Origin of the sequence: Afipia carboxidovorans OM5 (assembly GCF_000218565.1) — a bacterium.
GTDB lineage: Bacteria > Pseudomonadota > Alphaproteobacteria > Rhizobiales > Xanthobacteraceae > Afipia > Afipia carboxidovorans.
This window is the reverse complement of record NC_015684.1, coordinates 56,585-114,255: the sequence shown is the minus strand read 5'-3', so window position 1 is coordinate 114,255 and position 57,671 is coordinate 56,585. Positions and strand designations below refer to the sequence as shown.

General features: G+C 64.3%; 49 protein-coding genes and 2 tRNA genes (2 of these 51 running past the window's edge). 29 read left to right on the top strand and 22 right to left on the bottom strand.

Annotated features, from left to right (window positions below; genetic code table 11):
• The 4 genes in view from OCA5_RS00505 to OCA5_RS00490 are tightly spaced (at most 20 nt apart) and all read right to left on the bottom strand, a layout consistent with a single transcriptional unit that may run on beyond the window.
• On the bottom strand, positions 1-1,761 hold the 5' portion of the coding sequence (locus OCA5_RS00505; RefSeq protein WP_012561608.1) for a dipeptide ABC transporter ATP-binding protein. It extends 123 nt beyond the left edge of the window; 1,761 of the gene's 1,884 nt are visible here — the first part of the coding sequence; it begins with the start codon at positions 1,759-1,761; the stop codon falls past the left edge of the window.
• Positions 1,758-2,684: an ABC transporter permease gene (locus OCA5_RS00500; protein ID WP_012561609.1), complete on the bottom strand. Its 927-nt coding sequence runs from the start codon at positions 2,682-2,684 to the stop codon at positions 1,758-1,760. Before OCA5_RS00500 ends, OCA5_RS00505 begins: the two co-directional genes overlap by 4 nt.
• Positions 2,685-2,691: 7 nt before the next feature.
• A complete protein-coding gene (locus tag OCA5_RS00495; protein ID WP_012561610.1) occupies positions 2,692-3,609 on the bottom strand; it encodes an ABC transporter permease in 918 nt (305 codons plus the stop codon).
• Positions 3,610-3,629: 20 nt separating this feature from the next.
• Positions 3,630-5,171, bottom strand: a complete 1,542-nt coding sequence (locus OCA5_RS00490; RefSeq protein WP_012561611.1) for an ABC transporter substrate-binding protein — start codon at positions 5,169-5,171, stop codon at positions 3,630-3,632.
• 172 nt (positions 5,172-5,343) lie between these two features.
• Here OCA5_RS00490 and OCA5_RS00485 point away from each other — a divergent pair, with 172 nt between their 5' ends.
• From OCA5_RS00485 to OCA5_RS00475, 3 genes are all read left to right on the top strand, one after another.
• Positions 5,344-6,279, top strand: coding sequence for a LysR family transcriptional regulator (locus OCA5_RS00485; RefSeq protein ID WP_012561612.1), 936 nt, complete (start codon positions 5,344-5,346; stop codon positions 6,277-6,279).
• A 254-nt stretch (positions 6,280-6,533) separates the two neighbouring features.
• Positions 6,534-8,966 carry a porin gene (locus tag OCA5_RS00480; protein ID WP_012561613.1) on the top strand — a complete coding sequence of 811 codons (2,433 nt, stop codon included), beginning with the start codon at positions 6,534-6,536 and terminating at the stop codon, positions 8,964-8,966.
• 48 nt (positions 8,967-9,014) lie between these two features.
• Entirely contained in the window at positions 9,015-9,947 is a 933-nt protein-coding gene (locus OCA5_RS00475) for a hydrolase (protein WP_012561614.1), read from the top strand.
• Between the two features lie 101 nt (positions 9,948-10,048).
• On the opposite strand, the gene pheT is transcribed toward OCA5_RS00475, so the two are convergent.
• The 7 genes from pheT to OCA5_RS19075 form a co-directional block, all read right to left on the bottom strand.
• The gene (gene pheT / locus OCA5_RS00470) at positions 10,049-12,472 is read right to left on the bottom strand and encodes a phenylalanine--tRNA ligase subunit beta (protein ID WP_012561615.1); all 2,424 of its coding nucleotides are present in this window, start codon (positions 12,470-12,472) and stop codon (positions 10,049-10,051) included.
• On the bottom strand, positions 12,469-13,551 hold the full coding sequence (pheS, locus tag OCA5_RS00465) for a phenylalanine--tRNA ligase subunit alpha (protein ID WP_012561616.1): 1,083 nt from the start codon (positions 13,549-13,551) through the stop codon (positions 12,469-12,471). Before pheS ends, pheT begins: the two co-directional genes overlap by 4 nt.
• Before the next feature lie 161 nt (positions 13,552-13,712).
• Positions 13,713-14,072 (bottom strand): 50S ribosomal protein L20, encoded by a 360-nt coding sequence (gene rplT / locus OCA5_RS00460; RefSeq protein WP_012561617.1) that lies wholly within the window; start codon positions 14,070-14,072, stop codon positions 13,713-13,715.
• A gap of 64 nt (positions 14,073-14,136) precedes the next feature.
• Entirely contained in the window at positions 14,137-14,337 is a 201-nt protein-coding gene (gene rpmI / locus OCA5_RS00455; RefSeq protein ID WP_012561618.1) for a 50S ribosomal protein L35, read from the bottom strand.
• A 341-nt stretch (positions 14,338-14,678) separates the two neighbouring features.
• Positions 14,679-15,218, bottom strand: a complete 540-nt coding sequence (infC, locus tag OCA5_RS00450) for a translation initiation factor IF-3 (RefSeq protein WP_148261438.1) — start codon at positions 15,216-15,218, stop codon at positions 14,679-14,681.
• Positions 15,219-15,332: 114 nt separating this feature from the next.
• Positions 15,333-16,586, bottom strand: a complete 1,254-nt coding sequence (locus tag OCA5_RS00445) for a glycosyltransferase (protein ID WP_012561621.1) — start codon at positions 16,584-16,586, stop codon at positions 15,333-15,335.
• 17 nt (positions 16,587-16,603) lie between these two features.
• The gene (locus OCA5_RS19075) at positions 16,604-16,777 is read right to left on the bottom strand and encodes a hypothetical protein (protein ID WP_158306798.1); all 174 of its coding nucleotides are present in this window, start codon (positions 16,775-16,777) and stop codon (positions 16,604-16,606) included.
• On the opposite strand from OCA5_RS19075, the gene OCA5_RS00440 reads away from it, so the two are divergent.
• Positions 16,777-17,574: an alpha/beta hydrolase gene (locus tag OCA5_RS00440; protein ID WP_012561622.1), complete on the top strand. Its 798-nt coding sequence runs from the start codon at positions 16,777-16,779 to the stop codon at positions 17,572-17,574. The two genes, OCA5_RS19075 and OCA5_RS00440, sit on opposite strands and share 1 nt — an antisense overlap.
• Positions 17,575-17,693: 119 nt before the next feature.
• Here the strand turns inward: OCA5_RS00440 and OCA5_RS00435 are convergent, their stop codons facing one another.
• On the bottom strand, positions 17,694-18,386 hold the full coding sequence (locus OCA5_RS00435) for a glutathione S-transferase family protein (protein WP_013912711.1): 693 nt from the start codon (positions 18,384-18,386) through the stop codon (positions 17,694-17,696).
• 300 nt (positions 18,387-18,686) lie between these two features.
• Here OCA5_RS00435 and OCA5_RS00430 point away from each other — a divergent pair, with 300 nt between their 5' ends.
• Entirely contained in the window at positions 18,687-19,493 is an 807-nt protein-coding gene (locus OCA5_RS00430; protein WP_012561624.1) for an undecaprenyl-diphosphate phosphatase, read from the top strand.
• Between the two features lie 189 nt (positions 19,494-19,682).
• Here OCA5_RS00430 and OCA5_RS00425 read toward each other — a convergent pair whose 3' ends face one another.
• Positions 19,683-20,648: a complex I NDUFA9 subunit family protein gene (locus tag OCA5_RS00425; protein WP_012561625.1), complete on the bottom strand. Its 966-nt coding sequence runs from the start codon at positions 20,646-20,648 to the stop codon at positions 19,683-19,685.
• A 148-nt stretch (positions 20,649-20,796) separates the two neighbouring features.
• Between OCA5_RS00425 and OCA5_RS00420 the strand changes: the two genes are divergently transcribed.
• The 4 genes from OCA5_RS00420 to OCA5_RS00405 all read left to right on the top strand — a co-directional run bounded on the left by OCA5_RS00420 (position 20,797) and on the right by OCA5_RS00405 (position 23,923).
• Positions 20,797-20,881, top strand: a tRNA-Leu gene (locus OCA5_RS00420).
• A 235-nt stretch (positions 20,882-21,116) separates the two neighbouring features.
• The gene (locus tag OCA5_RS00415; RefSeq protein ID WP_012561627.1) at positions 21,117-22,193 is read left to right on the top strand and encodes a diguanylate cyclase domain-containing protein; all 1,077 of its coding nucleotides are present in this window, start codon (positions 21,117-21,119) and stop codon (positions 22,191-22,193) included.
• 47 nt (positions 22,194-22,240) lie between these two features.
• Positions 22,241-23,395 carry a chromate efflux transporter gene (gene chrA, locus OCA5_RS00410; RefSeq protein ID WP_012561628.1) on the top strand — a complete coding sequence of 385 codons (1,155 nt, stop codon included), beginning with the start codon at positions 22,241-22,243 and terminating at the stop codon, positions 23,393-23,395.
• Between the two features lie 135 nt (positions 23,396-23,530).
• Positions 23,531-23,923 (top strand): DUF930 domain-containing protein, encoded by a 393-nt coding sequence (locus OCA5_RS00405; RefSeq protein ID WP_013912710.1) that lies wholly within the window; start codon positions 23,531-23,533, stop codon positions 23,921-23,923.
• A gap of 210 nt (positions 23,924-24,133) precedes the next feature.
• On the opposite strand, the gene OCA5_RS00400 is transcribed toward OCA5_RS00405, so the two are convergent.
• A complete protein-coding gene (locus tag OCA5_RS00400; RefSeq protein ID WP_012561630.1) occupies positions 24,134-26,587 on the bottom strand; it encodes a glycogen/starch/alpha-glucan phosphorylase in 2,454 nt (817 codons plus the stop codon).
• Positions 26,588-26,910: 323 nt separating this feature from the next.
• Between OCA5_RS00400 and OCA5_RS00395 the strand changes: the two genes are divergently transcribed.
• From OCA5_RS00395 to ptsN, 7 genes are all read left to right on the top strand, one after another.
• Positions 26,911-27,525, top strand: coding sequence for a ribonuclease D (locus OCA5_RS00395; RefSeq protein ID WP_012561632.1), 615 nt, complete (start codon positions 26,911-26,913; stop codon positions 27,523-27,525).
• Positions 27,526-27,651: 126 nt separating this feature from the next.
• A complete protein-coding gene (lptC, locus tag OCA5_RS00390) occupies positions 27,652-28,347 on the top strand; it encodes an LPS export ABC transporter periplasmic protein LptC (RefSeq protein WP_013912708.1) in 696 nt (231 codons plus the stop codon).
• 31 nt (positions 28,348-28,378) lie between these two features.
• Positions 28,379-29,152, top strand: coding sequence for an LptA/OstA family protein (locus tag OCA5_RS00385; RefSeq protein ID WP_013912707.1), 774 nt, complete (start codon positions 28,379-28,381; stop codon positions 29,150-29,152).
• A gap of 134 nt (positions 29,153-29,286) precedes the next feature.
• A complete protein-coding gene (lptB, locus tag OCA5_RS00380; protein WP_041559541.1) occupies positions 29,287-30,417 on the top strand; it encodes an LPS export ABC transporter ATP-binding protein in 1,131 nt (376 codons plus the stop codon).
• 111 nt (positions 30,418-30,528) lie between these two features.
• Positions 30,529-32,178 carry an RNA polymerase factor sigma-54 gene (gene rpoN, locus OCA5_RS00375; RefSeq protein ID WP_012561636.1) on the top strand — a complete coding sequence of 550 codons (1,650 nt, stop codon included), beginning with the start codon at positions 30,529-30,531 and terminating at the stop codon, positions 32,176-32,178.
• 56 nt (positions 32,179-32,234) lie between these two features.
• The gene (gene hpf / locus OCA5_RS00370; protein ID WP_012561637.1) at positions 32,235-32,843 is read left to right on the top strand and encodes a ribosome hibernation-promoting factor, HPF/YfiA family; all 609 of its coding nucleotides are present in this window, start codon (positions 32,235-32,237) and stop codon (positions 32,841-32,843) included.
• 163 nt (positions 32,844-33,006) lie between these two features.
• A complete protein-coding gene (gene ptsN / locus OCA5_RS00365) occupies positions 33,007-33,468 on the top strand; it encodes a PTS IIA-like nitrogen regulatory protein PtsN (protein ID WP_012561638.1) in 462 nt (153 codons plus the stop codon).
• 178 nt (positions 33,469-33,646) lie between these two features.
• Here ptsN and ilvD read toward each other — a convergent pair whose 3' ends face one another.
• The 5 genes from ilvD to OCA5_RS00340 form a co-directional block, all read right to left on the bottom strand.
• Positions 33,647-35,488 carry a dihydroxy-acid dehydratase gene (gene ilvD, locus OCA5_RS00360; RefSeq protein WP_012561639.1) on the bottom strand — a complete coding sequence of 614 codons (1,842 nt, stop codon included), beginning with the start codon at positions 35,486-35,488 and terminating at the stop codon, positions 33,647-33,649.
• A 455-nt stretch (positions 35,489-35,943) separates the two neighbouring features.
• Positions 35,944-36,207, bottom strand: coding sequence for a BQ00720 family protein (locus OCA5_RS00355; protein WP_013912705.1), 264 nt, complete (start codon positions 36,205-36,207; stop codon positions 35,944-35,946).
• Positions 36,208-36,254: 47 nt separating this feature from the next.
• Positions 36,255-36,680 carry an Hsp20 family protein gene (locus OCA5_RS00350; RefSeq protein ID WP_012561641.1) on the bottom strand — a complete coding sequence of 142 codons (426 nt, stop codon included), beginning with the start codon at positions 36,678-36,680 and terminating at the stop codon, positions 36,255-36,257.
• Positions 36,681-36,926: 246 nt separating this feature from the next.
• Positions 36,927-37,002, bottom strand: a tRNA-Ala gene (locus OCA5_RS00345).
• 125 nt (positions 37,003-37,127) lie between these two features.
• Positions 37,128-37,544: a TIGR02300 family protein gene (locus OCA5_RS00340; protein WP_012561642.1), complete on the bottom strand. Its 417-nt coding sequence runs from the start codon at positions 37,542-37,544 to the stop codon at positions 37,128-37,130.
• A gap of 150 nt (positions 37,545-37,694) precedes the next feature.
• Here OCA5_RS00340 and aroA point away from each other — a divergent pair, with 150 nt between their 5' ends.
• The 13 genes from aroA (at position 37,695) to OCA5_RS00270 (ending at position 50,700) form a co-directional block, all read left to right on the top strand.
• Positions 37,695-39,026, top strand: coding sequence for a 3-phosphoshikimate 1-carboxyvinyltransferase (gene aroA, locus OCA5_RS00335; RefSeq protein ID WP_012561643.1), 1,332 nt, complete (start codon positions 37,695-37,697; stop codon positions 39,024-39,026).
• Between the two features lie 74 nt (positions 39,027-39,100).
• The gene (locus OCA5_RS00330) at positions 39,101-39,337 is read left to right on the top strand and encodes a hypothetical protein (RefSeq protein WP_012561644.1); all 237 of its coding nucleotides are present in this window, start codon (positions 39,101-39,103) and stop codon (positions 39,335-39,337) included.
• Positions 39,321-39,956 carry an ATPase gene (locus OCA5_RS00325; protein ID WP_012561645.1) on the top strand — a complete coding sequence of 212 codons (636 nt, stop codon included), beginning with the start codon at positions 39,321-39,323 and terminating at the stop codon, positions 39,954-39,956. Before OCA5_RS00330 ends, OCA5_RS00325 begins: the two co-directional genes overlap by 17 nt.
• The gene (cmk, locus tag OCA5_RS00320; RefSeq protein ID WP_012561646.1) at positions 39,953-40,582 is read left to right on the top strand and encodes a (d)CMP kinase; all 630 of its coding nucleotides are present in this window, start codon (positions 39,953-39,955) and stop codon (positions 40,580-40,582) included. Before OCA5_RS00325 ends, cmk begins: the two co-directional genes overlap by 4 nt.
• 573 nt (positions 40,583-41,155) lie before the next feature.
• Positions 41,156-42,856 carry a 30S ribosomal protein S1 gene (gene rpsA, locus OCA5_RS00310; RefSeq protein WP_012561648.1) on the top strand — a complete coding sequence of 567 codons (1,701 nt, stop codon included), beginning with the start codon at positions 41,156-41,158 and terminating at the stop codon, positions 42,854-42,856.
• Positions 42,857-43,291: 435 nt separating this feature from the next.
• Positions 43,292-44,272 (top strand): signal peptide peptidase SppA, encoded by a 981-nt coding sequence (gene sppA, locus OCA5_RS00305; RefSeq protein WP_012561649.1) that lies wholly within the window; start codon positions 43,292-43,294, stop codon positions 44,270-44,272.
• 159 nt (positions 44,273-44,431) lie between these two features.
• A complete protein-coding gene (locus OCA5_RS00300; protein ID WP_012561650.1) occupies positions 44,432-44,752 on the top strand; it encodes an integration host factor subunit beta in 321 nt (106 codons plus the stop codon).
• A gap of 90 nt (positions 44,753-44,842) precedes the next feature.
• Positions 44,843-45,214 (top strand): LapA family protein, encoded by a 372-nt coding sequence (locus tag OCA5_RS00295; protein WP_012561651.1) that lies wholly within the window; start codon positions 44,843-44,845, stop codon positions 45,212-45,214.
• A 123-nt stretch (positions 45,215-45,337) separates the two neighbouring features.
• Positions 45,338-46,042 carry a phosphoribosylanthranilate isomerase gene (locus OCA5_RS00290; protein WP_012561652.1) on the top strand — a complete coding sequence of 235 codons (705 nt, stop codon included), beginning with the start codon at positions 45,338-45,340 and terminating at the stop codon, positions 46,040-46,042.
• Positions 46,043-46,178: 136 nt separating this feature from the next.
• A complete protein-coding gene (gene trpB / locus OCA5_RS00285) occupies positions 46,179-47,396 on the top strand; it encodes a tryptophan synthase subunit beta (RefSeq protein ID WP_012561653.1) in 1,218 nt (405 codons plus the stop codon).
• Positions 47,393-48,229, top strand: a complete 837-nt coding sequence (gene trpA / locus OCA5_RS00280; RefSeq protein ID WP_012561654.1) for a tryptophan synthase subunit alpha — start codon at positions 47,393-47,395, stop codon at positions 48,227-48,229. Before trpB ends, trpA begins: the two co-directional genes overlap by 4 nt.
• Positions 48,230-48,436: 207 nt before the next feature.
• A complete protein-coding gene (gene accD / locus OCA5_RS00275; protein WP_012561655.1) occupies positions 48,437-49,375 on the top strand; it encodes an acetyl-CoA carboxylase, carboxyltransferase subunit beta in 939 nt (312 codons plus the stop codon).
• A complete protein-coding gene (locus tag OCA5_RS00270; protein WP_012561656.1) occupies positions 49,372-50,700 on the top strand; it encodes a bifunctional folylpolyglutamate synthase/dihydrofolate synthase in 1,329 nt (442 codons plus the stop codon). Before accD ends, OCA5_RS00270 begins: the two co-directional genes overlap by 4 nt.
• A gap of 246 nt (positions 50,701-50,946) precedes the next feature.
• Here OCA5_RS00270 and trxA read toward each other — a convergent pair whose 3' ends face one another.
• The 3 genes from trxA to addB form a co-directional block, all read right to left on the bottom strand.
• Complete coding sequence (gene trxA / locus OCA5_RS00265) at positions 50,947-51,267, bottom strand: thioredoxin (RefSeq protein WP_012561657.1); 321 nt, start codon at positions 51,265-51,267, stop codon at positions 50,947-50,949.
• Positions 51,268-51,421: 154 nt separating this feature from the next.
• A complete protein-coding gene (addA, locus tag OCA5_RS00260) occupies positions 51,422-54,907 on the bottom strand; it encodes a double-strand break repair helicase AddA (RefSeq protein WP_012561658.1) in 3,486 nt (1,161 codons plus the stop codon).
• On the bottom strand, positions 54,904-57,671 hold the 3' portion of the coding sequence (gene addB, locus OCA5_RS00255; RefSeq protein WP_013912703.1) for a double-strand break repair protein AddB. Its footprint extends 406 nt past the window's final position; 2,768 of the gene's 3,174 nt are visible here — the last part of the coding sequence; the start codon falls outside the window, past its right edge — the gene reads right to left on this strand; the stop codon is at positions 54,904-54,906. The genes addA and addB overlap by 4 nt, the downstream gene beginning before the upstream one ends.

Here is a 57,671-nt window from a genome sequence, read left to right as displayed (position 1 = left end):
GGAAAGCACCTCGTCCTTGGTGCCAAGCTCGACGATCCGGCCGCGATGCATCACCGCGATCCGCGTCGCGACGCAATCGACGACTGCAAGATCATGCGTAATGAGCAGATAGGACAGCCCGAGTTCGTCGCGCAGGTCGAGCAGCAGATTGAGAATCTGCGCCTGCACGGATACGTCGAGCGCCGACGTCGGCTCGTCGCAGATCAGAAGTTTTGGCTTGAGAATGATCGCGCGTGCGATGGCGACGCGCTGGCGCTGCCCGCCGGAAAGCTGCGAGGGATAATTGTTGAACAGTCGTTTCGGCAGGCCGACGAGCTCCATCGTCTCCTCGACGATCTTGCGCCGTTCGGTTGCCGAAGCGGTGCCGTGCAATTCGAGCGGACGGCCGATGCTCTGGCCGATGGTCTTGCGCGGGTTGAGCGATGAATACGGGTCCTGAAACACTGGCTGCACCAGCTTGGCGCGCTCGAACGGCGGCACGGATTGCACCGGCGTGCCCGCGATCAGCACCTCGCCTTGGTCGGGCTGCTGCAGGCCCAGCAGAATCCGCGCGAACGTGCTCTTGCCGCTTCCGGATTCGCCGACCAGCGCGACGATCTCACCTTCCGCGATATCAAGCGAGACGTTGTCGACTGCGGTGAGGCTTTTGCCGCGCGCAAGCAGCCCGCTGCGGATCGTGAACGTGCAGCTCACGCCGCGTGCGGAGAGAAGCGCATTGGAAGACGCGGGAGCCGCGCTCATCTGCACGGCCTGCGGCCTGCGCAACGCCGTGTGGCTGCGGCCCGGTGTCAGGATGCAGCGATAGTGATGATCCGCACCGCGCGCCTGCGTCGGCGGCCGGGTGGTGCGGCACTCCGGTTGCACCTGCGGACAGCGTGAAGCGAACACGCAGCCCGCAGGCTGCGCGAACAGCGCCGGTACCGAGCCGGGAATGCTCGGCAGCCGCTCGCCGGAATGACGTGCCGCCGGGATCGAGGCGAGAAGCCCCTGCGTGTAAGGGTGCTGCGGCGCGCCGAGCACATCGGCAACGGGTCCGGTCTCGACCAGTTCGCCCGCGTACATCACCGCGATCTTGTCCATGCTCTGCGACACGACGCCGAGGTCGTGGCTCACCAGAATGAGCGCCATGCCGAGTTCTTTGCGCAGCTCCATCAGCAGCTTCAGGATGCTGGCCTGCACCGTGACGTCGAGCGCGGTGGTCGGCTCGTCGGCGATCAACAGGTCCGGCTTGTTCATCAGCATCATCGCGATCATCACGCGCTGGCGCAGGCCGCCGGACAGTTCATGCGGGTATTGCTTCAGCCGGCCCGCCGCGTCGGGGATGCCGATCCGCTCCAGCAGATAGACGGCGCGGTCGCGGATGTCCTTTGCACTCTGCGTTGCATCCGGCACGATCATTTCCATGATCTGCTGGCCGATGGTGTAGACCGGGTTGAGCGAGGTCATCGGCTCCTGAAAGATCATCGCCATCCGCTTGCCGGCCAGCGTGCGCGAGAACTCCTGGCCGTCCATGGCAAGGAGATCGTGCTCGCCGAGCCGCAGCATGTCTGCTTGGCGGATCGCGTTGCGCGGCAGCAGGTTCATCAGCGCCAATGACGTCATCGACTTGCCGCTGCCGGATTCGCCGACCACGCCAAGCGCCTCTCCGCGCTCCAGCGTGAAGTTCACATCGCGCACGGCATAGAGCTTGCCCGAACCGACTGGCAAAGTGACGGAGAGGTTGCGGACTTCAAGCAGCGGCCGACCGGGTGTCATCGTCATCGCCGGCTCTCCGCGCTCATCAGGTCGCGCAACCCGTCGCCCACGAGGTTTGCCGCCAGCACCAGCAGGAAGATGAAGATGCCGGGCAGGATCACGAGCCATGGCCGCAGGAACACCGAAACCTTGCCCTCGGCGATCATCAGGCCCCACGAGGCCGTCGGCGGCTGGATGCCGACGCCGAGAAACGACAATGCGGCTTCGGCCAGCACCGCAACGCCGACTTCGAGCGAGAAGATCACGATGATCTCGCTGAACAGGTTCGGCAGAATTTCCGTGGTCATGATCTGCAGCCGGCTCGAACCGATCACGCGTGCCGCCGTGATGTATTCGAGATCGCGAATCTTCTGCGTCGCCGCGCGCGTCACCACGAGATAATAGCTCCAGTGCAGGAAGCCGATCACGCAGATCACCACGCCGACCGATGGGCCGATCAGGAACACCAGCGCCATCGCGAGCAGCAGGCCCGGCAGCGCGAGCTGGCAGGTGAGGATGAAGGAGACGATGCGGTCGATCAGCCCGCCGAAATATCCGGCGCAAACGCCGAGCGTCACACCGATGACGCAGCCGATGCTGGCCGCGCCGAAGCCGATCAATAGCGATACCCGCGCGCCATAGAGCAGGCGGCTCAGATAATCACGGCCGAGATGGTCGGTGCCGAGAAGATGCGCGGTGCTTCCGCCATCGACCCAGAACGGCGGCAACAGGCGCTGCGGTAAACTCTGGTCGTAGGGATCGTAAGGCGACACCCATGGTGCGAACACCGCAAGCAGCACGAGGCTTGCGAGCACCACGAGCCCGATCACAAGGCCGGGGTGGTGCATGATGTTGCGCCAGAGCTTCGGTCTGGCCGGCGCGGCGTCGAGCAACTCTCCGGCTGGTTCGGAGGCGGCCGCGGCCTTGAAGGAGAGGTCCATCTCGCTCATGGGCGCCTCACGCGAGCCGGATGCGCGGATCGAGCCACGCATTGAGAAGGTCGGCGAGCAGCGTCAGTCCGATGAAGGTCATCGCGAACAGCACGACCAGCATCTGCACGGTCGGGATGTCGCCGCCGACGATGGATTGCAGCGCGAAGCGGCCGAGCCCGTTCATCGCGAACACGGTCTCGGTCACGACAGAGCCGCCGAGTTTGTAGCCGAGCTGCACCGACAGAACGCTGACGACCGGCAACAGTGCGTTGCGCATCACTTGCCGCCACAGCAGCCGGTAGCCGTAGAAGCCCTTCGCGCGCGCAGTGCGGATGTAGTCCGACGCCATCACGTCCATCACGCCGACGCGCGTCAGCCGCATCACCGCCGGCACCGAATGCGCGCCGAGCACGATCGCGGGCAGCACGTAATTCAGCGCGGTGGCGTCGCCCGAGATCGGGAAGATCGGCAGCATCACGCCTAGCAGGATGATGAGGATCAGCGCGAGCCAGAACGAGGGCATCGCCTGCGCGGCGACGGCAAGGCCGAGCGCGAGGCGGTCGATCAGCGAATTCGGATAAAGTGCCGCGATGGTGCCGAGCGGGATCGCGACGATCAGCGTGACGAATATCGCGGACAGCGCCAGCGTCAGCGTCACCGGCAGATGCTGCACGATCAGCGTGCCGACCGGCTGGTGCCAGTAATAGCTCGTGCCGAAATCGCCGCGGAAGACCGACAGCAGCCAGCTTCCATACTGCACAAGCAGTGGACGATTAAGCCCGAGCTGTTCGCGGATGTGTTCGATCACTTCGGGCTCCGCACCTTCGCCTGCGATGGCGGCGGCGGGATCGGTCGCGACGCTCAGCAGCAGGAACGCCGCGAACGAAACCGCGAGCGCCACGAGGATGGCGAGGACGACGCGCTTGGATGCGTAGCGAAGCATCGGGTGTTCCTTCCAATCCCTTACGAGGCTTTGGCCGCGCGCCAGTGCGCACGGAACAGCCGCGGCAGCCCGTCTTTTGGCACCGGGTAAGCGAGATCTTTCGAGACGAGGTAATCCTGCGAATAGGTGTAGAGCGGAATCCAGTAGGCTTCCTCGGCGATCCGGCGCAGCGCTTCGCTGTAGAGGCGCTGGCGTTCCGCGCGGTCGATGGTCTTGGCGGCGGCTTCCATGCGCTGCGCGACGAAGACATCCTGCGCGAGATTGCGATCCGACTTCATCGACCAGTGCGTCTCCGCAATCGTTGCGGTGTCGGCGGTGCTGCCGGATTCCCAGCTTGCAAAGAAGGCCGGGACGCGATGCTTCTTGCGCGCCTGGTTGAGCGTCGTCAGCGTGACGAAACGCAGCCGCGCGCGGATGCCGACTTTGGCGAGATCGGCGGCGATGGCCTCCGCCACCTGACGCTCGCGATAGGCCCAGAACTCGAACTCGAAGCCATCGGGATAGCCTGCCTTGGCAAGCAGGCGGCGTGCCTCCGCCGGATCGTAGGCGTATTTGTGCACGTCCTGCTCGCATCCGAACTGTAGCGGGTGACAGGCGGAATTGATCACCTCGGCGTCGCCCTGCACGAGATACTTGACGATATCCGGCCGGTTGATGGCGTGGATCATGGCGCGGCGGACGTCGCGCTTGGTCAGCGGATTATCAGCGCCGGTGAGCCCCGCCGCATCGAGCGGAATGAAGTTGATGCGCAGCGTCGGGCCGGTGAGATGCACCGCATAGCCGGTCGCGCCGATGTTGGCGGCGACATCGGCCGGCACGTTGTACATCCAGTCCACCTTGCCGCTGACAAGCTCGGCCTGCTGCGTGGACAGGTCCGGGATGGTGCGGAAGATGATGGTCTTGATCGCCGGGCGGCCCTTCGGGCTCGCGGCGTAGTAATCCTCGAACCGCGTCAGCGTCACGCTTTTGCCGGGCTGGAAATTCGTCACCTTGTAGGGGCCGACGCCGTTGAGCGTCAGCGCCTGCGCGGTCGGATCAGGCTTGCCCTCAGTGCCCTGATAGGCGCCTGCCTTGCGCAACTGCACGCTGAACGCCATGTCGCGGATCGCAAGTGGGTAGGGATGCTTCAAGTGAAAGCGCACGGACATCGGCCCAAGGCGCTCGACACGGTCGAGCCAGTTCGCGATCAGGCGACCGCGATTGGTGTTGGTCGCGGGATCGATCACCCAGTTGAAAGTGTAGACGACGTCGTCAGCGGTGAGCGTCGATCCGTCGTGAAAGCGCACGCCCGGGCGAATGGTGACATCGATCGTGGTGTCGTCGATCTGTGTGTAGGACTCTGCTGCGAGCGGCACATAGGCGAGCGTGTCGGGATCGACATAGAACAACCCGTCGTCGGTCAGCTCGGAGACGACGATGGTGTCGCGCGCGGTGGTGTAGAGATGGTCGAGGGTCGGGATTTCGCCCTCGATCGCGATCACGAGGGTGTCGTCCGCGCGGCCAGCAAGGGTCGGCGTGATGCCAACCAGCGTCAGGCACGCAGCAACAATCGCGGCGCGCACGCGCCCTCTGGGTCCGCCTCTCCACATGGTGTCCGCTCTTGTTGTCGGGCTTTCGTCATGTTAGCGGGCTCGAACAGAAACAAAATGTGAAATAACGAATGAACGTTTTCGTATTTATGATGATTCATTAGCTTACTGATTGATATCAGGGACTTAAGGGTATCGAGGCGGCATGAACATCAAGTCCCTCAAGGCCTTCCGGCTGATTGTGGTGAACGGCTCGCTCGCGGCCGCCGCCCAATCGATGCATCTCAGCCAGCCTGCGGTGAGCCGCCTCATTTCGCTCCTCGAGCATGAGGCCAAGCTGCAATTGTTCTATCGCACGCGGCGGCGGCTGACGCTGACGCCGGAGGGCGAGGCGTTCTATCGTCAGGCCGAGCATCTGCTCGCGGGCTTCGACGAAATCCCGCGCATTATCGAGGACATCAAGGCGAAGACCGGCGGCAATTTCCGCCTCGTCACCGCGCCGCGCATCGGTCAGGGGCTGGTTTCGCCCGCGCTCGCGCTGATGCAGAAGGAAGCGCCCGGCGTGCGCTGCATCGTCGATATCCAGTCGCGCTTCGATCTCGAAAACCGCATCGGCACCCGGCGCTACGATCTCGGCATCGTCTCGCTGCCGGTGTCGCATTCACTGGTCGAGATCGACAACAAGCCGTTGATGCGCGTGCGCGCGGAAGTGCTGCTGCCGCAGGATCATCCGCTGGCGGCGAAGGAGCAACTCACCGCGTCCGATCTCGCGCCCTATCCGATGCTGGGCTTGTGGCCGAGCCAGATCTGGCGGCAGCAGATGGATGATTTCTTCCGCTCCGGCGGCGCGGTGCCGAGCTACACGGTGGAGACGCGCTCCTCGCTGATGGCCTGCCAGATGGTGCGTGATGGCGCGGGCATCGCGATTCTCGATCGCGTCTGCGCGCAGGCGGTCGATCTTCGTGGGCTGACGCTGCGGCCGATCGAGCCCGCACGCTGGATTTCGTTCGGCTACATCCACCAGCGCGGCGCGACGCTGTCGCAGCACGCCCTGCATTTTCTCGATTGCCTCAACCGTATCGTCGGCGAGTTGCGTGCGCGCGGGCCCGACTACGCCAATTCGATCGTGCCGCTCAACTGACCCCCTTCGGGCGTTGATGGGCACGCCGAGCTCGCCAAGCTGGCGCTGTTGACCTCTTGGTAATATTTCAGAGAAGATATATCTATCTGATTTAGATAGATATTTTTGCAACCATTCCGCTTTGTGCGAAATTTGTTGCTTTATTTAAAATTTTCTTTTGAAAACCCGTCACGGAAGATGACCCCCAACAAAGAACGCTTCGGGGGAAGCGACGCGCCGCTCAAGCAAGCGGTCTGGGGTGGGAGTCAGGGGGCATGCGTACACAGGCTAAGTCCGCACAATCTCGGGCGAATTATCGATACGGGATTGCCGCCAGCAGTCTTGCGGCAGCGCTCGGCCTGCTCGGCTCAGTGAGCCTTGCGTGCGCGGATGATGGTGCCGCGCCATCCTGGTTTGCCGCGCCGGTTCTGAACTACAAGGCGCCCGCAGGCGCTGCCTATGTCGCGCCAAAACCGTTCTGGGCCGAAGACCCCGCGACGCGGCTGCGCGTCGAATATCTGATGCTCTACCGCAAGGGGCCCGGGGCGACGGCGCTCACCGTCGCGAACGGTCCTTCGCGCTACGTGCCGGTGTTCTCGTCCGAACTCGACACCAAGGACAGGACCGCGGCCGGATTCCGGGCGACGATCGATGCCCAGCTCTTCGATACGCCGGTCGAATTCTCCGCATTCTATTCCACGCCGTTCCAGACCGAGCGGCTCCTGAGCGGGCTCAGCACCGGCAGCGGCACGGGTGCGATCCGCACCAACACAACCTATGCGGACCCGACGCTCAATCCCAATTGCGGGTGCAGCCCGAACGGGACGCCGCTCAACTACACCAACTCGCAGACCATCGATAAGCTCTACCTCAATCACAGCAGCCAGTTGTTCGGCGCCGAGGCGAACGCGAAATCGGTGTTCGGCATTCCCGGACTGATGCTCGGCGTGCGCTCGTTCTATTTCGGTGAAGACCTCAACTCGGTCACCACGAAGTTCAATTCCACCACGGCGATCGATGCCGTCTCGATCCAGACCCGCAACTACCTGCTCGGGCCGCAGATCGGCTTCGAGGGCATGTTCGACATTGCCCCCGGCATAAAAATTGGCGGCAGCGCCAAGGCCGGCCTCTACGCCAACTTCATCGAGCGCGAGCGGTCCTACATCTCGCGTAACCAGACCCAGGCGCGCGCGCTGCAGAACTACACCAATGGCACCGGCTTCGCGCAGGCCTACGAGCTCAATCCGCGCATCGAAGTCGCGGTGATGCCGGGTGTTGCGCTCACCGCGGGCGGCACGTTCCTCTGGCTCAACAATGTCAGCACTGTGTTTCCGCAGTACGCGACCGTGACCGATACCGGCGATCGCAACATGCGCGCCAAGGACAAGGTGTTCTATTACGGCCTGCAGGCCGGCCTGAAGATCGATCTCGATACGCTCGGGAAATATTCGCCGCCGCCGATGCGCAAGCGCTATCTCGAAGCGAGGATACTGGAGAGCCAGGGTGCGACGCCGCTCCCGTTCATGGTCTATGGCGACATCAACCGCATGGCCCTGTCGTGGAATGACGGCGTGCAGAGAGACACCCGCGTCGTCGACAACTATTCCGCGCCTTCGATCTTCGGCGCCCGTGGTGCCATCGAGATCGCGCGCGGTTGGACCACCGGTTTCCATGCCGAGGTCGGCCTGTTGCAGGCGCGCTCCATCGCCGTCAGTCAGGATCTGCCGGGTGGCGAGAAGGACTGGGCGCTCGATCTGCGCTATCTCGACTGGTTCATCCGTAGCAACCGCTACGGCAAGATCACCGTCGGTCACACCTCGACCGCAACCGACGGTGCCGTGCTGAACGATTTCAGCGGCACCAATGCGGCCGCGTCGGCGAACATCGCGATGATCGGCGGCGACCTGATGCTGCGCTCCGCCGATGCGCTGGATACCGGTTCGGGCAGTCTCATCACCCGCACCTCGATTGGTGATTTCGTCGGCGGCGCGACCATCGACACGCTTCGCCGCAACGTCGTGCATTACGAGACGCCGACCTACAAAGGCTTCGACTTCGGTGTCGCCGCCCGCGAAAAATTCTGGGACGTTGCCCTGAACTATCGCGCCAATCTCGCCAACTGGCGCTTCCGCGCGAGCGTCGGCTATCTGCGTGACACCGAAGGATCGCGTGAAGATCTCGGGTTCAAGAAAGATCGCCGCGAATGGAAGGGCAGTGCCAGCGTCATTCACGATCCGACCGGCCTGTTTGTGACGACGGCGTTCGTCAATCGCCAGTTCCGCGGCTTTGATTCCTCGAACCAGGCGACGTTCGGCGAAAACATGGTCGACCAGCTCGGCAATGTCATTCCCGGCACCCATCGCCCCGACCTGCGCTTCGGCTATCTCAAGACTGGCCTGCGCAAGCAGTTCACGCCGCTTGGCGACACCAAGTTTTATGCCGAGACGGCGATCGCCAAGAATGGCCTCACAGGATTGCGCGAAGGCGGCCCCAAGGTCGTCACCGCGAGCACGCTCAACATGATCGGCGCGGGCGTGATGCAGGATATCGATGCCTACAACATGCAGGTCTATCTCGGTTTCCGTCACTACGCGTTCAACATCGAGGGCTTGCGCGACAGCAACAGCCAGCCCGGTGGCGTGATCGCCTCGCCGGCGCCGATCAAGGACATCAATCTTGTGTTCTCCGGCGTCCGGTTCAGGTTCTAACCGGATAGAGTTTGGACGCAGCGGCACCGTTTCAGTCAGGGCAGCCACATGATCAGGACAAAGAAGTTGGTTTCCGCCGCTTGCGCCGCGATGCTGGCGACGTGGGTTTCCGGAACGGTGCTCGTTCAGCACGCGGCGGCGCAGACGAGCGAAGACTCTGCAGCGAAAACGCTTCCCGTGGGCGAAGGCGAATTTCGATTGCTGGTGAAGCGCGGGCCGGTGAACGTCTTCACCTATCGTCCGCGCTCGTTCACGCCGGACAGTCCGGTCTGGGTCATCATCCACGGCCAGAAGCGCAACGTCGCTGAGCACAGCGCATTCGACTATTACGATGTCTGGCAGCCGCTTGCGGAGAAGGCCGGCGCGCTGCTGCTGGTGCCGGAATTCGTCGAGCAGTCATGGCCGACCTCATGGCAATTCCAGTTCGGCAACGTCATGACGAAATCGCTGAAACCGATCCCGTGGGAGGACAGCGGCTTTGCGGTTGTGGAAATGGCGTTCCGCCGCGCGGTCGCGATGACCGGCAGCCATCGCCAGCGCTTCTTCCTCTATGGCCATGGTGGCGGCGCGCAATGGGTGCAGCGCTATGTATTGCACAGTGGCGGCCGCATGATCGATCGCGCGGTGGCCGCCAACCCCGGCTGGTACATGCTGCCGGATGATGAGTTCAAGTATCCCTATGGCTTGAAGGGGGCGCCGATTGCACCGGCGACGCTACGCGGCGCCTTCGCTTCCGATTTCGTATTACTGCTCGGCCAGGACGATGTCAGCACCGGCGGCGTGATGCGCAACAATGAGGAAACCAACGAGCAGGGCGAGACGCGTTTCCAGCGCGGTCACTTCTACTTCGATCGCGCCGCCAAGGATGCGCGCAAGATCGGTGCGCGGTTCGCGTGGCACCTGCGTGAAGTGCCGGGTGCGGGGCATGAGAACGAAGACATGGCGCCCGTTGCCGCCAAGGCATTCATGGAGCGCCGCTGAGCGGAGCCGCTTGCAGCCGGGACATTCTATCCGGTCATTCCCGCGAACGCGGGATTTGAAGGCTGGATCCCCGCCTGCGCGGGGACGACGTGCGGACGCTTTTACTCCCGCAGCGTGCTGCCGGTCCGCTTCGTCACGTCCGCGACGATCTTGCCCGCCACCGCCTCGATGTCCTGATCGGTGAGCGTCTTCTCGCGCGGCTGCAGCGTCACGGCGATCGCGACTGACTTCTTGCCCTCGGGAATACCCTTGCCGTCATAGACGTCGAACAGCGTGACATCGGTGATGAGCTTCTTGTCGGCATTCTGCGCGGCGCGCAGGATGTCGGCGGCCTTCACCGCGTGATCGGCAAGGAACGCGAAGTCGCGCGACACCGGCTGGAACGCGGCCAACTCCACCGGCGGCTTGGCGCGGGTCGCGCGCGCCTTCGGCTCGGGCAGACGATCGAGCAGAACTTCGAACGCGACCAGCGGACCGTCGGCCTTCATCGCATCGAGCGTGCGCGGATGCAGTTCGCCGAAATAACCGAGCACGTTCTGCGGTCCGATCTGAATCGTCGCGGCGCGGCCCGGGTGCAGCCATTGCGGCGCGTTCTTCGCCTCACTGAGCGGCACGATCTGCAGCGCCTGCATCGGCGCACCGCAGGCGGCGAGCACGGCCAGCGCATCGGCCTTGGCATCGAACGCATCGACGGTCCATGAACCGGACCATGCGCGGCCAAAGCCTTTCGAGGATGCCATCGCACGGCGCACGCCGGTCGCGGCAGTGAGCTGCTGGTCGGGCTGGTCGCCGAGGAACACCTGTCCGACTTCGAACAGTGCGACATCACCGAAGCCGCGATCGGCATTGGCCTGTGCGGCGGCAATCAGTCCCGGCACCAGCGAGGGCCGCATGTCGGAGAGATCCGATGCGATCGGGTTGGCGAGCGCCAACTCTGGCTTGCCGCCGCCGAATAGCTCCGCCTGCGTCCTGGAGAGGAACGACCACGTCACCGCTTCCGTCAGGCCGCGCGCGGCGAGCGCGCGCTTGGCGCGGCGGGTGCGGGCTTGCAACGGCGTGAGCACTGGTTTGCGCGGCGCCTCGCCGCGATCGAACGGCGTCAGCGGCACGCGATCGACGCCGACAATGCGCACGATCTCCTCGACGATGTCGGCCTTGCCGGCAACGTCGGCGCGCCATGAGGGCACGGCGATCTTCACCACCGGCCCCTGGCCCGCGACCATGAAGCCGAGATGCGTGAGAAGCCGTTTGATCTCGGGCAGGCCGACATCGATACCGGCGAGGCGCTTCACCTCGTCGATCGGGAATTCGATCATGCGGTCGTCGCCGTAAGGCTTGCCGGCCAGCGCGATCTCGGAAGGCTCGCCTCCGCAGATATCAAGCACGAGCTTGGTGGCAAGCTCGAGCCCCGGCACCATGAAGGCCGGATCGACACCGCGCTCGAAACGATAACGCGCATCCGAATTGATGCCGAGCTTGCGGCCGGTCTGGGCGATGTTGATCTCGTTCCACAGCGCGGATTCGATCAGCACGTCGGTTGTCGTCTCGCCGCAGCCGGAAGCTTCGCCACCCATGATGCCCGCGAGCGACTCGACGCCGTTGTCGTCGGCGATTACGCACATCGTCTCGTCGAGCGTGTAGGTCTTGCCGTCGAGCGCGGTGAGGGTTTCGCCTGTCCTCGCACGACGCACGACGAGATTGCCCTTCACTTTGGCGGCGTCGAACACATGCAACGGCCGGCCGCGGTCGAAGGTCATGAAGTTAGTGATGTCGACCAGCGCATTGATCGGGCGCAGCCCGATCGACGTCAGCCGCCGCTGCAGCCATTCCGGCGAAGGGCCGTTTTTCACACCGCGCACGAGACGCAGCGCGAAGCCCGGGCATAGTGCCGCGTCTTCGATCCTGGCGGCGGCGGGAGCTGCGAATGCACCCTTGATCGGTTTTGGCGTGGTGGCTTTGAACTTGCCCATGTCGGCGGCGGCAAGATCGCGCGCGATGCCGTGCACACCGGTTGCGTCGGCGCGGTTCGGCGTCAGGTTGATCTCGATCACCGGATCGCCGAGGCCCGCCCATTCTGCGTAAGGCTTGCCGATGGGTGCATCGGCCGGCAGCTCGATGATGCCGTCGTGGTCTTCGGAAATCTCAAGCTCGGCGGCCGAGCACAGCATGCCGTGGCTTTCGACGCCGCGAATGGTGCCCACTCCTAACGTGATGCCCTTGCCCGGAATGTAGGTGCCGGGCGGTGCGAACACGCTGACCAGCCCGTCGCGCGCATTCGGCGCGCCGCAGACGACCTGAATCGGCGTGCTGCCGTTGCCGGTGTCGACCATGCACACGCGCAAACGATCCGCATTCGGATGCTGCACGGCGGTGATGACCTTGGCGATCGTGTAAGGCGCAAGCGTCTTTGCCTTGTCCTCGAGATGTTCGACCTCGAGGCCGATCATCGTCAGCGTCTCGGCGATCTTCTCGACCGGCTCGTCAGTGTCGAGATGCTCTTTCAGCCAGGAGAGAGTGAATTTCACGACGACAGCCCTCCCGCGAGCGTGGGCACATCAAGCGGCTTGAAGCCATAGTGATTGAGCCAGCGCACATCGCCCTCGAACATCTGGCGGAGATCGCTGATGCCGTATTTCAGCATCGCGATGCGATCGATACCCATGCCCCAGGCAAAGCCCTGATAGACGTCGGGGTCGATGCCGCAATTCTTCAGCACGTTCGGGTGCACCATGCCGCAGCCGAGAATCTCCAGCCAGTCGTCGCCCTCGCCGAAACGGATATCGTTCTTGCCGCGGCGGCACTGGATATCGACCTCCATCGACGGTTCGGTGAAGGGGAAGAACGACGGACGGAAGCGCATGTTGACGTTATCGACCTCGAAGAACGCCTTGCAGAACTCCGACAGAATCCATTTCAGGTGGCCGAGATGGGAGCCCTTGTCGATGACAAGGCCCTCGACCTGATGGAACATCGGCGTATGCGTCTGGTCGCTGTCGCAGCGATAGGTGCGGCCGGGGCAGATCACGCGGATCGGCGGTTGTTGCGACAGCATCGTGCGCACCTGCACCGGCGAGGTGTGCGTGCGCAGTAGCGGCCGCGAGCCATCTTCCTTGCGGTTGAAGAAGAAGGTGTCGTGCATCTCCCGCGCCGGATGGCCCTCGGGGAAATTCAGCTTGGTGAAGTTGTAATCGTCGGTCTCGATGTCCGGCCCTTCGGCGATCGAGAAGCCCATATCGGCGAAGATCGCGGTGAGTTCGTCCATCACCTGCGAGATCGGATGGATGCGGCCTTGCTCGGCGGGCGTCTCGCGCGTCGGCAGCGTGACGTCGATGGTCTCGGAGGCGAGCCGTGCATCGAGCGCTGCGTTCTTCAGCACCTCGCGGCGTGCGGTCAGTGCTGCCGTCACCTTGTCCTTGGCGGCGTTGATCGCGGCGCCTTCGGTCTTGCGCTCTTCCGGCGACATCTTGCCGAGCGTCGACAACAGCGCGGAGATCGAGCCCTTCTTGCCGAGCGCGCCGACGCGCACGGCTTCGAGCGCGGCCTCATCGGGTGCGGCTGCGACAGCGGAGAGGATTTCAGATTCGAGTTTGGCGAGATCGGACATGGGCGGGCCCCAGCGGACGGGTTATCGGAAAACCGCCCGGCAGGGTGCAATCGGCCCAGCCGAACGGAGCGGGACGCCTTCAGGGCGTCCCGGTCGTATCGGCCTCGTGCAAGAGGGGCAAGCCTTCAGGCCGACCTTGGCCGCGCACGGCCGAGGCCACCTTACGCCGCGAGAGCGGCCTTGGCCTTTTCGGCGATCGCCTGGAATGCGGCCGGCTCGTGAATGGCGAGATCCGACAGCACCTTGCGATCAATCACGACACCCGACTTGGCGAGGCCGTTGATAAATCGGCTGTAGGTCAGGCCGAACGGACGCACCGCGGCGTTGATACGCTGAATCCACAGCGCGCGGAAATTGCGCTTCTTCAGCTTGCGGCCGACATAGGCGTACTGTTGGGCCTTGTCGACGGCGGCCTTGGCGGCGCGGATGGTGTTCTTGCGGCGGCCGCGAAAACCCTCGGCGGCCTTGTAGACTTTCTTGTGCTTGGCGTGAGCCGTCACACCGCGTTTGACGCGTGCCATGACTGATCTCCTAAATCTGAATGTGAATGGTGACAGACCGCCGCGCGGACGCGGCGTAAGTGGATCAGGCGTTTGGCAGGAAGTACTGCTTGATGTTGTCGCCGTCGGTCTTGAACAGGGTGCGCGTGCCGCGCAGCTGGCGGATCTGCTTCTTGGTCCGCTTGATCATGCCGTGGCGCTTGCCCGCATGGGCTGACACCACCTTGCCTGTTCCGGTCACTTTGAAGCGCTTTTTGGCGCCCGACTTGGTCTTCAACTTGGGCATTTGGCTCTCCTTGACGCCGCAATCCACGCGCCGAAACCGGCGCGGTGGGCGGCTAAATGCTCGCTAGAGCGTTGAATTGCTTGAAGCTTTGCCCGTGTGGCAAAGCCAGCAAAAACATCGCCACGGCAGCCCTTATTCAGCCGGGCGATGAGGACTGGGCTTATGGCAGAGGATGGCGCAATTGGCAACGGTTAACGGCCCTCGAGCGGCCCTGCGACCGGCCCGCCCGGTTGCGCCTCCGCACAGTCCCACGGGGAACAAAAAAGGCGCCGTCTGGCGCCTTTTTCGTATCTTCCGTGTGAGGCAGCGGCAGTCCGCTTGCCATCCTGGTCGCTGGCGGCTCAGCGCGGTGCGAGCACCATCACGACCTGACGGCCCTCGAACTTCGCGTCCTGCTCGACCTTGGCGACGTCGGCCACAGCCGCCTTCACCTTCTCGAGAAGCTTGGTGCCGAGGTCCTGGTGCGCCATCTCGCGGCCACGATAGCGCAGGGTGATCTTCACCTTGTCGCCTTCCTCGAAGAAGCGGAGCATCGCGCGCATCTTCACGTCGTAGTCGTGATCGTCGATCATCGGGCGGAGCTTGATCTCCTTGATCTCGACGATCTTCTGCTTCTTGCGCGCTTCGGCGGCTTTCTTCTGGGCCTGAAACTTGTACTTCCCGTAGTCCATGATCTTGCAGACCGGCGGGGAGTTGTTCGGCGAAATCTCCACGAGATCCATGCCAAGGTCCGCGGCCGATTTCACGGCAGTCGACGTCTCGACGACGCCGACGTTGACGCCATTCTGATCGATCAACTGGATTTCGAGATTGCGGATCTCATCATTGATACGGGGCCCGTCTTTGACGACTGTGGGCGGAGCTCTGTTAGGACGGCGAATGGGAAGGTCTCCACGATTGTTGAAAGAAGCAGCGATTTTGAAGGATTTTCCGGTCGCTCGCAAGGCAGCCGGTGGCAGCTTGGGTCGAAAAGGCTGTCCGCCGCGGCAATCCGGTCACGGCGTCCGTGCGGACGCCAGTTCCATGTAGAGCCGCAGCGTCTGTTCGGCAACCGTCGCAGAATCCCGGAGGTCCGAAACCCACGCCCGTCCGCGTGCGCCGATCGCCCGCCGCTCGGCCGGGCTGAGTTGCAGGAGCCGCGTCAGCGCTGCCGCCATCGCCTCGATATCGCCGGAGGGAAAACGCAGGCCCGTCATGCGATCGTCACCAAAGGCAGGCGGCGCCAGCATCATGCCGGAGCCTGCCGCGAGATCGGAGGCGACGACCGGCACGCCCATCGCCTGTGCGGCGAGAATGGTGCGCGGCGTTCCCTCCGACTGGGTCGAGGCGAACACCGCAACAGCAGCCACGGCAAGTGCCGCCGGCAGATCGTCGCTGAGCCCCGCGAAGCGGATCACGTCGGTGGTGTCGGTCGCGAGCACGAGGTCCCACAGTTCCGCAGTGAAATGGGTGTGGCCCTGGTCCTCGCCGGTGAAGGCGATCAGGAAATCGGTGATGCCGGCGGCCTTGAGCAGCGCCGCCGCCTTGACGATCAGGGCGTGGCCCTTGCGGCGGACCATGCGGCCGGGCGCGAGAATGACGCGGGTTTCCGGCCCCGCGCCGAAGGCATGGCGAATGCGCGCGATGCGTTCCGCCGTGACGTGATCGGGGTTGAACGCGGCGGCGTCGAAAGCGATCGGCAGCGTGGCGATGCGGTTGCGCGCCGCCGGGTAGCGGTCGCGGATCAGTTCGGCGAGGTCTTCGCTGGTTGCGATCACCCGCGCGCCGCGCACCATCACGCTGTTGTAGAGGCGCTTGAGATAGTTCTGCTCGCGAAAGCCCTTGAACCAGGTGGTAACGAACGGGCGGCGCTGTGCTCGCGCGGCGAAATAGGCGCTCCAGCCCGGTGCGCGGCCGAGCGCGTGCACGACATCGCAGTTCCGCTCCGCGATCAGCCGCGACAGCCGCTTCATGCAGCCGAACATCCGGTAGGGGTTGCGGCTTGCTACTTCCATCTCGACGACTTCGCCGCCCGCAGCGCGGATCTGCGGCACGAGACGGCCGCCTTGCGACACCACGATCGGGCGATGGCCGTGGCGCGCGAGGCAGGTCGTGAGCGCGAGCGCGTTGAGGTCGGCCGCGCCCGATTCCAGCATCGGCACGGCAATCAGCACGGTCAGGCGCCGTCCGCCCTCGGGGTCGGGCGGCGGTGCCGGAACGTCAGACGACGTCTCTGAAAAGCGATGCGTGGCCGTGGAGGAATCCGGCATTTCGAGGCAGTTGTCCTTCAGGCCAAAGCGGGCGGCACGGCGCGGGCGGACTTGCGCGCGGAGGCCAGTTCGCGGACGTTCAAGGGGAAAGCGATCAGGGCGTTGACGAACATGATCTCACCATCAATAACACGGCTCGGCGTCGCGACGCGATACGACCGATCCGCAATTTTCTCATGACTGTTGTCCAATGACCGCTGCCACCGAGCTGCCGCCCTCCTTCATTGATGTTGCGACCGCGCATGGCGCGCGCCGCATTGCCATGCGCCGCCGCGACGGGCAGGGGCCGGGTCTGGTCTGGCTCGGCGGCTTCAAGTCCGACATGCGCGGCACCAAGGCCGACGCGCTCGACGCCTATGCGGCAAGTCATAACCGCGCCTATGTGCGTTACGATTATTCCGGCCACGGTGAGTCGGACGGCGATTTCAAGGATGGCACCATCGGTGCCTGGCTCGAGGAAAGCCTCGCCGTGATCGAGGCCTGCTGCAAGGGGCCGCAGATTCTCATCGGCTCCTCGATGGGCGGATGGATGGCGCTACTCGCCGCGCGCGCATTGCGGCAGGCGCAAGCGAACGGCAGCGCGAAGGCATCGCTCGCCGGGCTTGTGCTGATCGCGCCTGCGCCGGACTTCACCGAAGAGCTGATGTGGAAGCGGTTCTCGCCGGAGATCCGCGATGTGATCATGCGCACCGGTGCGTGGTCGTATCAGTCCGACTATGGTGAGCCCTATCCGATCACCAAGCGGCTGATCGAGGAGGGACGCAATCACCTTCTGCTCGATGCGCCGCTCGAACTCGGCTGCCCAATCCGCATTCTGCAGGGCGTGCAGGATGCCGACGTGCCGTGGCAGCACGCCTTCAAGCTCACGCACATTCTCCCGAGTGACGACGTGGTGCTGACGCTGGTGCAGGATGGCGATCATCGCCTCTCGCGTCCGCAGGATATCGCGCGCATCCTCGCGACGGTGACGGAGTTGGCGGAGGGGTAAGAGCCCGGCTGTCATTCCGGGGCGCAGGTGGCCCTCGGCCGCATGCGACCCCGGAATCTTTTTCCTCATGTCTGGATTCCGGATCGGCTCGCATTCGCTCGCCGTCCGGAATGACGTTCTTAAAAATCCAGATCGATGTAATGCGCCGGGGCGGGCAGGCCCGCGAGCCATTCGTTGAGCAGCGGGCGGAACGAGGGCCGCGATTTGATCCGCACATACCAGGCCTTTGCGGCTTCGTCCTCATTCCACGGCACGTCGCCGAGATAGTCGATCGCCGACAGATGTGCGGCGGCGGCGAGGTCGGCATAGGTCAGGCGATCGCCCGCGAGGAAATTCCGCGTGCGCGCGAGCCAGCCGATATAGGCGAGGTGATAGCGCAGGTTGGCGCGGGCTGCGCGCATCACGTCAGTCGAGGGCGCGCCGCCACCCTGTTCGGCGCTCATGAAGCGTTTGTAGACGCGTTCGGTGACGAGCGGGCCGCTCACCTCATTATAGAACTTGTCGTTGAACCATGACACGAGGCGACGCACTTCGGCGCGCTCGGTGGCGGTCGCGGGCATCAGGCGGCGCGATGTCCGCTCCAGCCCATGGGTCTCGTCGAGATATTCGGCAATGACGTCGGCGCCCGGAATCGGCGGCTCGCCGTCCAGCATCATCACCGGCGTGGTGCCCGCCGGATTGAGCGCGAGAAACTCTTCGTCGCGCTCCCACACCCGCTCCTCCATGAGCTCGCATTCGAGGCCGTATTCGCCGAGCGCGAGACGGATATACCGGGAATGGGGGCAGAAGGCGTGGTGAAGGAGGGTGATCATGGGCACCGTGTTATAGCGTTTTCGAGCGAGGACTGCCGCTTCGCATGACGACACCACGTCAGAACAGGAAGCTGGAGCGTCGCTGCTGATTCCGCCAGGAGCGATCCTGTTTAGCCTCAAGACTCTTAAAGAGAGGCTTAAAAAAGGCTTTCCACCGTCGCCGGTGGACAATTGCGTGAGTCGAAGCCCCTCACCGGCGTGTGGCGGGAGCAAGGCATCCGTGCATGTTTTCCGCATTGCGGGAGAGAGACGAATAAGCGACAAAACGCGCCACTCCCCGCCGGCACGATGGAAGTTCCGATGCTGTTCGATCTCTTCAAGGCGCTGGTCCTCGGCATCGTCGAGGGCGTCACCGAATTTCTGCCGGTGTCCTCGACCGGCCATATCCTTCTGGCGGAGCGGATCTTCGATCTCGACCAGGACAATTTCTGGAAGACGTTTGCCGTCCTGATCCAGCTCGGCGCGATCCTTGCGATCCTTGCGATCTATTTCCAGCGGCTATGGCGGGTCGCGACCCATATGTTCACCGATCCCGCCGCGCGGCGTTTCGTCATCGGCGTTCTGGTCGCGTTTCTGCCCGCGGTCATTCTGGGGCTGATCTTCGGCACCTTTATCAAGGAGGTGCTGTTCAACCCGTGGGTGGTGTGCTTCTCGCTGATCGCAGGCGGTGCGGTGCTGCTCTGGGTCGACCAGCAGGACGTCAACCCGCGCCATCACGATGCCATGGCGTTTCCGCTGCCGATGTATCTCGGCATCGGCATCGCGCAATGCGCGGCGATGGTGCCCGGCGTGTCGCGCTCCGGCGCCTCGATCGTCGCGGCGATGCTGTTCGGTGCCGACAAGCGCGCGGCGGCGGAGTTCTCGTTCTTCCTTGCGATCCCGACCATGCTCGGCGCGTTCGTCTACGACGTCTACAAGAGCCGCGGCGACATGACGATGGACCACGCCTTCATCATCATCGTCGGGTTCGTGGTGTCGTTCATCACCGCGATCGTGGTGGTGAAGACGTTCCTCGATTTCGTTACGAAGAACGGCTTCACCTTCTTCGCCTGGTGGCGGGTGATCGTCGGCACGCTCGGGCTGATCGCCCTCGCGCTCGGGGCGTGAGGCTGGGCGCGGCTTGCGATGCTCGACCTGCTCCCTCTCCCGTTGGGGAGAGGGTTGGGGTGAGGGGGCCTAGATGTGTGAGGGATATCGAACTATCGAAAGATCGTACGCCCTCACCCGCTCGCTTCGCGAGCGACCTCTCCCCACGGGAGAGGTAGGCGCGCCATCGGCCCCATGACGACTTGGCAGTTACGCGAGCGTGCGGGCGAACTGGCCGGCCTTGCGGAAGCGCCAGAGATAGGACGGCAGCACCGCCACCATCGATTCCGGCGCGATGCCGAGGCCTTCCAGCGTGCGCCCTTCGCGCTTGGCCGCTTCGGAGACGACATTATCGCTCTTCAGCATCTCGACCTGATCCGGCGTGAGCTTGAAGTCGCCCGGCGCGAACTGCAGGAATGCCGCGTTCAGTTTCGCAAGGCCGAACGGCAGCGAGATCAGCGCGGGATTGCGCCCGGCGATCCGCAAAATGGTCTCGACCGCCTGCCGCATGGTCACGACCTCCGGCCCGCCGATCTCGTAAGCCGTGCCGGGCTGGGTCTTGCCGTCAACCGCGTCCGCGATGGCGGCGGCGACGTCGCCGACGAACACCGGCTGCAGCTTGGTGTCGGCGCCGACGAGCGGCAGCACCGGCGACAGGCACGCCAGCGCCGCGAAGCGGTTGGCGAAATGATCCTCCGGCCCGAACACGATCGAGGGGCGGATGATGGTGGCGTCGGGCGAGGCGTCGAGCACGGCCCGTTCGCCGAGCGTCTTGGAGGCGAGGTAACGCGAGGTCGATTCGGTTCCGACGCCGAGCGCCGAGACATGGACGACACGCGCGCCCTGCCGCGCCGCCGCCTGGGCGATCACCTGCGCGCCGCGGGCATGCACCCGGTTGAAGCGCTGGGCGCCGCCTTCCGAAAGAATGCCGACGAGATTGACCACGACATGGGCGCCGCGCATCGCCGCCTCGACGGAAGCGGGGTAGCGCACGTTCGCCTGCACCGGGTTGATCTGGCCGACCTTGCCGAGCGGCTGCAGGTGGCCGGCAAGCTCCGGCCGGCGCACGCCGACGCGCAGCCGGTAGTCGCGCTGCGCCAGCGCCCGCACCACATGGCGACCGAGAAAACCCGATCCGCCGAACACAGTGACGAGGGTATCGATAGGGGCTGGCATCGACAAAATTCCTGCTTTGGCCGGGCAAAACCCGCGAAAATCTGCGGATTTTCCGATACGCCATCGGCTCCGGGCTGTACAGGGCCCATGGTGCCACCGGCCGAAGCAATTTGACAAGCGCGTGGCCTGTCCGTACTAACCGCCCCACGCCCAGGTGGTGGAATTGGTAGACACGCAGGTTTCAGGTACCTGTGCTGCAAGGCGTGAAGGTTCGAGTCCTTTCCTGGGCACCATTGTTTCCCTGACCGCTTGATGCGCTGCAGGGCACCCCGCAAGATCAGACACTTGAGGCGCAACCGGCGAAGGCTGGGATGTCCGATGTCTCATCCGGGGAAACATTCCGACAGCGCTGTATCTTGATGTCAGAGCGGCCGGCCACCGGTCGCTTCTGAGCGATGTCTCTAACCATCTGGTTACTGCTTGCGTGCGACGAATGCCTCTCGCGACAGAGTCTGTCCGGAGGGCCACTTGCACGGGATCGGGAGCGACAGCGAGGAGAGCGTGCCGGGCGCGCCGGAATCCACGCTCTATTCCTTCCTCGGCCGTCTCAGTGCCGCTCTCGCCGGCTCCTTCAATGCGCGCGCCGTTTGGCAATTGCGCCGGCAGATCGAATATCAATCCCACCTGATCCGGCGCGCCGAGGCCGTGCTCGCCAACACCGAGATTTTCGAACGCGCTTCGGTCGCGGCGCATATGGGCGTCTGGCAATGCGAGTTGCCGAGCGAACGGCTGGTCTGGAGCAACGGCACCTACGATCTGTTCGGCCTTGAGCGCCGCAGCGGGATCGTGCGCAGCGACATCCTGCGAAGCTATTCCGACGAATCGCTCGCGCGTCTGGAGAAGGTCCGGGCCGAGGCCCTGGAGGCAGGTACAGGCTTCGGGCTTGATGCCGAGATCCACGATCCCGCCGGGGGCACGCGGTGGATCCGAATATCCGCCACGGTGGAGCGCGAGAACGGCGAGCCGGTCCGGCTTTTCGGCGTCAAGCAGGACATCACCGAGGAAAAACAACTGTTCGAGCGGATGCGATATCTCGCAGGCCATGATGTGATGACCGGCCTTGCCAACCGCACGCGGTTTCAGGCTCGCTTTGCAGAACTTTGCGAGCCGGGCGGGCCGGGCGGCGTCCTGATGCTGATCGACCTCGATGATTTCAAGGAGGTCAACGATACGTTCGGGCATGCGCTTGGCGATGAGTGTCTTGTCGAGTTCGCCCGCCGGTTGTCGGCGCTGTGCCAGTCGGCCGAACTTGTGGCGCGTATCGGTGGCGATGAGTTCGCCGTGCTGTTTGGCCCGGCTGTCGGTCCGCAAAGGATAGAAGCCGTCGCGCAGCGCATCATTGCGGCCGCCGAAGCGCCGATGAACTGCTCCGGCCGCGTGTTCCGGATCGGCGCGTCGATTGGCTATGCCTTCACGAACGGAGGCGCGCCCGCCGCCGTCTTCACGAAAGCCGACGAGGCGCTCTACGCTGCAAAAGCCGCGGGCCGCTGCGCTATCTCCAGCTGTGATACAACACGCCGCCGGATGACCGCAGGGGACCGATGAGCGGCAGACAAGCCATACGAGCGGGCGGGGCGTGAATGAGGGGCGATGTGGCCGAAATCTTTTCGGCCTTTTTGAAATTGGGCCTCACCTCGTTCGGCGGCCCGGTCGCGCATCTCGGCTATTTCCGGCTCGAGTTCGTCGAGCGGCGGAAATGGCTGAGCGAGGCGAGCTACGCCGACCTCGTCGCGCTCTGCCAGTTTCTGCCCGGTCCCGCATCGAGCCAGGTCGGCATTGCGATCGGCCTGCTGCGCGGCGGTTATGCCGGCGCCCTCGCGGCATGGACCGCATTCACGCTGCCGTCGGCCATCGCGCTCGTGCTGTTTGCCTATGGCGTTGCCGCGCTCGACAGCAGCCTCGATGGCGGCTGGCTGCATGGCCTCAAGGTGGCGGCCGTCGCCGTTGTCGCGCTCGCCATTCTCGGCATGGCGCGGACGCTGACGCCGGATCGCATTCGCGCCTCGCTTGCGGTCGCTGCGATGGCGGTGGCGCTGGTGCTGCCATCGGCATGGGGACAGATCGCGGGGATTCTGCTTGGCGGCATCGTCGGCTGGTTTTGCATCAAGGGCACGCCCGCGGTCGATCAATCCGTTCTGCCGCTGCCGGTCAACCGCGCGACCGGCGTGACGATGCTGTTCATCTTCGCGGCTTTGCTGATCGGCCTGCCGCTTGCTGTTGCGATGACGGGCAATGCAGCATTGGGATTGTTTGATACATTCTATCGTGTCGGCTCGCTGGTGTTCGGCGGCGGCCATGTCGTTCTGCCACTGCTCAAGGCGGAAGTGGTGCCGTCGCTCGTCAACGGCGATGCGTTTCTCGCGGGTTATGGCGCGGCGCAGGCGGTGCCCGGTCCTCTGTTCACTTTCGCCGCCTATCTCGGCGCGGTGATCGGCGGATGGACCGTCGCCGCCATGTGCCTCGTCGCGATTTTCCTGCCGTCCTTCCTCTTGGTAAGCGGCGTGCTGCCGTTCTGGGATGCGCTGCGGCGAACGCCGATGGCGCAGGCGATGCTCTCCGGCGTCAACGCCGCGGTGGTCGGTCTGTTGCTTGCCGCGTTCTACGATCCGGTTTGGACCGCGGGCATCACCAACGGCTACGACTATGCGCTGGCGCTCGGTGCATTCGTATTACTGTTCGTGGGGAAGTTGCCGCCGTGGCTTGTCGTTGTGCTCTGCGCCATCGTGGGGCAATTCGTCCTGCCTTAGCGGAGAAGCTGCCGGAGTCTTGCGGCGAATCTGTCGGGCGGGTACACAAGCGGCCTTGTCGTAGTCGGTCGCTTCGTTTTTCCATGCGCCGGTTTCGGCAAGCACGTTCTGTAAGAGAACCTTCCAGAGGTGGCTTTGAGATACGCGCTTCTTGTCCTCGCCGCGGTGCCTGCGCTGGCAGCCGCTCCGGCCCACGCCGTCGATGCCCGGTTTTACGCGAGCCTGAAGCGGCTCGATCCGGCGACGCGGCTCGAACAGGTCTGCGACGTCGAGGCGATGAAGCAGATCACCCGCGACGACAATCCCTATCGTCCCGACCGGGCCAAGAGCTATGTGGTCTCTCCGCCGCGCCATATCGGCGACACGGTGAAGGGCACCGGCGGCGCATTCCGCAGCGGCGGCAAGTGGTACACCTATTCCTTCACCTGCAAGGGCTCGCCCGACCACTTCAAGGTGCTGTCGTTCACCTACAAGATTGGCCAGCCGATCCCCGAAAAGAAGTGGGCGTCTTACGGGCTGTGGCGTTGAGCGGTTGCTTTTGACGGAAACAGACTGATCCGTCGTGGCCGGGCATAGCTCGGCGAAGACGGGCGTAACGCCCTTTCGTTCCGGCCACCTACGTCTTCTCTGCCCTGATATTGAAGTTCTAAGACGTGGATGCCCGGCATAAAGCCGGGCATGACGAGTTGGGGATTCCGTCTACTAAATCCGCTCACATTTGGCGTCGCGCCACTTACCTCACACGCCCCAGATGTCGCTTGCGTAATCGCGGATCGTGCGGTCGGCGGAGAACCAGCCCATCCGTGCGGTGTTGAGGATCGCCGAGGTCTCCCACGCGGCCGTGCCCCAGCGCTCGTCGACCTGCGCCTGGGCGTGGTGATAGGCATCGAAATCCGCCGACACCATGTAGTGGTCGAGATAGCGCAGGCTGTGCGCGATCGGCGCAAAGCGCGCGGGATCGTCCGGCGAGAAGGTGCCGCGGTCGAGCGCTTCGATCACGCGCGCAAGCATCGGTGACGCCGCGATTGCATCGGAGGCATCGAGCCCTGCGCGCCGGCGCTCCACCACTTCGTCGGCGGTCATGCCGAAGATGAAGATGTTGTCGGCACCGACCGCATCGCGAATTTCGATGTTGGCGCCGTCGAGCGTGCCGATGGTGAGTGCGCCGTTGAGCGCCAGCTTCATGTTGCCGGTGCCCGAGGCTTCCATGCCGGCGGTCGAAATCTGCTCGGAGAGATCGCACGCCGGCACCATCACCTCCGCCGCGCTGACATTATAGTTCGGCACGAACGCCACCTTGAGGAGGCCGCGGATCGACGCATCGCGATTGATCGTATCGGCAATGTCGTTGATCAGTTTGATGATGAGCTTCGCCTGCCGGTAGCTCGGCGCCGCCTTGCCGGCGAAAATTTTTACCCGCGGCACCCAGTCGGCGTTTGGGTTGTCGCGGATCGCGAGATAGCGCGCAATGGTGTCGAGCGCGTTGAGAAGCTGGCGCTTGTATTCGTGGATGCGCTTGATCTGGATGTCGAACAGCGCTGCCGGGTCGACCGCAAGCGACAGCGTGCGCAGGAGGTCGCCCGCAAGCCGGGCCTTGTTGTCCTGCTTGACGGTACGGAAGCGCGCCTGAAACGCGCTGTCGTTGGCAAACGGCTCGAGTTCTTTGAGCACCGTCGGATCGTCGAGCACGCGTTCGCCGCAGACTTCACGCAGCAGCGCGGTCAGGCCCGGATTGCACTGATGCAGCCAGCGGCGGAAAGTGATGCCGTTGGTCTTGTTGGTGATGCGGTTCGGGTAGAGCGCGTTGAGATCGGCGAACACCGTGTGCTTCATCAGCTCCGAATGCATCGCGGAGACGCCGTTGATGCGATGCGAGCCGATGAAGGCGAGGTGGCCCATCCGCACGCGTCGCCCGCCGGTCTCGTCGATCAGCGAGGTCGCCGCCCGAAAACGAATGTCGCCCGGCCGCTGCCGTTCCGCGGCGGCGAGGTTGTCGGTGTTGAGGCGATAGATGATGTCGAGATGGCGCGGCAGCAGCCGTTCGAACAGTTCGACCGGCCAGGTCTCCAGCGCTTCCGGCAGCAGCGTGTGGTTGGTGTAGGCGATGGTCTCTTCCGCGATCCGCCGCGCCTGCGGCCACGGCAGATCGTAGCGGTCGACCAGAAGCCGCAGCAGCTCCGGCACTGCGAGACTCGGATGGGTGTCGTTGAGCTGGATCGCGGCGCGCGCCGGCAGCGCACGGATGTCGCCATGCTCGCGCATGTGGCGGGCGAGAATGTCCTGCAGCGAGGCGGAGACGAAAAAATACTCCTGCCGCAGCCGCAGCTCACGGCCCGCCGCGGTCTCGTCGCTCGGGTAGAGGAACTTCGAGATCGCTTCCGCGCGTGCGATCTGCGCCGAAGCGCCGGCATAGTCGCCATGGTTGAAGGCATCGAGCGCGAGTGGCGCGACCGGCCGTGCCGACCACAGCCGCAGCGCGTTGACGTGCGCGCCACGCCAGCCGACGATCGGCGTGTCGAATGCGGCTGCGCGCACCGTCTCGCCGGGAATCCAGGCGACGCTGTCGCTGTGCGGCGAGGTGCGATGCTCGATCCGCCCGCCGAAATGAATGTCGTAGCCGATATCGAAGCGCTCGAACTCCCACGGGTTGCCGCCTTCGAGCCAGCGCTCGGGAAATTCCTGCTGCCAGCCTTGCGCGATCGCCTGACGGAACAGGCCGTGCTCGTAGCGGATGCCGTAGCCGACCGCGGGAATCGCAAGGCTCGCCATGCTTTCCATGAAGCAGGCGGCGAGGCGGCCAAGCCCGCCATTGCCGAGCGCGGCGTCGGGCTCGACGTCCTTCACCTCGCGGAAATCGACGCCAAGCTCGCGCAACGCGCGGGCATAGGTCTCCATCAGTTGCAGATTGCTGAGCGCGTCGGTGAACAGGCGCCCGATCAGAAATTCCAGCGACAAATAGTAGACGCGCTTGCGGCCGGTGACGCGCGCGCTGCGGCCATCGGCCAGCCAGCGGGTGGCGATGCGCTCGCGCAGGGAGAGCGCGGCGGCGAGATACCAGTCGTGCAGGCTCGCCCGCTCCGTCTCCTGGCCAAGCACGCGCGTGATCTTGGCGCGAATGTCGTCGCGAACCGCGGCGATCTCCGCCGGGTCCGGCCCGTCCGCTGCAGGAGACGCGGGAGCGCGTTGGCCCACGGTCCGGTCTGCCGTTTTGGCAATGTTCAAGCCGCCCTCATTTCTCGTGCTGGTCAAAATCTCATCCCGCGCAACAAACCGTGCTGGCGGCGAGGGTTCCAGATGACCCAAAGATTAAGGCGTGAGCCCGACATCAGGCTATGCGCGGCGCAGAAAATTGTGGGCGAAAATTCATGTTAAGATATTGATATGTAATATCTAAATCAAATTCTTGCACGCGATTAGCGAAAATTTGCTTTCTTGCGCCAGTTGGGATTTTTCAGCTTCAGGATTTTTCAGGGTCGGCAGGGTAGCTTGCCCGCCTCTCGATTCGGAACATGCACATGACCATTCGGCTGCATCGCGGCGACCTGCCAGACCTTTCGCGCTACACCCATTCGGTTGCGATCGATACCGAGACGCTCGGTCTCAATCCGCATCGCGACCGGCTATGCGTGGTGCAGCTCTCGAATGGCGACGGCACCGCCGATGTCGTGCAGATTCCGGCCGGTCACACCGATGCGCCGAATTTGAAGAAGCTGCTTGCCGACCCCATGGTCACCAAGCTGTTTCATTTCGCCCGGTTCGATATCGCGGTGCTGGAGCATGCTTTCGGCGTGATGACGCAGCCGATCTACTGTACCAAGATTGCTTCGAAGCTGGTGCGCACCTACACCGACCGCCACGGGCTGAAGGATCTGGTGCGCGAGCTTCTGGGCGTCGAGATTTCCAAGCAGCAGCAGTCGAGCGACTGGGGTGCAGAAAAGCTGTCGGAAGCCCAGCTCACCTATGCCGCCTCCGATGTGCTGCATCTGCATGCGCTGCGCGAGAAGCTCGACACCATGCTGGCGCGCGAGAACCGCATGGACCTCGCCAAATCCTGCTTCGAGTTCCTGCCGACCCGGGCGCGGCTCGACCTGCAGGGCTGGGACGAGACCGACATCTTTGCGCATTCGTAAGGTGCGCGGAGCGCCGTGACAGTGTATCGGACGCCTCGCGGCGGCCCTGATATTGTCGTGAAACCGCGTAGACTTTGAAGTTCCGAGACTTTGACGTTCCGAGATTTGGGACCCTGACCGGGAGCCATGGTGGTTGCGACCCCGACATATCAGGCCGAGGCGGACGGGCGCTTTGTCCGCGCCGCGCGCCATAGCCGCCGCGTGCGGTGGCTGCGCCGCGCCGTGCCGGCGATTGTGGTCGTCGCGCTGGCGCTGATCATCGGCGCCTCGGTGTTCAATCCGTTCCGCTTCCTCAACAAGCTGCCGATCGATCTCAGCAAACTCTCGGTGTCGGGCACCAAGATCACGATGGATGCGCCGCATCTCGCGGGCTTCCTGCCGGACCAACGTCCTTACGAAGTCTGGGCCAAGGCCGCGACGCAGGATGTCACCGATCCGACCAAGGTGGATATGCTCAACATCCGCGCACAGGTGCAGCTCGAGGATAAGTCGACGGTGCGGCTCGATGCGCAGAACGGGCACTTCAACACCAAGACGCAGCTTCTCGATCTTACCAACGATATTCTGCTGCAGACCACGAGCGGCTATGAAGCGCGGCTGTCGCAGGCGCGTGTCGACATGGGCAGCGGCGTCATCAGCTCCGATCAGCCGGTGGCGGTGAAGCTCACCAATGGCACGCTGAATTCGCAGAACCTGCGCATCACCGAGCATGGTGCATCGGCCGTGTTCGGCGGCGGCGTCACGATGATGCTCGAACCGCCGGCGGAGAAACCCGCAACGGGCGCGGACGCAGGCTCGGCGGCTGCGCCGGATTCGCAGTGAGGCGAGCCGTGAAATCAGTTATGGATGGGCGATGAGAGCAACGTTGCGGAGAGGGTCTGGCAATTTGCGCGCGCGCATCGTGCGCGGCGGCCTCGTGGCGTGCGCTGCGCTCGGTCTCGCGCTGTCTGTGCCGTGCCACGTTGTGCCTCCTGCGCGGGCGCAGACCAGCACGGTCTCCGGTGTGCCGAACGCGGTGCAGGGCTTCTCGAAGAATCGCGGCCAGCCGATCCAGATCGATGCGCTCTCGCTCGAAGTGCGCGACAAGGATAAGGTCGCGACCTTCTCCGGCAATGTGAAGGTCGTGCAGGGCGACACGACGATGCGCTCGAAGACGCTGGTGGTGTTCTACGAGCAGCAGGGCAAATCGGGCGCAAACAAGTCGGGCAGCAAGGCCGGCATGACCACCGCGCAGCCGGGGCCGGGCGGCAGCTCCAGCGTCAAGCGGCTGGAAGCGCGCGGTGGTGTCGTCGTCACCCAGAACGATCAGACCGTGACCGGCGAGACCGGCATCTTCGATATGAAAACCAACACCGTGACGCTGACCGGCGGCGTGGTGCTGACCAAGGACAAGAACGTGCTCAAGGGCGACCGCCTGGTGGTCGATATGACGACCGGCGTCTCGCGGGTGGAATCGAGCGGCGGTCGCGGCGTCTCGGGCCTGTTCAATTCCAGCGCGCCCGGCAAGGATGGCGGCTCGCTCAATCTGATGCCCGGCAGCAAGGCAGGCGGCACAACCGCGCCGCGGGCTCCCGGAAAGCCGATGAAACTCAATGGCTTGCCGCAGCCCTCCACGCCGCGCGGTTGAACCTTGGCGGGGAAGGCGATATCAGGGGGCGGGGACGGATTCTGACAGGCGGGCGTGCCGGCGAGTGCCAGCGCGCCTCTCCCGCCGCGGGGTCGCAAGCTGGCAAGCCAGCCTTTGAAAGGCCGATTGAGCGGATGGTGGATCTCCTTGGCATGTTTCGCCGGCGTCCTGCCTCGCGGGGACGGCAGGGCTTTGGCCGCGCGACGCCCGACATCACCTCGCTCAGCACACGCATGGGCGACATCTTCAAGACGGTGAAAGGCGAGACGTCTGCGTCGGCAAAGCCGCAAGCGCCGGCTCCCGTGCCATCGCAGATGCAACCGCAGGCGCAGCCGCCGAAATCTTTCCGGCTGGACGAATTGCAGAGCGAATGGGCCGCCTATAGCGAAACCTCCTTCGTGCTCAGCGAAGAACAGGTGACGACGTTTGAGCACCCGCTTGCGCGCGCGCCGCGTGAGGAGCGCCGCGTGCCACCGGGACAAGCGCAGGGTCAACCACGGCAGACGCAGCAGTGGCAGGCACCGCAGCGCGCACAGCCGCGCACGGGCTATCTCGCCGTGCACGGCATCGAGAAAAGTTTCGGCACCCGCAAGGTGGTGCGCGGCATCAACATCTATGTGCGGCGGGGTGAGGCGGTCGGTCTGCTCGGCCCGAACGGCGCGGGCAAGACCACGGCTTTCTACATGATCACCGGCCTCATCAAGGCCGACAAGGGCCGCATCGAGCTCGATGGCCACGACGTCACCAATCTTCCGATGTATCAGCGTGCGCGGCTCGGTATCGGTTATCTGCCGCAGGAAGCCTCGATCTTTCGCGGTCTTTCTGTTGAAGACAACATCCGCGCGGTGCTGGAAGTCGCCGAGCCCGACCGGCGCAAGCGCGAATACGAACTCGATTCGCTGCTTGAAGAGTTCAACATCGTGCGGTTGCGCAAATCGCCGTCGATCGCGCTGTCAGGCGGCGAGCGCCGCCGCGTCGAGATCGCGCGCGCACTGGCAACCAAGCCGAACTACATGCTGCTCGATGAGCCGTTCGCCGGCATCGATCCGATTGCGGTCGGCGACATTCAGCAGCTCGTGCGCCATCTCACCAATCGCGGCATCGGCGTGCTCATCACCGATCACAATGTGCGCGAGACGCTCGGCCTCACCGACCGCGCCTACATCGTCTATGCCGGTGAGGTGCTGACCGAAGGCCAGCCCGAGGAGATCGTCAACGATCCCGACGTGCGCCGCCTCTATCTCGGCGAAGAATTCCGGCTGTAATCGGCTCTGCTGCGGCAGCCGGTAGCGCGCCGTCAAGCCGTGTACTTCGGCGTTCAAACAAGCTAAGCAAGAATTGGACCAACGGGGCGATTCTTCGAGCTGGATGCCATTATGGCGCTGACGCAACGTCTGGAATTTCGCCAATCGCAAGCTCTGGTGATGACGCCGCAGCTAATGCAGGCGATCAAGCTGTTGCAGCTGTCCAATCTCGATCTGGTGGCGTTTGTCGAAGGCGAGCTTGAGCGCAATCCGTTGCTCGAGCGCGCGAGCGAGGATGACGCGCCGCGCACCGATGCGCCCGCAACCGAGACGGAATTCTCGGCATCGGAAGGTGGTGCGGACGAAAGTTCCGGCGACAGCACTGAAAGCATAAGCGATGCCGGGCGCAGCGCCGATCCGTCCGAGGACTGGATCGCGCGCGATCTCGGCAGCCGCAGCGAGATGGAGCAGACGTTCGACGCCAGCATGGAGAACGTCTTCACCGAGGAGCCCTCGGAGGCGGCCTCGCGCGCGGCGCAGGATGCCGTGCCGTCTGCCTATACCGAGTGGGGCGGCGGTTCGTCCAGCGACGAGGATTACAACCTGGAGGCGTTCGTTGCGGCGGAGGCCTCGCTGCAGGATCATCTGGCCGAACAGCTTGCGGTGGCCTTCACCGATCCGTCGGCGCGGATGATCGGGCAATATCTGATCGATCTCGTCGATGAAGCGGGCTATCTGCCTGCCGATCTCGGCGACGTGGCCGACAAGCTCGGGGCATCCGCCGAGAACGTGGCGGATGTGCTCGCGGTGCTGCAGACGTTTGATCCGCCCGGCATCTGCGCGCGCAATTTGAGCGAGTGTCTCGCCATTCAGTTGCGCGAGCGCGACCGGTTCGATCCGGCGATGCGCGCGCTTGTCGAGAATCTCGATCTGCTCGCGAAGCGAGACATTACGGGCCTGAAGAAAATCTGCGGCGTCGATGACGACGACATCGCCGACATGATCGGCGAAATCCGTCATCTCGATCCGAAACCCGGATTGAAATTCGCGGTGACGCGCACGCAGACCGTGGTGCCCGATGTCTATGTGCGGCCGGGGCCGGATGGTGGCTGGCTGGTCGAACTCAACAGCGACACGCTGCCGAAGGTGCTCGTCAATCAGTCCTATTACGCGCGGCTTGCGAAGACGCTGCGCAAGGACGAGGATAAATCCTATTTCGCCGATTGCCTGCAGAACGCGACCTGGCTGGTGCGGGCGCTCGACCAGCGCGCGCGCACGATCTTGAAAGTCGCAACAGAAATCGTCCGTCAGCAGGACGGATTCTTCACGCGCGGCGTTGCGCATTTGCGCCCGCTCAACCTCAAGACGGTCGCCGAAGCGATCGAGATGCACGAATCAACCGTGTCGCGCGTTACCGCCAACAAATATATGGCGACCAATCGCGGCATTTTTGAATTGAAATATTTCTTCACGGCCTCAATTGCGTCCGCCGATGGCGGCGAAGCGCATTCGGCCGAATCGGTGCGCCACCGCATTCGTCAAATGATCGACGCGGAGGAACCGGGCGCAATTCTGTCAGATGATACGCTGGTGGAACGTCTTCGCGCAGAAGGTGTTGATATTGCCCGGCGCACCGTCGCGAAATACCGGGAAGCGATGCGGATTCCATCTTCCGTGCAGCGCCGGCGCGACAAACGCTATGCGCTTGGTCAAGCATCCGGCCATTCCGCAGGCGCAGCCCCTTCCTCCACCGACCGTTCGCGCGACATAGCTTCCGCTTGACGCCTTGTGGGGCTTTGGCATTCTGGAGGTGTTGAAACAAGAGGGCGAGGTTGTCCATGACGCTTCGAGTTTCCGGCAAGCGCATCAATATCGGTGAAGCCATTCGCGGGCGTGTCGAGGGTCGAACGGAAGAGGTGCTGAGAAAATATTTCGACGGAAATTATTCGGGGCATTTCACTTTCAGCAAGGACGGTTTCGGCTTCAAGGCGGACTGCGCGTTGCATCTCGATTCCGGTGTGACGCTTGAAGCCGATGCGATGGCGGCCGATGCGTATGCAAGCGCCGATCAGGCATTGGTGCAGATCGAGAAGCGGCTGCGTCGCTACAAGAGCAGATTGAAGGATCGTTCCGCGCGCAAGACACATGCGGAGACGGCGGCGCTTGCAGCAATGGATGGCGGCGGCATCGATGCATCGAGCTACGTGCTCGAAGGTCCTACATACGCCGAAGATGAAGAGGAGGAAGTCACCGCCTTCAATCCGGTGGTGATTGCCGAATCGACGCAGGCGCTGCGCCGCTTCTCGGTGAGCGAGGCGGTGATGGAGCTCGACATGACAGGCGCGCCCGTCATCGTGTTTCAGCATGGCTCAAGCGGCCGCGTGAACATCATCTACCGCCGGTCCGACGGCAATGTGGGCTGGATCGACCCGCCCACGGTGAAATGATCTTGGCCTGGAATTGCTCAAGGAAGACCTTGACGCCTCGCCGGGCTCTCCCTATGGTCCGCCGCCTTAGCCGACCGGCGGCGGAAACGCCCGGCGTGCACACCTTATCGGCCTTGTGGCCCCCACCGGAATTCGGTTTCACCCTTCACTCTCGGACAGCTCCATGACGATTACGGATCTGGTTGCGCCAGAGGCGATTCTTCCGGCGTTGAAGGTCAACAGCAAGAAGCAGGCGCTGCAGGAACTGGCTGCGCGCGCGGCCGAACTCACCGGACAGAATGAGCGCGCCATCTTCGAAGTGCTGCTTCAGCGCGAGAAGCTCGGCACCACGGCGGTCGGCTATGGCATCGCCATTCCGCACGGCAAGCTGCCGAATCTCGACAAGCTGTTCGGCATGTTCGCGCGGCTCGAGCGCCCGATCGACTTCGAGGCGATGGACGGTGCGCCGGTTGACCTTCTGTTTCTCCTGCTTGCGCCGGAAGGCGCGGGTGCCGATCACCTGAAGGCGCTTGCGCGGGTCGCGCGGCTGCTGCGCGATCAGGAAGTCGCCAAGAAGCTGCGCGCCTCGAGCGATGCGCAGGCGCTCTATTCGGTGCTGGCGCTGCCGCCTGCCACCGCGGCGTAAAGCCAGATAGTCAGTACAGATTGGTTTTCGTCATGCCCGGGCTTGTCCCGGGCATCCACGCCTATCTTCCGATGTCGCTGCCAAGACGTGGATGGCCGGAATAAATCCGGCCATGACCGTGTGGTGAAGCATGTCGTCAATTATCAACGCTGAGTGAGATCGCGGCGATTATAGGGTCTTAATCCCGCACCATGCGCACGGCACCGAGCGCGGCGCTGGTGGTGAGCGCGGCGTAGGCCTTGAGCGCGGTGGTGACGCGGCGCTTGCGCGGCGCGGGCTTCCACGCCGCATTGCCGCGCGCCTCCATCGCGGTGCGACGGCGCGTCAGTTCGGCCTCATCGACCGCAAGACGAATGACGCGGTTCGGAATATCGAGCTCGATGGTGTCGCCTTCCTCGACCAGGCCGATCAATCCGCCTTCCGCCGCTTCCGGCGAGATATGACCGATCGACAGGCCCGACGAGCCGCCGGAGAAGCGGCCGTCGGTGATCAGCGCGCAGGCTTTGCCGAGTCCCTTCGATTTCAGATAGCTCGTTGGGTAGAGCATCTCCTGCATGCCGGGGCCGCCGCGCGGGCCCTCGTAACGGATCACGACGACATCGCCCGGCACCACCTTGCCGCCGAGAATGGCATCGACCGCGGCGTCCTGACTTTCGAACAGCCGCGCCGGTCCGGTGAAGCTGAGAATGCTCTCGTCGACGCCTGCGGTCTTCACGATGCAGCCATCGCGCGCGAGATTGCCGAACAGCACCGCAAGCCCGCCGTCCTTCGAGAACGCATGCTCCATGTCGCGGATCACGCCTTTCTTACGGTCGGTGTCGGTGTCGTCGTAACGGCGATCCTGGCTGAAGGCGACCTGCGTCGGCACGCCGCCCGGTGCGGCACGATAGAATGTGCGCACGCTGTCGCTCTTGGTGCGCATCACGTCCCAGCGCTCCAGCGCATCCTTCAAGCTCTTGCTGTGAATGTTCGGCAGGTCGGTGGTGAGCAGACCTGCGCGGTCGAGTTCGCCGAGGATCGCCATCACGCCGCCGGCGCGATGCACGTCTTCGACATGCACGTCGGGTACCGACGGTGCGACCTTGCACAGCACCGGCACGCGGCGCGACAGCCGGTCGATGTCCTTCATGGTGAACGGCACTTCGCCTTCGTAAGCCGCGGCAAGCAGATGCAGCACGGTGTTGGTTGAGCCGCCCATCGCGATGTCGAGTGTCATCGCGTTCTCGAACGCCTTGAAGTTCGCGATCTTGCGCGGCAGCACGCTCTCGTCGTTCTGCTCGTAGTAGCGCCGGGCGAGATCGACGATCAGGTGACCGGCCTCGACGAACAGGCCGCGGCGGTCGGCGTGGGTGGCGAGCATCGAGCCGTTGCCGGGCAGCGCCAGGCCCAGAGCCTCGGTGAGGCAGTTCATCGAGTTCGCGGTGAACATGCCCGAGCACGAGCCGCAGGTCGGGCAGGCGGAACGCTCGATCGTCTCCACTTCGGCGTCGCTCACGCTGTCGTCGGCGGCGGCGACCATGGCGTCGATCAGATCGACCGCCTTGACGGTGTCGTTCCACTTGACCTTGCCAGCTTCCATCGGTCCGCCCGAGACGAACACGGTCGGGATGTTGAGGCGTAGCGAAGCCATCAGCATGCCGGGCGTGATCTTGTCGCAGTTCGAGATGCAGACCATGGCGTCGGCGCAATGCGCGTTGACCATGTATTCGACCGAGTCGGCGATGATCTCGCGTGAGGGCAGGCTGTAGAGCATGCCGTCATGGCCCATGGCGATGCCGTCATCGACCGCGATGGTGTTGAACTCCTTGGCGACGCCGCCGGCCTTCTCGATCTCGCGCGCAACAAGCTGGCCGAGATCCTTGAGGTGGACATGGCCCGGCACGAACTGCGTGAACGAATTCACCACCGCGATAATCGGCTTGCCGAAATCCTCGCTCTTCATGCCCGTGGCGCGCCACAGGCCGCGGGCGCCGGCCATGTTGCGGCCGTGGGTGGAGGTGCGGGAGCGATAGGCGGGCATGAGCGGTCCTCGAATGGTTTGGCCGCGCGAAAAACGCGGGCAGCGGGCAGGCATGATATGGGCCGCGCGTAAGGACAGTCACGCTTGCAAAAAAAGCGGACGAAAGCCGGCGCGGCGGCGGAGGAACCATACAGGGGAGGCCGGGCCGGATCAAAGCGGACGCATGCATGGGTGGCGTGAGAATCCGGGACGCCGTCGCTCGCAATTGTGCAAGTTCGCTCATTCGACGATCGAGCCGGTGGCAGTGTTCCCTTCACCTCGCCCCGCTTGCGGGGAGAGGTCGGCCACGAAGTGGCCGGGTGAGGGGCATGCTTCTCTCGAAAACTGGAGCTCTCACGAAAATCCAGAGCCCCTCACCCCAGCCCTCTCCCCGTAAGGACGGGGAGGGGAAGCAAGGTCCAAAAAAAGCGCCCGCGCGGAAGGCGCGGACGCTCTCGGCAAAGCGATGTGAAGCCTCAGTGCAGACTGACGGTCTGCAGCTCGTTGCTCCAGGCATTGGCGACCGCGGCCTCGCGGCTGTCGGTCAGCATGATCGGCGTGCCGTCGGCGGCATGCAGCGCGAACAGCGTCACGCCCGGCGCGATCTCGGGCGCCTGCGGGAACAGGCTCGCCACGTCCTCGGAGCGGATCTGCTTGATGTAGGCGAGGTGCCCCTCGCCCAGCGCGGCGAGCGCCTCCAGCGAAACTCTCGGCTCTTGATGCAAGATTGCTTCAGCCATGTCCTCGACTCCTCTTAACTAGACAGCGGTCGAGTCCGCTATTTCCATTATTCGTGTTCATTGATGGCTATCGTCTTAACGATCCGCTCAGGCTCAGGCCTTGCGAGATCGACGGACAACAGCCCGTTCCTCAAGTCCGCGCCAAGCACATGCATCCCCTCCGCCAGCACGAAGGTGCGCTGGAAGTGGCGCGCGGCGATGCCGCGATGGATGTATTGCCTCGCCTTGTCGTCCTGTTGGCGGCCGCGGATGACGAGCTGATTTTCCTCAATGGTTACATCGAGTTGGTCGCGGGTGAAGCCCGCCACCGCAAGCGTGATGCGCAGCTTTTCGGGCTGCCCGTTTTCACGTTCGCATCGCTCGATGTTGTAGGGAGGATAGCCGTCGGCGCCCTTGACGACGCGGTCGAGCGCACGCTCGATCTCGTCGAAGCCCAGTAGAAACGGACTGGATAACGAAGGAACACGCGACATTCCAAAGTCCTCTCGAAGCGACTTTGTCCGGCCTCCGGCCCGGTATGGGCCTTTTGCCAAGGGCCCTTGCGGCACCCTTGCCGGAGAGGCGGTTGACCTGCCCGGCTCTCCAAATATGGCAATCGCCGCACGCGGTTCAAGACCGCAGACGGGTCGTGGATACCGCGCTGCACCGGGAAATTCCGGGCACCAGACGCCATCGATTCAGGAACAGAGAGCTTCAGGAACAGAGGATGTTCGGGCGGTTGGTGGAGCCAGGCGGGATCGAACCGCCGACCTCTTGCATGCCATGCAAGCGCTCTCCCAGCTGAGCTATGGCCCCGTAATCAACGCACGCGTTCGGATGGGTCCGACGCAGTCCGCGGGGAGGTTAGCCGTTCGGCCCGCGTCCCCGCGTCAGGAGTGACCTGAAACCACGTTTCAGGTTCTATCTCAAGTCTCTTGTTGTCAGGATTCCTCGTCGCCGGAGACGTCGCCGATGATGTCGGTCACGTCCTCGTCCTCTTCGTCTTCTTCGGCGATGAAGGTGGAATCGTCGTCATCGTCATCGTCGATCGAGTCGTCGATTTCGATGTCGTCTTCGGATTCCGGCACGTTGGTCTTGACCTTGCCGGTCTTCTCCTCGGCATCGGCTTCCTCAAGGGAGACCAACTCCTCCTCGCCCTCGGCCGTCTCGGTATCCTGCGAGGTATCGGCCGCCTGCGCGCGGGCTGCGGTGTCGCCGCGCGGGCGGGTCGGCGCAACCGGCGCGATCGGCACGATTTCGCCGGTGTAGGGCGAAATCACCGGAGTCTTGTTGAGGTCATAGAACTTCTTGCCCGTTACCGGGCAGATACGTTTGGTTCCGAGATCGGCTTTGGCCACGGGCGAGATCCTGGGAATTTCGAAAAAGCGGTGCTTCACTTGGGCGGTTGCGACGCTGGTGTCAATAGTGCTCTCGCCGCCTTCTGTGAGGCGGGTGACGGATTTCGGTGGCCATGGTAGGAGCCCTTCAAATTGTAGAGGAATTTTGCCGTGAGCCACGCCAGCCGACCGACCCCATTGGAGGCACGAGGAAGCACCCCGCTGACCGGGCGGGTCCGCGTGCCGGGCGACAAGTCGATCTCTCACCGCGCGCTCATTCTGGGTGCGCTTGCGGTCGGTGAAACGAAGATCACCGGGCTTCTCGAGGGCGAAGACGTTCTCAACACCGCCAAGGCGATGGCGGCGCTCGGCGCGAAGGTCGAACGCGTGGGCGAGGGCGCATGGCGCGTGCACGGCGTCGGTGTCGGCGGTTTCCGCGCGCCCGATGCGCCGCTTGATTTCGGCAACAGCGGCACCGGCTGCCGTCTTGCGATGGGCGCGGTGGCGGGTTCGCCGATTGCGGCGACGTTCGACGGCGACGCGTCACTGCGCTCGCGCCCGATGCGCCGCATTCTCGATCCGCTGGAGCTGATGGGTGCGAAAGTCTCCGGCGGCGACGGCGCACGGCTGCCGCTGACGCTCGAAGGCGCGCGTGATCCGATCCCGATGGTCTACCGCACGCCGGTTGCTTCGGCGCAGATCAAGTCGGCGGTGCTGCTCGCGGGCCTCTCCGCGCCGGGCGAGACCACCGTAATCGAGGCGGAAGCAAGCCGCGACCACACCGAGCGGATGCTGGCGCAATTCGGCGCCGACATCGTCACCGAGCCGGAAGGCACGCATGGTCGCCGCATCACGCTGACCGGCCAGCCCGAGCTGCACGGCGCCGATGTCGTGGTGCCGGCCGATCCGTCCTCGGCGGCGTTTCCGATCGTCGCCGCGCTGATTGTGCCGGGCTCCGATCTTACCCTCACCGACGTGATGACAAATCCGCTGCGCACCGGGCTTTTCACCACGCTGCGGGAGATGGGCGCCTCGATCGAGGAGAGCGACGTGCGCGACGCCGGCGAGCCGATGGCGAATTTGCGGGTGCGTGCCTCAAAGCTGCGCGGCGTCACCGTGCCGCCCGAGCGCGCGCCGGCGATGATCGACGAATATCTCGTACTCGCGGTCGCCGCCGCCTTCGCGGAAGGCACCACGCGGATGCTGGGTTTGAAGGAGCTGCGCGTGAAGGAATCCGATCGGCTGGAGGCGACCGCTGACATGCTGCGCGTCAACGGCGTCAAGGTCGAGATCGTGGGCGACGATCTCATCGTCCATGGCGAGGGCCGCGTGCCGGGCGGCGGGACGGTTGCGACCCACATGGATCATCGCATCGCGATGTCGGCGCTGGTGATGGGCTGTGCATCGGATACGCCGGTCAAGGTCGACGACACTGCTTTCATCGCCACCAGCTTCCCCGACTTCATCCCAATGATGCGCGGCCTCGGCGCGGATTTCGTTTAACGTGGCGGAATGTCGGAAAAGGCCCTATATTCCTGTGTGAGTTGAATGCGCGGGACTGTCGTTTGAGAGGCTCCATGGCCAAGGTCGTCGTCAAGAAATTCGGGCGCGCGGGCGCCAAGAAACCGGCGGGATCGGTGAAGTCGAAGATCGTGGTCGGCCCCGATGGCCGCCGCACCAAGGTGCTTGCGATCGACGCCAACAGCACGACGTTCAGCGAGGACCTGCATCTCCTGTTCGTCAAGAACGTCGAGAAAGCGCGGCGTGAAAACGTGAAGGCCTTCGGCTCGGCGGATCGTGTCCGCGTTCGTTGAGCGGCCAAAGCTCTGGATTGTCGCCGGGCCGAACGGGTCCGGCAAAAGCTCTCTCTACACCGGATCAGGCATCGAGGATTTTGGCCGCTCGGTCTGGATCATCAATCCGGACGTGCTCTCCCTGCAGATCAGCGAAGCCGAGAAATGCGACCCCGACGCCGCCAACCTCGCGGCGGTGAAGCGTATCTATACCTGGCTCGAAGCCTCGATTGCCGCCTACCGCACGGTCGGCGTCGAGACCGTGCTCTCGACAGAAAAATATCGCGAGATGATCACGGATGCGAAGGCGCGCGGCTTCGAGATCCGGCTGATCTATGTGCTTTTGAAAACCGCGCAGATGAACATCGAGCGTGTCCGGGTGCGGGTCGCCAAGGGCGGCCATGCCGTGCCCGAGGACAAGATCGTGTCGCGCCGCGACAAATCGCTGGCGCAACTGCCGTGGTTTCTCAAGGCCGCCGACGGGGCCTGGATTTTTGACAATTCCGGCAAAGCGCCGCAATTAATCGCCTCCAAGGCGGACGGGGTCATCACCATGGACCCCGCCGCGCTTCCTGAAATCAAGGCGGCGGTGAAACGTGCAACGGGCGCTGCCTCCAACCGACGGCTCGTGAAGACATGATTATCGCCATCGACGGACCGGCCGCGTCCGGCAAGGGAACGCTCGGCAAGCGGCTTGCCGCGCATTACGGCTTTCGCCATCTCGACACCGGCGTGATCTATCGCGCGGTCGCAAAAGCGATGCTCGATCTCGGCGCGGATCTGCAGGACGAGGCGCGGGCGGTCGCGGTGGCGCGCGCGCTCGATCCGGAAAAATTCGGCGATCCGGTTTTGAAGACCCAGGCGATCGGCGATGCCGCGTCCGTCGTCTCCGCGATTCCGGCGGTGCGCGAGGCGCTCATCAATTTCCAGCGCCAGTTCGCGGCCGACCCACCCGGCGCGGTGCTCGACGGACGCGACATCGGCACGGTGATCTGTCCCGATGCCGACGTGAAGATTTTCGTGGTTGCCGATCCGAAAGTGCGTGCGCATCGCCGCACGCTGGAGGCGCGGGGCCGCGGCGAGGCGGCCGACGAGGCGCTGGTGCTGGCGGATATTTTAAAGCGCGACGAGCGCGACAAGAACCGCGCGGCTGCGCCGCTGAAATGCGCGGCCGACGCCCATGTGCTGGATAATTCCAACCTCGACATCGAGGGCGGCGTGCGCGCGGCGATCGCGATCATCGAGCAGGCCCGCGCCACGCGGTGAGATTGCTCTGGTTGGTACGGAATTACGTGCGGGAGCTATCTAGAGGCCCAATATCCGTCATGCCCGGCCTTGTGCCGGGCATCCACGTCTTGACCTGTTTCCACGGAGGAGACGTGGATGCCGGGTCAAGCCCGGCCATGACGAAGTCATGTGGGTGGGTCGGAGGCAAAAACACCCCATTTCCGTCGCGAAAAGCCCTGCGGCAGGCCGGTTTGCGGCCCTCCGCGGCGATTCCGGCCTTGCCCGAAACCCTGTGGAAGGCTATATCGCGCGGGTCCGGGCTGCCCTCGACAGGATCGAGGCCGTCCGAGCGGGCCGGCTTGGGTCAATCCCAGCCGTCATTGGAGGACAAGCCCGCTTGGAGGTCTTTGAGGTCGAGTTGTTTGACTGAACAGACCGGCACTGAAATCACCGCATCGTCCGTCGAAGGCCTGGCCGGCCCGCGCTCGCAAACCATGATGGGTTTCAACCATGATGGGTTTTGAGGCGGTCGCCAAAGGTTGCGGACCTTTGGCCCTTCCCGCGCGATGCGTCCCATCAACCCGACACCGGCCGACCGCATCTGGAGAACCAATGGCTTCGACTGAATCCTCCTATCATCCGACCCGCGACGATTTCGCGGCGATGCTCGATGAATCCTTCTCGGGCGGCAACCTGCAGGAAAGCTCCGTCGTCAAGGGCAAGGTTGTGGCGATCGAGAAGGACATGGCCGTCATTGACGTCGGCCTCAAGACCGAAGGTCGCGTGGCGCTGCGCGAGTTCAACGGCCCCGGCCGCGAGAACACGCTGAAGGTCGGCGACGAAGTCGAAGTCTTTCTGGACCGGATCGAAAACGCGCTCGGTGAAGCCGTTCTCTCGCGCGACAAGGCGCGCCGCGAAGAGAGCTGGGGCAAGCTCGAGAAGGCGTTCAACGCCAACGAGAAGGTTTCCGGCATCATCTTCAACCAGGTCAAGGGCGGCTTCACGGTCGACCTCGACGGCGCCGTGGCGTTCCTGCCGCGCAGCCAGGTCGACATTCGCCCGATCCGCGATGTCGCGCCGCTGATGAACAATCCGCAGCCGTTCCAGATCCTCAAGATGGATCGCCGCCGCGGCAACATCGTCGTGTCCCGCCGCACCGTTCTCGAAGAGACCCGCGCCGAACAGCGTCAGGAGCTCGTGCAGAACCTCGAAGAGGGTCAGGTGATCGACGGCGTCGTCAAGAACATCACCGATTACGGTGCGTTCGTTGACCTCGGTGGCATCGACGGCCTCCTGCACGTCACCGATATCGCGTGGCGCCGCGTCAACCATCCGACCGAGGTGCTCACCATCGGCCAGACGGTGAAGGTCAAGATCATCAAGATCAACCACGAGACCCACCGCATCTCGCTCGGTATGAAGCAGCTCTTGGACGATCCGTGGCAGGGCATCGAGGCGAAGTATCCGCTCAACGCCCGCGTCACCGGCCGCGTCACCAACATCACCGACTACGGTGCGTTCGTCGAGCTCGAGCCGGGCATCGAAGGCCTGATCCACGTCTCCGAGATGTCGTGGACCAAGAAGAACATGCATCCCGGCAAGATCGTCTCCACCTCGCAGGAAGTCGAAGTGCAGGTGCTGGAAGTCGATTCCGCCAAGCGCCGCATCTCGCTCGGTCTCAAGCAGACCATGCGCAATCCGTGGGAAGTGTTCGTCGAGAAGTTCCCGGTCGGCTCGACCGTGGAAGGCGAGGTCAAGAACAAGACCGAGTTCGGTCTGTTCCTGGGTCTCGAAGGCGACGTCGACGGCATGGTGCATCTGTCCGACCTCGATTGGAAACAGCCGGGCGAGCAGGTGATCGACAACTTCAAGAAGGGCGACATGGTCAAGGCCGTGGTGCTCGATGTCGATGTCGAGAAGGAGCGCATCTCGCTCGGCGTCAAGCAGCTCGAGGGCGATCCCTTCGCAGAGCCGGGCGACGTCAAGAAGGGCGCGGTCGTGACCTGCGAGATTCTCGACGTCAAGGACGCCGGCATCGACGTGCAGATCGCCGGTACCGACTTCACCACCTTCATCAAGCGTTCGGAGCTTGCGCGTGATCGCAACGATCAGCGTGCCGAGCGCTTCGCGGTTGGTGAGAAGGTCGACGCCCGCGTCATCCAGTTCGACAAGAAGGCCCGCAAGGTCCAGGTGTCGATCAAGGCGCTGGAAGTCGCCGAGGAGAAGGAAGCCATCGCGCAGTACGGCTCGTCCGACTCCGGCGCGACGCTTGGCGACATTCTCGGCAACGCACTGAAGAAGCGCGACAAGTAAGCTTCTCTCAGGCGTTTCTTTCGCTACACGAATTGAAGAGGGCTCCGGTTTTCGGAGCCCTTTTTGTTTGGGTGATTGGCCTTTGTCTGCGTGATTTTATTTCTGCGTCGTCCCCGCGAAGGTGGGGACCCAGCCTTCAATAAATTTTCCAAGTGATCGCCAGTGCGGAAGCCTGCGCGATAATTCGTTCATTTGTTAAACCTCGGACAGTGTGGGTCCCCGCCTTCGCGGGGACGACACTATGGGTGGGGCGAGATAATGACGGGTAGCGGCTTATCGCCGACCCGTTGGCTCAGAATGACGAGGCAACCCGCCCTTTAGGCCCAATTGCCTCGTCTTCAAATTACCTTGCAATTGATGTATCGAAGTCATGCAATCTCAAGCTTTGCGCGGGGATAACGCGCGCGGGCGGAGGACGCCGCACCGGAGAGCCGCATGTCGTTTGAATCCGACTTCCTCGTCGACCGCCGCCGCATTCGCCGCAAGCTCACCTTCTGGCGGGCGATCAGCGCGCTTGTCGTCATCGCGGCGGTGATCGGCCTCACGGCGGCGCTGGCGCCGTCGGCGCGGCAGGCGATCACCGGCAGCGAGGCGATCGCGCGGGTGAAGATCGAAGGCCTGATCCGCAGCAACGATGAGCGCGTCGCGGCACTCGAGCGGCTCGGCAAGTCGAAGGCCGCCGCCGTCATCGTTCATATCAATTCGCCGGGCGGCACCACCGCGGGCGCCGAGCAATTGTTCGATGCGCTGACGCGGCTCAAGGCGAAGAAGCCGCTCGTCGTCGTGGTCGAGGGGTTGGCCGCCTCCGGCGGCTATATCGCGGCGCTGGCGTCCGATCACATCATCGCGCAGCAGACCTCGCTCGTTGGCTCGATCGGTGTGCTGTTTCAGTTTCCGAATTTCAGCGAGCTGCTGAAGACCGTCGGCGTCAAGGTCGAGGAAGTGAAATCCGCGCCGCTCAAGGCCGCTCCGAACGGTTACGAGCCGACCTCGCCGGAAGCGCGCGCGGCGCTCGATGCGCTGGTGAAGGACTCGTTCGCCTGGTTCAAGGGTCTGGTGAAAACGCGGCGGCAGATGGATGAGGCCGCGCTGCAGGTCGTCTCCGACGGGCGCGTGTTCACCGGCCGTCAGGCGGTTGGATTGAAGCTCATCGACGAACTCGGCGACGAGAAGACCGCGGTGAAGTGGCTGCAGGCGCAGAACAAGATCAAGGGCGAACTGCCGGTGCGCGACTACAAGCTCTCGCCGCGCTTCTCCGACATGACTTTCCTGCGCACGGCGACGGAAGCGACGTTGCGCGCGCTCGGTCTTGAGACATTCGCGCGCATTGTTGGCGGAAGCGGCGTCGGCGGTGTCGCGGAGCGGCTCGAACTCGAAGGCATGCTTGCTTTGTGGCAGCCTGCGGGCTCCAATTGAATTGATGAATCACCTTTCATTCGCCCCGCACGCTGTTCGCAGGCGGGAGAGTCTTCAATTGTCACGTAAAATCGCTCTCATCTTGGGCGTTAAGCGACTTGACAGTTCAAGGCTTTTTCAAGGAAATGTCACCCGCAACGACCGCGAGCCCCCGTCCCGATGATCAAATCAGAACTCGTTCAGCGCATTGCCGAGCATAATCCGCACCTCTACCAGAGGGACGTGGAGAACATCGTCAATGCGATCCTCGAGGAAATCGTCTCGGCACTGGCGCGCGGCGATCGGGTCGAACTGCGCGGGTTTGGCGCGTTTTCGGTGAAGCATCGCCCGGCGCGTGCGGGCCGCAATCCGCGCACCGGCGAGCATGTCCCCGTCGAGCAGAAGAGCGTGCCGTTCTTCAAGACCGGCAAGGAAATGCGCGAGCGGCTGAACCGCGACGGCCTCGATGGGGCCACGCCGCCGTCACCGCCGGCGGCCTGATCGGGCTTGCGCGGCGCATTCCGCGCGTGCAGCGTATGCAGGGATTGCGCCGGGATTGGCCTATGATGCGGGCGTAGCGGGAAGAGCGGCATGCGCAAGTTCGTCAACACCGTGGTGATCGTTCCGCTGGCGCTGTTGCTGCTTGCCTTCGCACTCGCCAACCGCCGCCTCGTGATGGTGTCGTTCAATCCCTTCGACCCCTCGGATGCCTCGCTCGCGCTGACGCTGCCGTTGTTCATCGTCATCATCGGCGCGGTGATGACCGGCGTGCTCGCCGGTGGGCTTGCGGTCTGGTTCGGGCAGCACCGCTATCGCAAGGCCGCGCGGCGCTACGAGGATGAGGCGGCGCAGGCCCGCAACGAGCTTGCGGAACTGCGGCGGGTGGCCTTTTCCGCCGCCCCAAGCCCTGCCGCGCCTCCGGCGCTGCCGCCGCTCGCCGTGACCCAGGAACGCCATTTCTGAGCGCTAGGCTAGGCGCCGGCACGAGGGCGCGAACCCGGGCGCGATGATACAAGACAAGCAGCACGCGACGTTGTAGAACGCGCCTTTCCTGCTTGGATCGCTCGAAACCCAGATCAAACCCATATGTCCCTGATCGTGAAAATCTGTGGCCTGTCCGAACCGGAGACGCTCGAAGCGGCTCTGGAGGCGGGTGCCGATATGGTCGGGCTGGTGTTCTTTCCGCCCTCGCCGCGCAATGTCGATCTGGCGCGCGCAGCCGAGCTTGCGGCGCGGGCGCGCGGGCGCGCCGAGATCGCGGCGCTGACCGTCGATGCCGATGCACGGCTGCTCGATGCCATCGCGCGCGAGGTGCGTCCCGACTGGCTGCAGTTGCACGGCAACGAGCCGCCCGAAGCGGTCGCGGCGTTGCGCGAGACCTACGATGCGCGGGTGATGAAGGCGGTGGCGCTCGCCACGCGCGCGGATCTCGCAAAGGTTGCGCCTTATGTGTCCGTGGCCGACCGCATCCTGTTCGATGCGCGCGCGCCGAAGGATGCGACGCGCCCCGGCGGGCTCGGCGTGCCGTTCGACTGGCGCATTCTCGAAGGCGCCGATCCGGGTCTGCCGTTCGTGCTCTCGGGCGGGCTTCACGCCGACAATCTGTCCGAGGCGCTTGCGCTGGTGCGCCCGCACGGCGTCGATGTCTCCTCCGGTGTTGAGCGCACCATCGGCGTCAAGGATGCCGACATGATCCGCGCTTTCATCCGCGCTGCGCGCGCGGCGTCGTCTTCACCTCGCCCCGTTGACGGGGAGAGTCCGGCTTTCCAGCGAAGCGAGAAAGCCGGGTGAGAGGCGATGGCTGCGTAGAGAAATTTTCGTCCCTCACCTCGCTCGCAAGGAGAGGGAGCAGATGCCACATTGTGCGCGTCTGCAAACATCAAGACGTGGATGGCCGGAATAAATCCGGCCATGACGAAGGTTAGGTATGAGTCTTCCAAAACCCAATTCCTTCCGCGCAGGCCCTGATGAGCGTGGTCACTTCGGCACCTTCGGCGGCCGCTTCGTCGCCGAAACACTGATGCCGTTGATCCTCGATCTCGAGAAGGCCTATGCCGCGGCGAAGGCCGATCCGTCATTTCAGAAGGAAATGAACGGCTATCTCAAGGATTATGTCGGCCGTCCGTCGCCCCTGTATTTCGCCGAACGCCTCACCGAGCATCTCGGCGGTGCGAAGATTTATCTCAAGCGCGAAGAGCTGAACCACACCGGCTCGCACAAGGTGAACAACGTGCTCGGCCAGATCATGGTCGCGCGCCGCATGGGCAAGAAGCGCATCATCGCAGAGACCGGCGCGGGGCAGCATGGCGTTGCCACCGCGACGCTGTGCGCGCGCTTCGGGCTCGAATGTATCGTGTACATGGGTGCGGTCGATGTTGCGCGGCAAGAGCCGAACGTCATCCGTATGGAGATGCTGGGCGCCAAGGTGGTGCCGGTGCAGTCCGGCACGCGCACGCTGAAAGATGCGATGAACGATGCGCTGCGCGATTGGGTGACGAACGTGGCGACCACGTTCTATTGCATCGGCACGGTGGCGGGCCCGCATCCCTATCCTGCGATGGTGCGCGACTTCCAGTCGGTGATCGGCCATGAGACGCGCGAGCAGATGATGGCGGCGGAAGGCCGCCTGCCGGATTCGCTGGTCGCCTGCATCGGCGGCGGCTCCAATGCGATGGGGCTGTTTCATCCGTTCCTCGATGAGCCTGCCGTCGAGATTTTCGGCGTCGAGGCCGCGGGCCATGGGCTGACGAATTTGCACGCTGCCTCGCTCGCGGGCGGTCGCCCCGGCGTGCTGCACGGCAATCGCACGTATCTCCTGATGAACGAGGACGGCCAGATTCAGGACGCGCATTCGATTTCGGCGGGCCTCGATTATCCCGGCATCGGACCGGAGCATGCCTGGCTGCACGAGACCGGCCGCGTGACGTATCTGTCCGCGACCGACGAGGAAGCGCTCGCCGCGTTCCAGTTGCTGTCGCGGCTCGAAGGCATCATTCCGGCATTGGAGTCGGCGCATGCGATCGCGAAGCTGTCGCAGCTCGCGCCGAAGCGGCCGCGCGATCACCTGATGGTCGTCAATCTCTCCGGCCGTGGCGACAAGGACGTGCCGCAGGTCGGCGATATTCTGCGGGGGCGCAAGTCATGACCACGCGCCTCGATACCCGCTTCGCCGATCTCAAGAAGGAAGGCCGCGCCGCGCTCGTCACCTTCCTGATGTGCGGCGATCCCGATCTTGAAACCTCGCTCGCGATCATGAAGGCGCTGCCGAAGGCGGGCGCCGATGTGATCGAGATCGGCATGCCGTTCACCGACCCGATGGCGGATGGGCCTGCGATTCAGGCGGCAGGGCTGCGCGCGCTGAAGGCCGGCACCACGCTGAAGAAGACGCTCGATGTCGTGCGCAACTTCCGCAAGGGTGAAGCGGCAACGCCCGTCGTGCTGATGGGCTACTACAATCCGATCTTCATCTACGGTGTCGATCGCTTCCTCGTCGATGCGAAGGAGGCGGGCGTCGATGGGCTCATTGTCGTGGACTTGCCGCCGGAGGAAGACGAGGAGCTGTGCCTGCCCGCGCTCAAGGCCGGTGTGAACTTCATCCGGCTTGCGACGCCGACGACCGACGACAAGCGGCTGCCGGCCGTGCTCGCCAACACGTCGGGCTTTGTCTATTACGTCTCGATCACCGGCATCACCGGCGCCGCCGCAGCCGACGACAAGCAGGTCGGCGAAGCGGTGGCGCGGATCAAGCGTCACACCCAATTGCCGGTCTGCGTCGGCTTCGGCATTCGCACGCCCGAGGCGGCGGCCCGCATCGCACGCCATTGCGAGGGCGCCGTCGTCGGCTCTGCGCTTGTCGATGCGCTGCGCGGAACGCTCGACGCCGAGGGCAAGGCCGGGCCGAACACGGTATCCGCCGTCACCGACCTGGTCGCTGCGCTGGCACAGGGCGTCCATGGCGTCAAACCAGTGTCGGCGTAATCGTTCTTGTTTCCCCTCTCCCCTTGTGGGAGAGGGTGCTGAGCCACTATGTGGCGAAGCGGGTGAGGGGTCGCGTCGGCGTCTCATCCGCAGTAAAATACCCCTCACCCGGCTCGCACCTTGCTTCGCGCGGTGCTTGCTACCTTTTCCTGTAAGGGGAGAAGATTTGGCGATCGCGCCGGTCAAGGGATGTATGGAGACCAACGCATGAACTGGCTGAACAATGTGGTCCGACCGAAGATCCGCAGCATTCTCAAGCGCGAGACGCCGGAGAATTTGTGGATCAAGTGCCCGGATTCCGGCCAGCTCGTGTTCTACAAGGATGTCGAGGCGAACCAGTTCGTCATTCCCGGCTCCAACTATCATATGCGCATGGGCGCGACCGCGCGGCTCAAGTCGATCTTCGACAACGAGACCTGGTTCGATGTCGCGCTGCCGGACGTTGCCGCCGATCCGCTGAAGTTTCGCGACGAGCGCAGATACGCCGACCGCATCAAGGATGCCCGCGCCAAGACCGGCATGAACGATGCGGTGAAGGTCGGCTACGGCCGCATCGAGAGCACGCCCGCGGTGGTCGCGGTGCAGGATTTCGATTTCATGGGCGGCTCGCTCGGCATGGCGGCGGGTGAGGCAATCGTCACCGGTCTGCAGCTCGCGGTCGAAAAACACGCGCCGTTCATCATGTTCGCGGCGTCGGGCGGCGCGCGGATGCAGGAAGGCATCCTGTCGCTGATGCAGATGCCGCGCACCACGGTCGCGATCCAGTTGCTGCGCGAGGCGGGGCTTCCCTACATCGTGGTGCTGACCAATCCGACGACCGGCGGCGTCACCGCGTCCTACGCGATGCTGGGTGACGTGCAGTTGGCCGAGCCCGGCGCGCTGATCGGCTTTGCCGGTGCGCGCGTGATCGAGCAGACCATTCGCGAGAAGCTGCCGGAAGGTTTCCAGCGCGCCGAATATCTCAAAGAGCACGGCATGGTCGACATGGTGGTGCATCGCCATGAGATGCGCCCGACGCTGGCGCGGCTGTGCCGTCTTCTGATGAAGGTGCCTGCGCCGCATGCGGATGAGGTCGCCGCACCGCCGCCGCCCGATGTCGAAGGTCCGCCGCCGGCTGCGGAGCCGGTTGCGCTGCCGCCGGCGTGAGCGCGGCCCAACCCGCACCGCGTAAGCTCGACGATCTTCTGGCGCGGCTCGCGGCGCTGCATCCCAAGCGCATCGATCTCGATCTGTCGCGGATGCATCGCATCCTCGAAGCGCTCGACCACCCCGAACGCCGCCTGCCGCCGGTGATCCATGTCGCCGGCACCAACGGCAAGGGCTCGACGGTCGCGTTCCTGCGCGCGATCTGCGAGGCGGCGGGCCTGCGCGTTCACGTCTATACCTCGCCGCATCTCGTGCGTCTCAACGAGCGTTTTCGTATCGCGGGCGAGCTGGCGAGCGATGCCCAGCTTGAAGACGCGTTCGCGCGGTGCGAGCGCGCCAACGGCGGTGCGCCGATTACGCTGTTCGAGATCGAGACCGCGGCCGCGTTCCTGTTGTTCTCGCAGCATATCGCCGATGTGCTGCTGCTCGAAGTCGGCCTCGGCGGACGCTTGGATGCCACCAACGTGGTGGAGACGCCGCTTGCGAGCGTCATCACCCCGGTTGGGCTCGATCATTTCGAATTTCTCGGTGACACGCTGATCAAGATCGCCACCGAGAAGGCCGGCATCATCAAGCGCAACGTGCCGGTGATCGTTGCCGAGCAGCAGGCCGAAGCGCAGGCGGTGATCGAGCAGACCGCGCGGAAGATGCGCGCGCCGCTGTTCTGCGCCACGCAGGAATGGCATGTCGGCGTCGAGCATGGCCGGCTCGTCTATCATGACGAGCGCGGGCTTCTCGATGTCACCGCGCCGCGGTTGTTCGGCCGTCATCAGTTCGACAATGCCGGTCTTGCGATCGCAACATTGCGCGCGATCCCTTCGCTCGCGATCGAGCCAGCCGCGTTCGAGCAGGGCGTTGTCTCCGCCCAATGGCCGGCGCGGATGCAGCGTCTGCCTGCTGGCACGTTGGCTACGCTCGCGCCGCAGGGTTGCGAGCTTTGGCTCGACGGCGGCCACAATGCCGATGGCGGGCGCGTCGCCGCCGCGGCGCTGGCCGATCTCGGCGAGCGCGTCGAGCGTCCGGTGGTGCTGATCGTCGGCATGATGGGCAACAAGGACGCGCGCGCGTTTCTTGCGAATTTTTCCGGCCTCACTCGCCACGTTCTCGCGGTGCCGATCCTGGACAACGACAACGCGATGGAGCCCGAGGCGTTGGCTGCCGTTGCACGCTCGCTTGATCTGCGCGCCGACGTGATGCCGGGCGTGACGGAAGCGCTGGCGCGCCTCGCCTCGCTTGCCTACGAGACGCCACCACGCATTCTCATCACCGGCTCACTCTACCTCGCGGGTCATGTGCTGGCGGAAAACGGCACCCCGCCGGGGTAGGTGTCATTGCGAGGGCCAAGATCTTTCTTTCACCTCTCCCCGCGAGCGGGGAGAGAGCCTGCCCTCGGGCTTGACCCGAGGGTCGGCGCGTAGCGCCGGGTGAGGGGGAGTTGCAACAATCGCGAATGTTCGCCCCTCACCCCGACCCTCTCCCCGTAAGAAAACGGGGCGAGGGAGGAGAAGCCCAAAACAAAACGGCCGGTGAAATCTCACCGGCCGTCGTTCAAATCCGAATATGCGGGCAGCTTACACCGCGGCGGTGATCCACTGCTGCAGCTTCTGCTTCGGCGCGGCGCCGACCTGGCGCGAGGCCATCTCGCCGCCCTTGAAGATCATCAGGGTCGGGATCGACATCACGCCGTACTTCGATGCGGTCTTCGGGCTCTCGTCGACGTTGAGCTTGACGATCTTGACCTTGTCGCCCATCGCACCGGCGATCTCGTCGAGCGCGGGCGCGATCATGCGGCAGGGGCCGCACCACTCCGCCCAGAAGTCCACGACCACCGGACCTTCCGCCTTGAGGACTTCAGCCTCGAAATCGGCGTCCGAAACTTTGCCTACGCTCATGATATTCCTCGTTGATGACGGCCCGATCGATCTCGGAGCCCGATGACGTGGCGCAAACGTAAGAATGCGGCCGTGGCCGGTCAAGGCTGGCAAAGTGTCCGCCTTGCTGTTATACCGAATCGCAGGGCTCGAAATTCTCCAGTTAAATCAACGACTAGAAGGCTCGCCTGGCGAGCGATGCCAGCTCTGCGTCCAATGTTGAAGGCGGCACTTCGACGATCTGCGGGCCCTGTGTCCACAGGAGCGCACAGCGCACCGGCCGCCCCGGCGAGAGTTTCGCAAGCACCGCACGATAGAGCGCAAGCTGGCGCACATAATGCGGCGGCATCGCGCCTTGGGGCACCGCGCCGGTCTTGTAATCGACGATCATCACCTCATCCGGCGTCATCACCAGGCGATCGATCTGCCCGGAGACGCGCACGCTGGTGCCGTTCAGCGTGAGGCGGCCCGCGATGGAAACCTCGGCGCGGCTGCCGGGGCCGAACAGCGCCGCAAATCGCGGATCGTCGATCAGCGCGAGCACCTGACGGATGAGTGTGGTGCGCTCTTCCTCGGACGCATCCTGCACATGGCGGGCGAGGAAGCGCAGCGCCGCCGCTTCGCGTGCCTCCTGTGCAAGATCGGGCAGCGATTGCAGCAGGCGATGTACCCACTGGCCGGTCAGCCGTGCACGTTGAAGGATGGTTTGCTCTGCCGAGAGTGGCGCAGCGGTGTCACCTCCGGCGCTGGAGGGCGCCAGCGTGATTTCCTTCGCGCGGACCTGCGGGGCATCAGCATACAGCCAGTCCGGCAACGACTTTAGCTCGGCGGGGGCGGACGCGGCGTCATCACGCGCAATGTCCAGTGCGGCCTCGTCCTTGCGGGCATAGCGTTTCGCCGGCCCGAACGGTGTCTCGACTTCGGTGAGAACCAGAGGCGACGCGGCAAGACCTTTCTCGATCAGGTCGTACCACGATAGCTCGCGCACATTGTTGCGGTTGCCGGGCTTGCAGCCGCCCACGATCAATCGCTCGGCGGCGCGCGTCATCGCGACATAGAGAAGGCGGCGATATTCGTCCTCGATCTCGCCGCGCATGGTGTCGCGCGCGCGGGCGACATCCTCGGTGTCGTCGTCCTTGGCGCCCGCCCACAGCACCACTTCGCCGGGCCCGGCATTGCCATGCGGCATGTGGATCAACCTCAGCCGTTGCGTGTCCGACGGCGAGGTCGTGGTATCGACCAGAAACACCACGGAGGCCTCGAGGCCTTTCGCGCCGTGCACGGTCATCACCCGCACTTCGTCGCGCAGGATTTCCATGTCGCGCTTCACGTCGGTGTCGGCGGCGCGCAGCCAGGCGATGAAGCCCTGCAATGAGGCGGGCGCCTTGCGCTCATAGGTGAGCGCAAGTTCGAGGAATTCGTCGAGCGCGTCGTTCGCCTCATGGCCGAGCCGCTTGAGAATGCGTGCGCGCCCGCCATGGCCGCCGCTGTCGCCGCCCAAGAGCCATGCGAAGAAGGCGAACGGCGTCATCCGCGCGGCGCGCATGGCACAAGTTTCGAGAAACTCGCTCGCGATGCGCAGCCGCTCGGAGCTTGCCGCATGCGCCGCCAGCGCCTCGCGCAGCGAGCCGGTGCGCGTCGGCGCGATCGTCAGCAGGTCGTCATCGGTGAGGCCGAACAGCGGGCTCTTCAGCGCGACCGCGAGGGCGAGGTCGTCCTGCGGCAATAATAGCGCATCGGCGAGATGCATCAGGTCGATCACCGCGATGTGCGCGGTCAGCTTCAGCCGGTCCGCGCCCGCGACCGGAATGCCCGCATGCTTCAGCGCCTGAATCACGGCATCGAACGCCGCGCCGCGCCGCCGCACCAGAATCATCACGTCGCCATAGCGCAGCCTGCGGCGTCGGCCGAGCGGGCCGGTCATGGTGCCGGCCGCAATCAGCGCCTTGATCTCGCTTTCGACGCGGCGTGCGAGCTTCACTTCCGGGCTTGCGGGCGAGACGGTGTCGAACGGCGCCTGCCAGCCCTCGATCTCCTCGCGGGTGTCCGGCTCCTCGACCGGCCACAGCTCGACCGTCGCGGGCGCGGCGTCGGGCAATGCATCGTGCACCGGATAGGCATCGTCGATGTGGATCGAACGATAGATCGTCTGCTCGCGAAACACGTAATCGACCGAATCGAGAATCGCCGCGCCGGAGCGGAACGAATGCTTGAACGAGACCGACTCGAACGACAGATTTGCGTGCGCATGCCGCGTCGCCATCGCGCGTCGCCGCAGGTCGAACTCGCGCGGTGCCGCACCCTGAAACGAGAAGATCGACTGCTTCTCGTCGCCGACCGCGAATACCGTGCGGTGGATCTCGCCGCGCGCGCCGGCACCGGCGGTGAATTCGGAAACGAAGCTCTCGATGATGTCCCACTGCCGCGGACTCGTGTCCTGCGCCTCGTCGATCAGCACATGATCGATGCCGCGGTCGAGCTTGAAATGCACCCAGGAAGCATAGCCGCCGGTCAGCATCGCGTGGGTCTTGTCGATCAGGTCGTCATAGTCCAGGAGCCCGCGCGCCTGCTTCTCCCGCCGGTAATGCGCGGCGACGGCGCTCGCGATCACGAGTAGCGCATGCGTGCGGTCGCGCTGGATGATGGCGCGGCGGCGATCGGCCAGCGCGCGCAGACGCGGCTGCTCCTGCGACAGCGCGGCGGCAAGCGCGCCGTGCATCGCGGTGAGCGATTTCGTCATCAGCGATTTGCGTTCGCTGCCCTCGCCGGTGAAGAACACGCCGAGATAGGCCTCGAGCTGCGCTTCGCCGGTCAGCGCCGCGGCGGCGCGCAGGCGGGCGCCTTGCGTCGCATCGGTCTTGCCGCCGTCCTCGAAGGCGTTCGCAGCCTCAATCCAGCGGCTGCGCGGCAGATGCGGACCCTCCACCATCTCGCGCTCGACCGCGTCGCATTGCGCATCCATCGCGACGCCGAGCGCGCGGCAGACCTGCGCCATCGCCGCCTCGATGCTGCCGGCACCATCCGCCCACGCCATGAAATGCTCGCGGCTGAGGCAGGCCTCGTGCACCACCTCCTTGAAGGTGACGTCGGCGGCCTGCGTCATCGCAAAGGCGAGCGCACGGCCAAGCGCACTGTCAGGCGCGCGCGCGGCCTCCAGCAGCACCGCGAGGTTGGCGCGCTCCATCATTTCGGTCTGGTCACGCTCGTCGAGCACCGCGAAATGCGCGGGCACGTTGGCCTCGAACGGAAACTGCTGCAACAGCCGCGTGCACAGCGCGTGAATGGTCTGCACCTTCAGTCCGCCCGGCGTTTCCAGCGCGCAGGCGAACAGCTTGCGCGCCCGCACACGCATCTCGCGCGTTGCCGGCGCGCCGACATGGCGGATCGCGGCATCGAGCGCGTCGTCGTCGAGCGCGACCCAGCGCCCAAGCGTCTCGAACACGCGTTGCGCCATGTTGGCGGCGGCGGCCTTGGTGAAAGTGATGCAGAGAATCTTTTCCGGCGCGACATCGGCGAGCAAGAGGCGGATCACCCGGGTGACCAGCACGTGGGTCTTGCCGGAGCCCGCGTTGGCCGCGACGAAGGCAGACGCCTCCGGGTTCGAGGCGCGCGCCTGCGCGTCACGCACCGCATCGGGAATGTTGGCGCGGGGCGTGCTCATGCGTCGCCTCCGCCGAGATGCGTCGCGACCGACCATTCCTTGATGCGCGCGAGATCGTCATAGACGCCGTAGCGATCCGACCACATCGCCAGCGCAAGCGAATTGTAGGCTTGCTTCGGATCGTCGAACTTCCTGATGAGCGCAGTGAGCTTGGCGAGCGCGGCGTCAGCAGCGTCATCGGGCAACTGCACATCGCCGCCCTTTGGTGTCAGATTGACGATCTGCTCCTTGCCCGCTGGGTTATTGCCGCTCAGGCGGACGTAAACGAGTTCGCTCACTGATGGATTCGCAGGGAGCGATGCAAAGGCGTGACGGAATCCGCCACCGCGCAGGATCGCCGCTTCCAATGTGAGCTGCGGCGACAGCCCAAGCTGCACCTGCTTGTTGCTCGGCGGCTGGCCGGTCTTGTAATCAATGATTGCAAAGGTGCGATCGGCGCGCAGCTCGATGCGGTCGGCGCGCGCGCTCAGCCTGAACTCGCGCCCGTCACCGAGCGGAATCGCAATCTCGCCGCGCTGCTCGGCGGCGATCTCGACAGTCTCGGCGCGGCGCCTGAGTTCCCAGCCGGCGAACCAGTCGGCGATGCGCAGAAAGCGTGGCCACCACAGTGCCCGCGCCTCGGGATGTGCCATCAGCGCCGCGAAGTGCTCCTCGCCGCAAAAACGTAATTCTGCCACAATATCTTCCGGCAGAGTTTTGCTGTGTTTTTGAGTGAAATCCCCGAGCGCGTTGTGGATCGCGGAGCCCCGATCGGCGGCCGTCAACGGCAGGTCCACCGGATCGAGCAGTGTCAGCTTCAGAATGCGCTTGGCAAATATCGTATAGGGATCGCGCAGCCAGTCCTCGATCTCGGTCACCGACATCTGCAGCGGCCGCAGCGCCACCGGCGGCGTCGGTGCAGGTTGTGCGACGGGTGTAATGCTGTCCGGTGCATCGAGTGCTTCGGCATAGCGGACGTAATCCGCGCCGCGTTTCTCGGCTTCCGTCCACGCCTTCGTGCCGGCGATTGCTTTCATGCGATGCAAGAAGCGCGAGGCCACCGCCGGCGCGCCGCCAACCTTGGTTGCATGCGTGATGATGACTTCTTTGGCGCCGAGCAGTTGCGCGAAGTCGTGCGCGGTGAGGCCGATGCGCCGTTCCGGCAGGTCGAGACCGAGCTCGTGCCGCATCGGCCGCGAGAGCCATGGATCGATCCGCGGCGCAGGCGGCCACACGCCTTCGACCAAGCCGCCGAGAATGACGCGGTCGCATTGCGTGAGCCTCGCTTCGAGAAGGCCGTAGATCCGCAGCGCTGCATCGGAATTTTCCGGGCGCCGCACGACACGATTTGCAAACGCGGTCGCGAACAGGTCGGGATAGTCGGCAGCCTCAAGCGCGATATGAGTCGGCGCCGGTACATCGTTCTCGTTCGGCGGCGCTAGTTCATTGAACGCAGATGCAAGCTGCTGACCGTCCGTGCCTGCGAATGCAGCGATCAGGCCATCGTTGTCGCGCGACAGATGCGTGATCGTCTCGTAATGACGCTGCGCCAGCGTTGCGAAATCATGCGTGCCACGAACGACGCTTTCGAGCGGGGCGAGTGCGGAAACCAGCGCATCGAGCGCGCGTGTGGCAGATTCGATGTCGTCCGGCGTCAATCTCGCGCGCGGCTCGGACGGATGCAGCGTCGAGAGTTCTTTGCGCTGTGTCTTGCTCCATTCCTCGACGAATGCAGCAAATGCAGCCTGCAATCCCTTGCAGCCGGGTGCAGGCCGCGTTCCGCGCAACACCGCGAGCTCGAGATTGGCGGTCGCTTTTGTCCAGCCACCCGCAGGCGCACCGAGCCGCAGCAAAGGATGCTTGAGAAGCGCGAGCAATGTTGGTGGCGCGAGCTCGCTCGTCACAGTCTCCGCCGCGAGCCGCGCAAAAATGCCGGCCGGCGTATCCATCAGCGAGTCGCCGCCGGAATCATCGTATGGCAATTGCCAGCGGCCAAGTGCGGCCATCACGCGGCGCGCCAGCGCACGGTCCGGCGTCACAAGCGCCGTGGTCTTGCCGAACTGCCGCGCCTCGCGCATCGCAGTTGCGATTGCAAGCGCCTCCATCTCCGGATTGGCGGCCTCGACGATGGCGAGATTGTCAAACCCCGCTTCGATGCGCGTTGTGACATCCGGATCGGCGAGGCGGTGATGCCACTGCGCGGTTTCGCGCGCGGGGCGCATCGCCTCGGACGCAATCAATTCGCGACCATGAGCGGACGGCTCTGCCAGCGCACGCACCGCCTTGCGATCGACGCCGAACACATCGAGAAGCCCGTGTAACGCATATTGCGGGTGGCTGGAGAGCGGATGTTCGGCAAAGCGCCCGGTGGAATCGCGCACACCACCGATCGCGCGCCATGCCTCATCGTCGAGATCGGTGTCGAGACCCGGCAGCACCACCGCACCTTGCGGATGTTGCGCGACGGCGTGCAGAAATTTCGCAGTCGACGGCATCGAACCGGTCGAGCCCGCTGCGATGAACGGGCCGGGCGCTGCCGCCATCCGCGCTGCCTCTGCTGCAATCAAAAGGTCGCGCCGCGCGACAGGTTCGATCAATTCGGATTCCCGCAGATGCGCGGGCCATGCCTCGCTTGCGATCTTGAGAAAGTCGAGCGTGATCTTCCAGTATTGATCGAGATCGTCCGGCACCAGCGTATTGAGCGCATGCCAATCGACGCCGCGCGTCGTCATGTCGTCGATCAGGCGTGCGAGGTCGTCGGCAAGCGCAAGCGTCGATGCGGGTC

Bases quoted from the DNA above. Each gene is read 5' to 3' on its own strand.
- OCA5_RS00480 (WP_012561613.1), top strand. From the start codon at position 6,534: ATGCGTACACAGGCTAAGTCCGCACAATCTCGGGCGAATTATCGATAC.
- OCA5_RS00350 (WP_012561641.1), bottom strand. From the start codon at position 36,680: ATGTCGCGTGTTCCTTCGTTATCCAGTCCGTTTCTACTGGGCTTCGAC.
- OCA5_RS00425 (WP_012561625.1), bottom strand. From the start codon at position 20,648: ATGCCAGCCCCTATCGATACCCTCGTCACTGTGTTCGGCGGATCGGGT.
- accD (WP_012561655.1), top strand. From the start codon at position 48,437: ATGAACTGGCTGAACAATGTGGTCCGACCGAAGATCCGCAGCATTCTC.
- ilvD (WP_012561639.1), bottom strand. From the start codon at position 35,488: ATGCCCGCCTATCGCTCCCGCACCTCCACCCACGGCCGCAACATGGCC.
- lptB (WP_041559541.1), top strand. From the start codon at position 29,287: ATGGTGGATCTCCTTGGCATGTTTCGCCGGCGTCCTGCCTCGCGGGGA.
- OCA5_RS00395 (WP_012561632.1), top strand. From the start codon at position 26,911: ATGACCATTCGGCTGCATCGCGGCGACCTGCCAGACCTTTCGCGCTAC.
- OCA5_RS00355 (WP_013912705.1), bottom strand. From the start codon at position 36,207: ATGGCTGAAGCAATCTTGCATCAAGAGCCGAGAGTTTCGCTGGAGGCG.
- OCA5_RS00385 (WP_013912707.1), top strand. From the start codon at position 28,379: ATGAGAGCAACGTTGCGGAGAGGGTCTGGCAATTTGCGCGCGCGCATC.
- rplT (WP_012561617.1), bottom strand. From the start codon at position 14,072: ATGGCACGCGTCAAACGCGGTGTGACGGCTCACGCCAAGCACAAGAAA.
- OCA5_RS00300 (WP_012561650.1), top strand. From the start codon at position 44,432: ATGATCAAATCAGAACTCGTTCAGCGCATTGCCGAGCATAATCCGCAC.
- rpmI (WP_012561618.1), bottom strand. From the start codon at position 14,337: ATGCCCAAGTTGAAGACCAAGTCGGGCGCCAAAAAGCGCTTCAAAGTG.
- OCA5_RS00475 (WP_012561614.1), top strand. From the start codon at position 9,015: ATGATCAGGACAAAGAAGTTGGTTTCCGCCGCTTGCGCCGCGATGCTG.
- OCA5_RS00485 (WP_012561612.1), top strand. From the start codon at position 5,344: ATGAACATCAAGTCCCTCAAGGCCTTCCGGCTGATTGTGGTGAACGGC.
- sppA (WP_012561649.1), top strand. From the start codon at position 43,292: ATGTCGTTTGAATCCGACTTCCTCGTCGACCGCCGCCGCATTCGCCGC.
- addA (WP_012561658.1), bottom strand. From the start codon at position 54,907: ATGAGCACGCCCCGCGCCAACATTCCCGATGCGGTGCGTGACGCGCAG.
- trpA (WP_012561654.1), top strand. From the start codon at position 47,393: ATGACCACGCGCCTCGATACCCGCTTCGCCGATCTCAAGAAGGAAGGC.
- OCA5_RS00440 (WP_012561622.1), top strand. From the start codon at position 16,777: ATGACCGCTGCCACCGAGCTGCCGCCCTCCTTCATTGATGTTGCGACC.
- OCA5_RS00435 (WP_013912711.1), bottom strand. From the start codon at position 18,386: ATGATCACCCTCCTTCACCACGCCTTCTGCCCCCATTCCCGGTATATC.
- trxA (WP_012561657.1), bottom strand. From the start codon at position 51,267: ATGAGCGTAGGCAAAGTTTCGGACGCCGATTTCGAGGCTGAAGTCCTC.
- pheS (WP_012561616.1), bottom strand. From the start codon at position 13,551: ATGTCCGATCTCGCCAAACTCGAATCTGAAATCCTCTCCGCTGTCGCA.
- OCA5_RS00430 (WP_012561624.1), top strand. From the start codon at position 18,687: ATGCTGTTCGATCTCTTCAAGGCGCTGGTCCTCGGCATCGTCGAGGGC.
- OCA5_RS00445 (WP_012561621.1), bottom strand. From the start codon at position 16,586: ATGCCGGATTCCTCCACGGCCACGCATCGCTTTTCAGAGACGTCGTCT.
- cmk (WP_012561646.1), top strand. From the start codon at position 39,953: ATGATTATCGCCATCGACGGACCGGCCGCGTCCGGCAAGGGAACGCTC.
- OCA5_RS00290 (WP_012561652.1), top strand. From the start codon at position 45,338: ATGTCCCTGATCGTGAAAATCTGTGGCCTGTCCGAACCGGAGACGCTC.
- OCA5_RS00495 (WP_012561610.1), bottom strand. From the start codon at position 3,609: ATGCTTCGCTACGCATCCAAGCGCGTCGTCCTCGCCATCCTCGTGGCG.
- ptsN (WP_012561638.1), top strand. From the start codon at position 33,007: ATGACGATTACGGATCTGGTTGCGCCAGAGGCGATTCTTCCGGCGTTG.
- lptC (WP_013912708.1), top strand. From the start codon at position 27,652: ATGGTGGTTGCGACCCCGACATATCAGGCCGAGGCGGACGGGCGCTTT.
- OCA5_RS00295 (WP_012561651.1), top strand. From the start codon at position 44,843: ATGCGCAAGTTCGTCAACACCGTGGTGATCGTTCCGCTGGCGCTGTTG.
- trpB (WP_012561653.1), top strand. From the start codon at position 46,179: ATGAGTCTTCCAAAACCCAATTCCTTCCGCGCAGGCCCTGATGAGCGT.
- OCA5_RS00330 (WP_012561644.1), top strand. From the start codon at position 39,101: ATGGCCAAGGTCGTCGTCAAGAAATTCGGGCGCGCGGGCGCCAAGAAA.
- OCA5_RS00500 (WP_012561609.1), bottom strand. From the start codon at position 2,684: ATGAGCGAGATGGACCTCTCCTTCAAGGCCGCGGCCGCCTCCGAACCA.
- hpf (WP_012561637.1), top strand. From the start codon at position 32,235: ATGACGCTTCGAGTTTCCGGCAAGCGCATCAATATCGGTGAAGCCATT.
- rpsA (WP_012561648.1), top strand. From the start codon at position 41,156: ATGGCTTCGACTGAATCCTCCTATCATCCGACCCGCGACGATTTCGCG.
- rpoN (WP_012561636.1), top strand. From the start codon at position 30,529: ATGGCGCTGACGCAACGTCTGGAATTTCGCCAATCGCAAGCTCTGGTG.